General features: G+C 69.5%; 48 protein-coding genes, 5 pseudogenes and 1 riboswitch. Of the genes and pseudogenes, 23 read left to right on the top strand and 30 right to left on the bottom strand.

Going from position 1 to position 52,701, the window contains the following annotated elements:
* Window positions 1–560: 560 nt before the first annotated feature.
* Window positions 561–896: a hypothetical protein gene (locus ABZV94_RS18670; protein ID WP_356341443.1), complete on the bottom strand. Its 336-nt coding sequence runs from the start codon at window positions 894–896 to the stop codon at window positions 561–563.
* Window positions 897–1,045: 149 nt separating this feature from the next.
* Window positions 1,046–1,558 carry a DUF3293 domain-containing protein gene (locus ABZV94_RS18665; RefSeq protein ID WP_356341441.1) on the bottom strand — a complete coding sequence of 171 codons (513 nt, stop codon included), beginning with the start codon at window positions 1,556–1,558 and terminating at the stop codon, window positions 1,046–1,048.
* 279 nt (window positions 1,559–1,837) lie between these two features.
* Window positions 1,838–1,948, top strand: a riboswitch (SAM riboswitch).
* Between the two features lie 56 nt (window positions 1,949–2,004).
* Between ABZV94_RS18665 and ABZV94_RS18660 the strand changes: the two genes are divergently transcribed.
* Window positions 2,005–3,069, top strand: a complete 1,065-nt coding sequence (locus tag ABZV94_RS18660; RefSeq protein ID WP_356341439.1) for a hypothetical protein — start codon at window positions 2,005–2,007, stop codon at window positions 3,067–3,069.
* Window positions 3,070–3,280: 211 nt separating this feature from the next.
* On the opposite strand, the gene ABZV94_RS18655 is transcribed toward ABZV94_RS18660, so the two are convergent.
* Both ABZV94_RS18655 and ABZV94_RS18650 read right to left on the bottom strand, forming a co-directional pair.
* Window positions 3,281–3,580, bottom strand: a complete 300-nt coding sequence (locus tag ABZV94_RS18655) for a nuclear transport factor 2 family protein (protein WP_356341438.1) — start codon at window positions 3,578–3,580, stop codon at window positions 3,281–3,283.
* Entirely contained in the window at window positions 3,577–4,575 is a 999-nt protein-coding gene (locus ABZV94_RS18650) for an NADP-dependent oxidoreductase (RefSeq protein WP_356341437.1), read from the bottom strand. The genes ABZV94_RS18655 and ABZV94_RS18650 overlap by 4 nt, the downstream gene beginning before the upstream one ends.
* A gap of 121 nt (window positions 4,576–4,696) precedes the next feature.
* Here ABZV94_RS18650 and ABZV94_RS18645 point away from each other — a divergent pair, with 121 nt between their 5' ends.
* Window positions 4,697–5,572: a LysR family transcriptional regulator gene (locus ABZV94_RS18645; protein WP_356341435.1), complete on the top strand. Its 876-nt coding sequence runs from the start codon at window positions 4,697–4,699 to the stop codon at window positions 5,570–5,572.
* Between the two features lie 276 nt (window positions 5,573–5,848).
* Here the strand turns inward: ABZV94_RS18645 and ABZV94_RS18640 are convergent, their stop codons facing one another.
* Together ABZV94_RS18640 and ABZV94_RS18635 are read right to left on the bottom strand one after the other, a co-directional pair.
* Window positions 5,849–7,588: a hypothetical protein gene (locus ABZV94_RS18640; protein WP_356341434.1), complete on the bottom strand. Its 1,740-nt coding sequence runs from the start codon at window positions 7,586–7,588 to the stop codon at window positions 5,849–5,851.
* Between the two features lie 447 nt (window positions 7,589–8,035).
* Entirely contained in the window at window positions 8,036–8,587 is a 552-nt protein-coding gene (locus ABZV94_RS18635) for an ABATE domain-containing protein (protein ID WP_356341433.1), read from the bottom strand.
* A 139-nt stretch (window positions 8,588–8,726) separates the two neighbouring features.
* Between ABZV94_RS18635 and ABZV94_RS18630 the strand changes: the two genes are divergently transcribed.
* A complete protein-coding gene (locus ABZV94_RS18630; RefSeq protein ID WP_356341431.1) occupies window positions 8,727–9,959 on the top strand; it encodes an MFS transporter in 1,233 nt (410 codons plus the stop codon).
* A 483-nt stretch (window positions 9,960–10,442) separates the two neighbouring features.
* Here ABZV94_RS18630 and ABZV94_RS18625 read toward each other — a convergent pair whose 3' ends face one another.
* Window positions 10,443–10,970 (bottom strand): hypothetical protein, encoded by a 528-nt coding sequence (locus ABZV94_RS18625; protein WP_356341430.1) that lies wholly within the window; start codon window positions 10,968–10,970, stop codon window positions 10,443–10,445.
* A gap of 718 nt (window positions 10,971–11,688) precedes the next feature.
* On the opposite strand from ABZV94_RS18625, the gene ABZV94_RS18620 reads away from it, so the two are divergent.
* A complete protein-coding gene (locus tag ABZV94_RS18620; protein WP_356341428.1) occupies window positions 11,689–12,030 on the top strand; it encodes a protein kinase in 342 nt (113 codons plus the stop codon).
* A 251-nt stretch (window positions 12,031–12,281) separates the two neighbouring features.
* Here the strand turns inward: ABZV94_RS18620 and ABZV94_RS18615 are convergent.
* Window positions 12,282–12,353, bottom strand: a pseudogene (locus tag ABZV94_RS18615) (hypothetical protein); the annotation flags it as partial.
* 364 nt (window positions 12,354–12,717) lie between these two features.
* Complete coding sequence (locus ABZV94_RS18610; RefSeq protein WP_356341426.1) at window positions 12,718–13,548, bottom strand: alpha/beta hydrolase; 831 nt, start codon at window positions 13,546–13,548, stop codon at window positions 12,718–12,720.
* 939 nt (window positions 13,549–14,487) lie between these two features.
* Between ABZV94_RS18610 and ABZV94_RS18605 the strand changes: the two are divergent.
* Window positions 14,488–14,987: pseudogene (locus tag ABZV94_RS18605) on the top strand (transposase); the annotation flags it as partial.
* A gap of 161 nt (window positions 14,988–15,148) precedes the next feature.
* Here the strand turns inward: ABZV94_RS18605 and ABZV94_RS18600 are convergent.
* Window positions 15,149–15,337 carry a hypothetical protein gene (locus ABZV94_RS18600; protein ID WP_356341424.1) on the bottom strand — a complete coding sequence of 63 codons (189 nt, stop codon included), beginning with the start codon at window positions 15,335–15,337 and terminating at the stop codon, window positions 15,149–15,151.
* A gap of 401 nt (window positions 15,338–15,738) precedes the next feature.
* Here ABZV94_RS18600 and ABZV94_RS18595 point away from each other — a divergent pair, with 401 nt between their 5' ends.
* Complete coding sequence (locus tag ABZV94_RS18595; protein ID WP_356341423.1) at window positions 15,739–16,929, top strand: FAD-dependent oxidoreductase; 1,191 nt, start codon at window positions 15,739–15,741, stop codon at window positions 16,927–16,929.
* Entirely contained in the window at window positions 16,926–17,816 is an 891-nt protein-coding gene (gene sigJ / locus ABZV94_RS18590) for an RNA polymerase sigma factor SigJ (protein WP_356341422.1), read from the top strand. Before ABZV94_RS18595 ends, sigJ begins: the two co-directional genes overlap by 4 nt.
* Before the next feature lie 200 nt (window positions 17,817–18,016).
* On the opposite strand, the gene ABZV94_RS18585 is transcribed toward sigJ, so the two are convergent.
* Complete coding sequence (locus ABZV94_RS18585; protein WP_356341420.1) at window positions 18,017–18,328, bottom strand: hypothetical protein; 312 nt, start codon at window positions 18,326–18,328, stop codon at window positions 18,017–18,019.
* A 180-nt stretch (window positions 18,329–18,508) separates the two neighbouring features.
* Here ABZV94_RS18585 and ABZV94_RS18580 point away from each other — a divergent pair, with 180 nt between their 5' ends.
* Both ABZV94_RS18580 and ABZV94_RS18575 read left to right on the top strand, forming a co-directional pair.
* On the top strand, window positions 18,509–18,787 hold the full coding sequence (locus ABZV94_RS18580; protein ID WP_356341418.1) for a hypothetical protein: 279 nt from the start codon (window positions 18,509–18,511) through the stop codon (window positions 18,785–18,787).
* Window positions 18,788–18,803: 16 nt separating this feature from the next.
* Complete coding sequence (locus ABZV94_RS18575; protein WP_356341417.1) at window positions 18,804–18,926, top strand: hypothetical protein; 123 nt, start codon at window positions 18,804–18,806, stop codon at window positions 18,924–18,926.
* A 298-nt stretch (window positions 18,927–19,224) separates the two neighbouring features.
* Here ABZV94_RS18575 and ABZV94_RS18570 read toward each other — a convergent pair whose 3' ends face one another.
* Window positions 19,225–20,841 carry a flavin monoamine oxidase family protein gene (locus ABZV94_RS18570; protein ID WP_356341415.1) on the bottom strand — a complete coding sequence of 539 codons (1,617 nt, stop codon included), beginning with the start codon at window positions 20,839–20,841 and terminating at the stop codon, window positions 19,225–19,227.
* 186 nt (window positions 20,842–21,027) lie between these two features.
* On the opposite strand from ABZV94_RS18570, the gene ABZV94_RS18565 reads away from it, so the two are divergent.
* The gene (locus tag ABZV94_RS18565) at window positions 21,028–22,263 is read left to right on the top strand and encodes a DUF2000 family protein (protein ID WP_356341414.1); all 1,236 of its coding nucleotides are present in this window, start codon (window positions 21,028–21,030) and stop codon (window positions 22,261–22,263) included.
* 7 nt (window positions 22,264–22,270) lie between these two features.
* A complete protein-coding gene (locus tag ABZV94_RS18560) occupies window positions 22,271–22,948 on the top strand; it encodes a TetR family transcriptional regulator (protein ID WP_356341412.1) in 678 nt (225 codons plus the stop codon).
* Between the two features lie 91 nt (window positions 22,949–23,039).
* Here the strand turns inward: ABZV94_RS18560 and ABZV94_RS18555 are convergent, their stop codons facing one another.
* Complete coding sequence (locus ABZV94_RS18555) at window positions 23,040–23,501, bottom strand: Lrp/AsnC family transcriptional regulator (protein WP_356341411.1); 462 nt, start codon at window positions 23,499–23,501, stop codon at window positions 23,040–23,042.
* A 112-nt stretch (window positions 23,502–23,613) separates the two neighbouring features.
* On the opposite strand from ABZV94_RS18555, the gene ABZV94_RS18550 reads away from it, so the two are divergent.
* The 3 genes from ABZV94_RS18550 to ABZV94_RS18540 all read left to right on the top strand — a co-directional run bounded on the left by ABZV94_RS18550 (window position 23,614) and on the right by ABZV94_RS18540 (window position 26,583).
* Window positions 23,614–25,065, top strand: a complete 1,452-nt coding sequence (locus ABZV94_RS18550; protein ID WP_356341409.1) for an aspartate aminotransferase family protein — start codon at window positions 23,614–23,616, stop codon at window positions 25,063–25,065.
* Between the two features lie 38 nt (window positions 25,066–25,103).
* Entirely contained in the window at window positions 25,104–25,484 is a 381-nt protein-coding gene (gene paaI, locus ABZV94_RS18545) for a hydroxyphenylacetyl-CoA thioesterase PaaI (protein WP_356341446.1), read from the top strand.
* 352 nt (window positions 25,485–25,836) lie between these two features.
* Window positions 25,837–26,583 (top strand): NADPH-dependent F420 reductase, encoded by a 747-nt coding sequence (locus ABZV94_RS18540; protein ID WP_356341408.1) that lies wholly within the window; start codon window positions 25,837–25,839, stop codon window positions 26,581–26,583.
* 84 nt (window positions 26,584–26,667) lie between these two features.
* On the opposite strand, the gene ABZV94_RS18535 is transcribed toward ABZV94_RS18540, so the two are convergent.
* Entirely contained in the window at window positions 26,668–26,847 is a 180-nt protein-coding gene (locus tag ABZV94_RS18535; protein WP_356341407.1) for a hypothetical protein, read from the bottom strand.
* Between the two features lie 1,067 nt (window positions 26,848–27,914).
* On the opposite strand from ABZV94_RS18535, the gene ABZV94_RS18530 reads away from it, so the two are divergent.
* Window positions 27,915–29,270, top strand: coding sequence for a beta-1,3-glucanase family protein (locus tag ABZV94_RS18530; protein WP_356341406.1), 1,356 nt, complete (start codon window positions 27,915–27,917; stop codon window positions 29,268–29,270).
* Between the two features lie 89 nt (window positions 29,271–29,359).
* Here ABZV94_RS18530 and ABZV94_RS18525 read toward each other — a convergent pair.
* A pseudogene (locus ABZV94_RS18525) lies at window positions 29,360–29,898 on the bottom strand (IS5 family transposase); the annotation flags it as partial.
* Window positions 29,899–29,929: 31 nt separating this feature from the next.
* Entirely contained in the window at window positions 29,930–30,472 is a 543-nt protein-coding gene (locus ABZV94_RS18520; protein WP_356341404.1) for a TetR/AcrR family transcriptional regulator, read from the bottom strand.
* Between the two features lie 76 nt (window positions 30,473–30,548).
* On the opposite strand from ABZV94_RS18520, the gene ABZV94_RS18515 reads away from it, so the two are divergent.
* The 3 genes from ABZV94_RS18515 to ABZV94_RS18505 are packed head-to-tail and all read left to right on the top strand — an operon-like array spanning window position 30,549 to window position 33,347.
* Entirely contained in the window at window positions 30,549–31,598 is a 1,050-nt protein-coding gene (locus ABZV94_RS18515; RefSeq protein ID WP_356341403.1) for an aldo/keto reductase, read from the top strand.
* A complete protein-coding gene (locus ABZV94_RS18510; RefSeq protein ID WP_356341402.1) occupies window positions 31,595–32,314 on the top strand; it encodes a DUF998 domain-containing protein in 720 nt (239 codons plus the stop codon). Before ABZV94_RS18515 ends, ABZV94_RS18510 begins: the two co-directional genes overlap by 4 nt.
* 10 nt (window positions 32,315–32,324) lie before the next feature.
* The gene (locus ABZV94_RS18505) at window positions 32,325–33,347 is read left to right on the top strand and encodes an aldehyde reductase (RefSeq protein WP_356341401.1); all 1,023 of its coding nucleotides are present in this window, start codon (window positions 32,325–32,327) and stop codon (window positions 33,345–33,347) included.
* 324 nt (window positions 33,348–33,671) lie between these two features.
* On the opposite strand, the pseudogene ABZV94_RS18500 reads toward ABZV94_RS18505, so the two are convergent.
* Window positions 33,672–33,776, bottom strand: a pseudogene (locus tag ABZV94_RS18500) (IS5/IS1182 family transposase); the annotation flags it as partial.
* A gap of 89 nt (window positions 33,777–33,865) precedes the next feature.
* Between ABZV94_RS18500 and ABZV94_RS18495 the strand changes: the two are divergent.
* Window positions 33,866–34,642 carry a dihydrofolate reductase family protein gene (locus ABZV94_RS18495; protein WP_356341400.1) on the top strand — a complete coding sequence of 259 codons (777 nt, stop codon included), beginning with the start codon at window positions 33,866–33,868 and terminating at the stop codon, window positions 34,640–34,642.
* 214 nt (window positions 34,643–34,856) lie between these two features.
* Complete coding sequence (locus tag ABZV94_RS18490) at window positions 34,857–35,705, top strand: hypothetical protein (RefSeq protein WP_356341398.1); 849 nt, start codon at window positions 34,857–34,859, stop codon at window positions 35,703–35,705.
* A 596-nt stretch (window positions 35,706–36,301) separates the two neighbouring features.
* Here ABZV94_RS18490 and ABZV94_RS18485 read toward each other — a convergent pair.
* The 6 genes and pseudogenes from ABZV94_RS18485 to ABZV94_RS18460 all read right to left on the bottom strand — a co-directional run.
* Entirely contained in the window at window positions 36,302–36,784 is a 483-nt protein-coding gene (locus ABZV94_RS18485; RefSeq protein WP_356341397.1) for a DUF3618 domain-containing protein, read from the bottom strand.
* Between the two features lie 831 nt (window positions 36,785–37,615).
* The gene (locus ABZV94_RS18480) at window positions 37,616–38,188 is read right to left on the bottom strand and encodes a hypothetical protein (RefSeq protein ID WP_356341396.1); all 573 of its coding nucleotides are present in this window, start codon (window positions 38,186–38,188) and stop codon (window positions 37,616–37,618) included.
* Between the two features lie 205 nt (window positions 38,189–38,393).
* Entirely contained in the window at window positions 38,394–39,443 is a 1,050-nt protein-coding gene (locus ABZV94_RS18475; protein ID WP_356341394.1) for a hypothetical protein, read from the bottom strand.
* A gap of 660 nt (window positions 39,444–40,103) precedes the next feature.
* Window positions 40,104–41,045 (bottom strand): type II toxin-antitoxin system PemK/MazF family toxin, encoded by a 942-nt coding sequence (locus ABZV94_RS18470; protein WP_356341393.1) that lies wholly within the window; start codon window positions 41,043–41,045, stop codon window positions 40,104–40,106.
* Window positions 41,046–41,482: 437 nt separating this feature from the next.
* Window positions 41,483–41,689: a hypothetical protein gene (locus ABZV94_RS18465; protein ID WP_356341392.1), complete on the bottom strand. Its 207-nt coding sequence runs from the start codon at window positions 41,687–41,689 to the stop codon at window positions 41,483–41,485.
* A 338-nt stretch (window positions 41,690–42,027) separates the two neighbouring features.
* A pseudogene (locus ABZV94_RS18460) lies at window positions 42,028–42,177 on the bottom strand (IS256 family transposase); the annotation flags it as partial.
* Window positions 42,178–42,355: 178 nt separating this feature from the next.
* Here ABZV94_RS18460 and ABZV94_RS18455 point away from each other — a divergent pair.
* Window positions 42,356–42,781 (top strand): hypothetical protein, encoded by a 426-nt coding sequence (locus tag ABZV94_RS18455; RefSeq protein ID WP_356341444.1) that lies wholly within the window; start codon window positions 42,356–42,358, stop codon window positions 42,779–42,781.
* On the opposite strand, the gene ABZV94_RS18450 is transcribed toward ABZV94_RS18455, so the two are convergent.
* From ABZV94_RS18450 to ABZV94_RS18420, 7 genes are all read right to left on the bottom strand, one after another.
* Window positions 42,729–43,526, bottom strand: coding sequence for an IS5 family transposase (locus ABZV94_RS18450; RefSeq protein WP_356341391.1), 798 nt, complete (start codon window positions 43,524–43,526; stop codon window positions 42,729–42,731). The two genes, ABZV94_RS18455 and ABZV94_RS18450, sit on opposite strands and share 53 nt — an antisense overlap.
* A gap of 84 nt (window positions 43,527–43,610) precedes the next feature.
* Window positions 43,611–44,114 (bottom strand): N-acetyltransferase, encoded by a 504-nt coding sequence (locus ABZV94_RS18445; RefSeq protein WP_356341389.1) that lies wholly within the window; start codon window positions 44,112–44,114, stop codon window positions 43,611–43,613.
* A 149-nt stretch (window positions 44,115–44,263) separates the two neighbouring features.
* Window positions 44,264–45,442, bottom strand: a complete 1,179-nt coding sequence (locus tag ABZV94_RS18440) for a thiolase family protein (RefSeq protein WP_356341388.1) — start codon at window positions 45,440–45,442, stop codon at window positions 44,264–44,266.
* 67 nt (window positions 45,443–45,509) lie between these two features.
* Window positions 45,510–46,610: a branched-chain amino acid aminotransferase gene (locus ABZV94_RS18435; protein ID WP_356341386.1), complete on the bottom strand. Its 1,101-nt coding sequence runs from the start codon at window positions 46,608–46,610 to the stop codon at window positions 45,510–45,512.
* A 30-nt stretch (window positions 46,611–46,640) separates the two neighbouring features.
* A complete protein-coding gene (locus tag ABZV94_RS18430) occupies window positions 46,641–47,402 on the bottom strand; it encodes an SDR family NAD(P)-dependent oxidoreductase (protein WP_356341385.1) in 762 nt (253 codons plus the stop codon).
* Between the two features lie 21 nt (window positions 47,403–47,423).
* Window positions 47,424–48,563, bottom strand: a complete 1,140-nt coding sequence (locus tag ABZV94_RS18425) for an acyl-CoA dehydrogenase family protein (RefSeq protein ID WP_356341384.1) — start codon at window positions 48,561–48,563, stop codon at window positions 47,424–47,426.
* A gap of 49 nt (window positions 48,564–48,612) precedes the next feature.
* The gene (locus tag ABZV94_RS18420; protein ID WP_356341382.1) at window positions 48,613–52,008 is read right to left on the bottom strand and encodes an indolepyruvate ferredoxin oxidoreductase family protein; all 3,396 of its coding nucleotides are present in this window, start codon (window positions 52,006–52,008) and stop codon (window positions 48,613–48,615) included.
* Between ABZV94_RS18420 and ABZV94_RS18415 the strand changes: the two genes are divergently transcribed.
* Entirely contained in the window at window positions 51,988–52,368 is a 381-nt protein-coding gene (locus tag ABZV94_RS18415; protein WP_356341381.1) for a biotin-independent malonate decarboxylase subunit gamma, read from the top strand. The genes ABZV94_RS18420 and ABZV94_RS18415 overlap by 21 nt on opposite strands.
* Before the next feature lie 2 nt (window positions 52,369–52,370).
* Window positions 52,371–52,701, top strand: a 331-nt coding sequence (locus ABZV94_RS18410; RefSeq protein ID WP_356341380.1) for a hypothetical protein, incomplete at its 3' end; no start/stop codon positions are given.

Here is a 52,701-nt window from a genome sequence, read left to right as displayed (position 1 = left end):
GCCCGCCCCGCGCGGGCCCGCCCGGCCGGCCGGTCCTGGTCCGTGCCGGTTTGCCCCGCCGCCGAGTCCACCGCCGTGCTGCGCCGCCCCTCGCCACCGAGCCCCTCCCGGTCCGCTGTAGTCCCGGCCGTGCCGTGTCATCGGCCGCCGGGTGACGGCGACCCACTGACGGACGTTTCCGATCGGTGCGGGTGCCGTCATCGCTCGCCGTCGTATTGGTGACCCGCGACTTCAGGGCGCCTGCGGGCCGATTCCGGCGCACGGGACACAGCTCCAGCGTTCCAGCGCTCGGGTAGACCGCGACCCACTGTGCGTCGGGCCGGAGGGTTAGGCCCTGGCGGCTCCAAGAGCTGAAGCACAATCTCCGCGCTCCGCCGTCGCAGGCAGACCGGCCGCTGTGCCCCGGACCACCCCGCGATCCGGGGCACAGTCGTGTCCCGCAGCGACACCTCAAACCGGCGTGGACCGGGTCGCACTGGCGGGCACCTCGACACCGAGTTGCTCGGCCGCGAACGCACCCCCACGGCCGGCACCACTGCCAGCACCCACGGGGATGGTCCCTACTTGCGCTCGTCCAGGGGGTTGTCGTCGGCGTCGATGTACTGCTCGGTCTGGGTGTAGCCCATGGTGAGGCTGTTGCGGCGCCGCCTGCCGATGGAGATCACGCGCAGTTCCAGGCGCTTAGTCCAACCGGCCACGTCGGCCGGGGAGAGCGGCCCGACTTTGCACTGGCGCAGCCAGAGCACGGGGTCGAAGCGGTCCGCGGTGCTGGTCAGGGCGTCGGCGAGGTTGAAGGCGATGGTTCGGCGGGCGTGGAAGTCCTGGTCGTCGGATTCAGCGATGGCCGCGGAGATGGTTTCGAAGTCGGCGCGGCTCATCTGTCGGTTCGTGGCCATGGGGCCCCTCCTGGCTCGAGGTGGTTGCTGTTCGGGTGCGGCAGGGACCGCCGGACTCGGATGTCGAGTCGGACGGCCCGCACGCAGGGGGATGCGCATGAATCACGCAGCGATGGACGTGCGCTGTCCTTAGATGGCGCGGGCGCTGCTCAGACGGGCGGACTGACCTGCGCTGTCTCCGGCCCGGCGGGCGGAGGTGCCGTAGAGGGTGCGTGGGAGCTCCCAGGCGCCCTTCGCCTGCTCCTGGTACCCGCGGGGATGGTCCCAACAGCGTCATGCACGAGGACCACGCCTATGTCCGTCGCGCCGCCGTCGCAGGACATCAGACACCGGGCGCCGGGGGCTCGGGCGAAGACCGCGTCCTGGCCGGAGCACCGCCCCGGTTCACGCGCCGCCGAGTCGCTCGGACCCGCGATGGCGACGCTCTGCTCGATGTGCGTGCCGTGCGCATCGCCTCCCGCTGCGGGCCACCACCCGAGCCCTCGCCGGTCGAACTCGTCGAGTAGCCGCGCCTGGGTGCCGGCGTTGTCCTCGGCGAGGACGGGGCGGGCGCAAGGGTCGGACGCCGTGACGACGAGGGGGGCGGCGGTGCCAGCAGGTCCCGGGAGTTCAGGGAAAGGGCCCTCGGCCGTGCCTCGCGGACGCGGATCGATCCGTACCATTCGGCCCTGGAATCGGATATCGACGACCGTGCGCCGGTAGAGTTCCGAGTTCGGTGGTGTGGTCGCAGCGTCAGTGACCTGCACGAGGGCCTCCTGTGGACGAAGGACCCCCTTACCCACCGGCAGGGAGATCGGTGCTCGCTCCCACAGGTTCGTGGGAGCCGGTCCTCGGCGCGATCGGCGCTGTGACCGAGCGGAACAATGCCACAGCACTGGTCGTGTGGCAAAGCGTTGTGGATCACGTTGTGCAGATCCGGAATGGGTGTTAGCTTCGCGCCCGGTTACGAGTTCCAGCGTCAAGTCCCGGCTTGCAGGCCGACATCCACCGTTCGCCGCGGATGCCCCGGGTGACGACCAGCCCAGCGCGCGGTGCGTTGGAAACCGCAGATCACCGGGGTGCGGAAGTGCACTACCGGGGTCCATCGGCTCCGGAAGGTTGATCGCCTGTGCCCGTTTCCGACGCGATCCCCGAAGTGCCGATGGAGCGGCAGACCCAGAAGCCTGAGCGGGCATCCGAACCCGCCATGTCTGCCGTCGCAGAGCCGGGCCGCGCAGGTCTGGTGACCATCGGCCTCGATGCTGCCCGTGCGCTGTTCCGCACGGCCGAGGCGAGCGGCTCCGGCCGGCCAGGGACTGACGAAGTCTTCGACCAGTGGCTCGACCGCGGATTCGACGTCGTCTTCTACCGCAGCGCGGGCCGATCCCTTCAGGCACGTGCTGTCAACCAGGAGGATCGTGTTCCAGGGTCGCTGATCAGCGGTCGTATCGGGAAAGCCCGGTTGGAGTCGGTCTGCCTCAATCCTCGTCGGCGCGCGCCTGCGGGTCCGCAGGAGCCGGGCCCGGTGTCTGCGGAAGGTGAGGAGGCCGACGGGACGGATCCTCGGACGGTTGCCGGCATGCCCGGCAACCGCCGGGGAGACGAGGAAGCCAAGCGGCGGTACGCGAAGGTGGAGTACCAGCAGGACACGGGCTGTGTTCTGACGGTCGTGGACGACCTCACCGAAGGAACGGGACGGGAGTCAGCCCATCACCTGGGCGGGGACATCACCTCGGACACCGACGGAGATTGGTTCGAAGCGCTCACCACCCTCACCGAACTCGCCCAGGCAAGGCTGGAAACGGAGGGATGGACCCCGGACGGCCTCTGGCAGATCCAGTGGTGGAGCAGCTCGTGCGACGTCACGGACCCGCCGTACGAGACCCTTGAAGTGTTCGAAGAGTACGGCTTCGATCCGGACGAGATCACGCGGCACTATGTGTGCATCTACAGCCGGGGCAGCCACGGCTACACCGTCGAGTTCTCTGCGGAGCACCGGGGAGAGGACCACGTCATGTACCTCCAGCTGGAGTTGGATGCCGACGGCAAGGAGCTGGGCAGCGGCAGTCTCGAAGAACTGCGGAGCCACCTGGAGCAAGCGACGGAACGGGTGCGGGAGGCCGGCTACACCCCGCTCGATGGCGACTGGAGCGTCCACTGGACACGCTGTCACGTGCCTTTGACCGAGCGGTGACCGGCTGACGGCCCCAGGCCAAGGCGTTCTGCGCCCTGTTGCTCCCGTTGGCCAGGGTGTCATGAGCATCATGCGAGAGCAGCACCCCAACGAGTACAGCGCCCTCCTTCAGGAGCCCTGGCGGCGGAGTGCGGGCCTTCGCGCCGCTCAGTTGGGTGCTCAGGCCACTCGAGCGCTTCACCCGGGCTGGGAATCGCACAGAGCTGGCGGATCAAGAACCCGGGTCGCCGAACCCGATCGCGCACCCCCGCACCTCGGTGGTGGCGGCGCCCGTCGTCGTGACCACGACGTTGCCCAGGTGGTGCCGCACCCTTCCGGTCCGGGCCGTGTGCCCGTCACGGATGAAGTCGAGCACCGCCGCGCGTCCGGCGACCGAGCCGGGCACCCCCTGTCCGGGCATCGTGAAGGTCCAGGTGGTGTCCTCGGTCAGGACCGCTTCCAGCTCGGCCGCATTCAGCTCGTCCAGGGCATGGGCGTAGTGCGCCACCGCCTGCTGGAGGTCGGCGATCACGAGACCACCGTCAGCACGATCTTGCCCTGGATGTGGCCCTGCGCGGCTCGCGTGTGTGCGCTGGCCGCTTCGGACAGCGGGTAGGTGCTGTCCACCCCGACCTGGAGCTTGCCTTCGTCGAACAGGCGCCCGATCTCGGCGAGCTGGGGGCCGTTGGAACGCACCTGAATGTTCGAGACGGTGATGCCAAGACGCGCCGTCTCCTCCGGATCGTACTGGGCGAAGAACACCGGAAGCATGGTGCCGCCGCGCTTGAGCACGGTCAGGAAACGTGAACTGTCCGGGCCACCGACGGTGTCGATCACCAGGTCGACGCCGCTGACCACGTCCGTGACCTGGGTCGTGGTGTAGTCGATGAACTCATCCGTGCCGAGCTTGCGCAGGAACTGCTGGTGCCGCCCCGAGGCCACCGCGATGACGTGTGCCCCCTTCCACTTCGCCAGCTGCACCGCGAAGTGACCCACTCCACCAGCGGCCCCGTTGACCAGCACGGTCATCCCTGGCGTGATCGGCACCGGCTGGTGCACCTGGCCGGTGAACGGAGACGGCACGTCGTGGCCGAGGTCGACCAGGTACTGCCAGGCCGTCAGCACGGCCATCGGCGCCCCGGCCGCCTCAACGTGGTCGAGACCGGCCGGCTTGTGAGCCAGGTCGGAAGCCGGCGCGGCCACGTACTCGGCGTACGTCCGGCCGTCGAATCCCGGGAACCGCAGCATGCCGAAGACCTCGTCACCGACGGCGAACCCGGACACGTCCGGAGCGACCGCCACGACCACGCCCGACATGTCCGTTCCGGGGATGAGAGGGAACTCCAGCACCGGCCTCATCTCGGCCGGCATGACCTTCATCCCCTCACGCAGGTACCAGTCCGGCGGGTTGATGCCCACCGCGTGCACCCGCACGAGCACCTCGCCCGGACCGATCTCGGGAACCGGCACCTCGTCGTACCGCAGAACTTCCGGGCCGCCCGCCTCGTGGAACTGGATCGCCTTCATCGCGCCTGTCGCTTTCTCAGGGAAACGTTGCTCCTTCAGTCAAGGCCCCGGACGGCATGGCCGTCCAAGACCCCTTCGGCAACCCGTCATTCCGAAACGGCATGACGCGTACCCTGGAACGGTGAACGATCTCGGACAGGACCTGGAACTGCGGCTGGTGCGCTACTTCACCGTGGTGGCGGCGCACCAGCATTTCGGCCGGGCCGCCGCCGACCTGCACGTGGCCCAGCCGGCGCTGAGCCGCCAGATCCAACGGCTCGAGAAATATCTCGGCACACGACTGCTGGACCGCACACCCCAGGGAACCCGGCTCACTCCGGCCGGCCAGACATTCCTCCCTCGGGCCCAAGCCCTGCTGCAGGCCGCCCGCCAGGCCGAACTAGCCGTCCGTGAACAAGCCCAGACCGAACGCATCACCATCGGCTACGTCGAAGACCTGGTGATCACCGCCGCCGTACGGGAACTACGCCACCGTCACCCGGACGCCGAGATCGCCACCCGGCATCTGCGCTGCCGCGACGTCGGCGCACTGTCCGACAAGCGCGTCGACGCCCTGATCGCGCGAACCCCGCTGCCGCTCACAGCCGACAACGTGTCCACGACTCCCCTGTACGAGGAACCCCGGATGCTCGTGATCCCCCGCGGCCATCCCTGGGCCGACCGCGCGTCGGTGACCGCGGAAGAACTGGCCGACGAAGAGGCGGCCCCGTGCGCGTTCGAGACCGCGGACTGGACGTCCTACCGGATCCTCGGGGCCGGCGTGCCGCCGATCGAGAGCTACGAGGACAAGCTCGAACTCGTCGCGAGTGGCAGGGCGATCGCCGTCCTACCGGTCGGCGATCGGCGCAGCTCGCTGCGTCCCGACCTCGTAACCGTCCCGATCGAGGGTGCTCCCTCCAGCCAGGTCGTCCTGGTCAGCCGCAAGGGCGACCCGAATCCAATGATCAGGAATCTCCGGCTGGCTGCCAAGGCCGTCCTGGCCGCCCCGCCATCCTGACCGGAACCAGGCCGGGCGACGACCATGGGCGGCAGGTCTGCCACGGCCTCCGCCTGGAGGCCCGCCGGCTCACCGCAGGCTGAACACCGCTCGACGCACTGCCCGTCTTGTCGCCCACCACGACAGCTACGCCGACCCGCACGGCGCCGACGTCACCGCGCTCCTGGCCGACGCCCTGGCGCGGGTGAGCGTGTGACCACCAGGGGCCTGTACGAGACCAGGTGGAAGAAGGCGTCCGAGTCGTCCTGTACCCGGAAGTCCACGGCCGCAGCGCGGTCAGGTGCGCGAACCGCGCCCCCGGCGCCGCAGTTCCCTCCGGCGCTGTCGCTCCTGCTTGTCCTCGGCCCGGCGGGCGCGTTGGTACGCGCGGATCAGCACGGCGTGGGACCGTGGCACCAGCTCGGGCAGGGCCTGTCGTGCCAGGTTGTACATGTCGCGGGAAACCGGGGCGCTGAGGGCGGGGCGGGACCCAGGCTCCGGCTTGCGCAGACCCTCGGCGATCCAGAGGTCCACCCGCTCGGGACGGGCGAGCACCCTGGCGCCGCGCACGGCGTGGTAGCCGTGTGCCGACGGGTGGCTCGCGACGTACCGTTGCAGGATCTCGCCCGCCGCGGGGAAGTCCTCGCAGGCCCGGCAGAGCAGGCCCGCCAGGTGCTCGGAGCGATGTGCGTCCAGTCCCGGCCACAGGCGGTCGAACAGGTCCGGCTCGGTGCGCAGCCGTGTTGTCAGGAACCAGTGGGTGAAGGTCTCCGGTCCGATCCAGGGTTCCGCCATGCGGGTGGCCGGGTGCGTCCCGCCGTGCAGCGCGAGCGCCCAGGTCACCCAGGCGTATGCCGCGGACCAGATCTGCTCCTCCTCCAGTCCCGCGAACTCGGGGAGCCGTTCGAGGGCGTGTGCGGCGCTGACGTATTCCCGATGACCCGTCAACAGCAGGGTCAGCATGACGCGTTCCGGCAGGCCGGGGTGGTCGGGCAGCCGGGGCAGCGCGGGAACGCCCGGTCCGGTGAACGACGCGGCGCTGCGCCGCCAGCGCCGGCGCTCCCGTTCGAAGAGGACACCGGCGACTTCCTCGAAGCGCCGGGGGACTGCGCGCACCGGCTCACCGGTCAGCGCGGTGACGAGGGCCTGGGCGTGCAGATCGAGGGGGGTCTGGAGGGGAGTCCGCTCGGGCCGGACGGGCACGGTGCCCAGGGAGGAACCGGCGTGAGCCGCCTCGGTGTCGTCCGCCCGCCCGGTGCCCGCGGCGTCTGAGAGGGCCGCGGTGAAGGCGGCCACTGCCTCCGCGTGGCGCTCGGCCAGAACGGCCTGGCCGAGCACCGGTGGCGCGAGATTCAATACGGGCGCGTCGGCGAGGAAGCGGAGCACGTCGGGGTCGCCTTGGGAGTAGTTCAGTTCCTCGCCGACCACGGCACGGAAGCGTTCGGCGTGCTGGACGACGAAGAGCAGGCGCACCGGCGTCGTGTCGTGTGCACGCGCACCGAACTCCAGTAGCAGCGGGACGACGTCCGCGCGGACCACCGAGTGCAGATGGCTGTCGACGTCGGAGCGCAGGTCGGCATCGTCCACCACGACCAGCGCCGGCCTGGCCCGGTCGCGTAACGCCGGGAACAGTTGCCGGTGGCCGCGCAGCAACCGCCCGGCGGTCCACGAATCGCCGAGCGCCCGCACGAGTTCCAGCGCCAGCCGTGATCTGCCGACGCCGCGGTCACCGGCGAGCAGCATGATCGGGTGCGGATCGGTCTCGTCCTCGCACCAGTGCCGCAGCCGGGCCAGCTCGTCGTCGCGGTCGCGGAAGGGGACGGGGCTGTGCAGCGGCGACAGCAGCCGGAAGACACTGGGGTCCGCAACCGCCTCGGCCGGGTGCGGGACTGGGTTCTCCAGCATCTCCCGGTAGGCGTGGAAGCGCTTAACCCGCAGGATGCGCCGTTCGATCACCTCGGCTCCGGCGGCTGCCGCTCCCCCTGCACCGATCAGGGCGACGGTCTGCCACCACGGCCCCTCCCACTCACGGGGCATGGCCACCCGCACGCAGAGCGCGAGCCACCCGACGACGACGCAGACCACGCCGCTCCAGTGGAGTACGTCCGCCGATCTCCGCAGCCCTTTCCCGGGCTCCCCATCGTCCCAGCAACCCCGTTCCGCACTTCGGCGACCCTCCGTGCCCACGCCCACGCATCCCTCCCCGCCCGCGCCTGCCCAAGGCCCTCATGGTCACCCGGTACGTCCGGTACGGCAACGTCTCCTCGGCCAGGGAACGCCGCTGTGGCCTCCCACACGACCAACTCGCCGTTCATGCGAGCTGCCGCACCTGTCTCCTCATCAGGTGCTCATTGCTGCTTCCCGGGAGGGGGTTCGTTCGTAGACACCTTCAGCACGAGCGCGGCCACAACGCGCTGACAGTGCCGGGGTAGATGCGGAAAACGGCTGTTCGCGGGGTTCTCGGCCGTAGAGGCAAGGTTCGGATCAGAGGTGCACGTCCTCGCGGGTGCGGCGGCGGTAGGCGGCGGCGTTGATCCTGCTGCCGCAGCTTCGCTTGGAGCACCAGCGGCGGGTACCCGCCCGGGAGCGGTCGATGAAGAGACGGGTACACGGCTCACCGGCGCAGTGCCGAATGAGCAGGCGGTCGGATCCGCCCAGCAGGTCGCTGGCGCTCGCCCCGAGGGTGGCCAGCACCTCCTGGACTCCACCGCGGCGTTCCACCCGGCCCACGGTCTGGAGCACGAGGCGGACCGGAGGGTGCGCGGCGGCCTGCTGAACTCGGGCGATGTCCTCGGAGTCGGCCGGCTTGCCCCCTGCGGCCGCCAGTGCCAGCCGGTAGATCGCCTCACGCAGCGCACGCGCCCTGGCCAGTTCCGCCTGGCTCACCGCCTCCAGTCCGTCCACCACGCCGGCTTCGACACTCCACCGGGCGAAGTCGCGCGGCTCGACCAGCAGTTCCTTGCGGCGCGTGGTGCGCCAAGCCATGGTGGCGGCGAAATCGAGGGCCAGATGATCACTGACGAAGGCGAAGCTCACCCCTCGAGTATGAGCTGCACGGGCACCGAACACACATGCCGTCATACCTTCAGGGTATGACGTAGGCAGGATGAGCCACGTGGGGCGCCCGCAGAGCGGAGTCCCGGTCTGGAGGCATGCAGTGCTTACGCAGACGTCCGTGAGGTCAGAGAGGCGTGCAGGCGCGCAGAAGTGGGTGCTCATCCGCTACCTGCAGGTGGCCCTGCTGGTCCGCCTCGCGTCCGAAGGGGCGCGGGTCGCCCTGGTGGTGCTCGCCGTGGACCGTACCCTAAGTACCGGTCTCGGCGGTGCTCTCATCGCGGCCCTGCTGGTGCCCAGCGTCGTCGCCGCCCCGCTGGCCGGTGCCGTCGCCGACCGGGTTCGGCGACGCCGGCTGTTTCACGCCGGCTGTCTGGTCTCCTACGGGACGGCGCTGGGCGCAGTCGCGATGCTGGTCGGGCGGGTCTCCGCTCCCGTCGTCCTGGCCGTAGCGGGTGCAGCAGGCTGCTGCACCCCTCTGCTGACGGGAGGTCTGACCAGTCTGTTGAGCGACCTGCTGCCACCAACAGCGCTGAGCCGTGCCTTCAGCCTGGACGCCGTCTCCTACAACCTGGCCGGGATTGCCGGGCCGGCCCTTGCCTCTGCCCTCGCGGCGTCAACCGGCCCCGCCAGCGCCCTCCTGGTACTGGGCGCCGGTGCCGCTGGTGGCGGGTTGCTTGTCTTCGCCCTGCCGCTGCACCCCCGCGCCGGAGGGACCCACGCGCTGCGCCCCGCCGACTTGGGAGCCGCAGCCGCTCTGCTGGTCCGCGACCCGCCACTGCGCTCGCTCACATGGGCCAGCGGAGTGGGGCAGCTCGGGATCGGTGCCCTGCCCGTGGTCTGTGTGCTGCTCGCCGCTCGCTACCAGACGCCCTGGGCCGTAGGCGGTCTGATGACCGCCATGGCGCTCGGTTCACTGACCGGCTCCCTGGCGCACGCCTGGCGACCGTGGGGCAGCCGCCGCCCCGAATGGACCGTCATCACCATGCTGTTCGCGACCGGGGCGGCGCTGGCCTCCGTGCCATGTGTGGACAACGTCGCCGCTGCAGCCGGCGGCTTCGCACTGGCCGGGTGCTGCACGGGCCCGCTCTTCGCCGCGCTTCTTACGGGGCGCGATCGCTACGCGCCCCCAACCGCCCGGACCCAGGTGTTCACTCTGGGAGCGAGTATCAAGAGCACCTTCGCCGCGGGCGGGGCCGCGCTGGCGGGTGGCTGGCAGTCCGCCGGGTCGGACAGCCTCGTCTTCGCGGTGGCCGGCTGCCAGGTTGTTGCGGCCGTTTTGGGCGCGCTCCTGCTGAAGGGACGACAGGCCAACGCGGCTTGCCCGCCGGGGGAGATGAGCACGGGGCACTGAACCCTCTCCCAGCGGCTGACAGGCAGTTGCGTCGTGATTTCCGCTCCGAGAACATGAGACACCGTGCACCTGAGACATGTGCAGGTCACACAACCCGTCCAGCGCGGTCGAGTTCGGCAGCTACGCGCAGCCGGCCCGCACTTCCGGGAATGCCGGCAGCAGGTTGGTTCCCCGGCGTGAGCGCAGCACGATGTGGCCGGCCTCCACCGACACCGCGGCCCGCCATCCGTCCCACTTCACCCCTGCCGACCAGCCGCCGGCAGGGCCGGGTCCGGCACGGGAGCGGCGATCATCGGCTCGGGCAGCGTCCGAGCTTCCCTCGGGCGGGGCTGGGCAAGCAGCTGGGCATGGCGATGGACGGCCGTACGCCCGGCGGGGGATGGCACGTGGTGGACGGCTTCAGCGTGTGATCAGCGGGGCGGGTGCCGCGTAGTCACGCCCCTGTGACATGGACCCGACGCGCCGAGGGAGTGTGCCGGCCTGTCAGCCGAGGCAGAGGCCCAGCAGGCAGAGCTGCGTGGGTGACGTCGCCGCCGGGGCGGGCGCGGTCCCGGAGGTGTCCGGTTGTGTGCCCCCGGTCGTCGGGGCGGGGGCCGGTGGGGTCGCCGTGTCACTGCGCTCCGGCGCCGGTCCGTTCGTGCTCGCGGAACCGCCGGAGGACGCGGCTGTGGTGGTCCGCTGCTGCGGGGACGACGTGACCGCCGGGTGGTGAGAGGGCACGGCGTCCGGTCTGGTCACCGGGGCTTCGGTGGGGGGAGTGGCGAGGGTCTGGTGCCGTGGAGTGGTGCTGATCGGTGCGTGCGTCCCGAACGTGCTGCGGGGCGCGCGATGCTCGGGGGCGTGCGGAGCCTGCGGGGCCGGCTGAGCGGGTTCCGTCTCCACCTGCTCCTTTCCCGCGCCCATGCTCCGATCGTCCGGGGCGGCGGCCGCCTGCGCCTGGCTCGTGGTGTGCCGGTCCAATGTGGCGAGCGACAGGCCGCCGCCGACGAGTGCGAAAGCGGTGGCGACCATGGCTCGCCGCTGGTGTTTCTTCAGGCGGGCGAGCTGGCGGCGGCGTGCCGCCCTGCCCGGCCGTGCGGGTGATGTCCCCGGGGTGTCGGCGGACGGCCCGGTGACGGATCCCGTGTCCTGCTCCAGCTGGGGCTCACCGTCCCAGGGAAATCCGTCGCCGCGGGTCCCGGGCGACGTGACGGTGGACGCACCCTTGGCGCTCGACTCGGCCGGCCGGTCGGGGCCGAGGCGATCGGTGAGGGCCGGCGGCGCGATGTCCGGGGCGTATGCCCCACACCCGGGACACACCAGGGCACCATTGAGATGCCGACGACACGTGGAGCAGTAGTCCATCTGGGGTCTTCCTGGGTCGACTGCGCCTTCGGCCCGCCCGGGCCACGGCCTGGTCACGCTCGTACAGGGAGTCGAGCGGCCAGTAACGCTAACGACCTCTTTGAAAGGCTGCGTGCAGCCTGTGTGGGGCTCCTGCATAGATTCCGAGCCGGTCCGGCGATGATGTCCGTCACCCAAGGGTCCCGCGGTGCTCGCTCATCCCCTTCTGAGCAGGCAGTCGCGTGCAGGGGACGGCAGGCTCATTCACCGTGGTCTGCCCGCCTCATGCGGACCGTGGGTGTGGGGGGACGTACGGTGCCGTGGTGATCGGGGTGGGTGTGCAAGGGTTGCTGGCAGGCCGTTACCAGTTGGCGGACCGGCTGGGGAGCGGCGCGATGGGCGAGGTGTGGCGGGCCGGCTCAACCACCCCAACGCCGTCCGCATGTACGACTTCGGCTCGCACCACGGCCGGCTTCACCTGGTCATGGAACTCGTCGACGGCTGGAGTCTGGCCCAGGAGCGCTCCCTGCGCGGCGCCCTGGACCCGCAGGAGGCGGCGGCCCTCGGGGCGCAGGTGCCCTCCGGCCTGGCCGCCGCGCACCGGCAGGGGGTGATCCACCGGGACGTCAAGCCCGCCACGTCACTGACACCGTGGCAGACACAGGGACAAGGCGGTGACCAGGAAGAGGGACCCAAGGACAAGCACGGCAAGGGAGGAAAGCACAAACGTCACGGTGCCGACGACTGACCGCCCCCGCGAGCCGGGCTCGACCGAACCCGCGGGTTGTCGGCGTGAGCCCTGACTCGGGGCCGCAAGAACACCTCGCCCCGGCTCGCGGAATCGTCCGCTGCTCCTTCGCCCGGCCACGATCTCCGGGAACGAGACCGCCATCCCGGTGCCGCGTCCGGAGCGCAGGGTGCGAGTGACCTGACCTGACCTGACCTGACTTGGCCGTGCGCCGACGACGACGCTTCGCAACGCCAAAGGTCGGCATCGGACTACGCGGTTTCGGGTGCCTGGGTATCGAGTTCTTGGCGCAGGTCGACGTAGCGGCGCAGCCGTACACCGCGCCGTCCCGGCTCCCGGACGGTGCGATCCGCGACCGCGGGTCGCCCAGGGCGTTGCGACCGTCCGCGTCCCCACCGGGATCGGTCCGTGAGTCAGAAGTGTCCACGGTGGGTCGCCTCGTGTGGGGGCGGCCCACCTTCCGTAGGCGCGTGGCAGGTCGGCTGGGTGCGATACTCGCCCCACCTCGTGGGGTGCTCACCGCTGCCTGGGGCGCCGTTGGCGGTCGGCCTGTACGGACCGGAAGGCCGGCCCTGTCTCGGGGCAGACGACCGACGACGCCACGGTGGAGCAGAGCCGCCCGTTCGAGGCCGCCGTCGGGGAGCACACCTGGGAGGAGGCGGCTGCCGTGGCACGGGCGGTCCGGTCTCAGCTCTCCACGAAGGCGAGGATGTCGGCGTTGAGGACCTCGGGGTGCGTCGACAGCATCCCGTGGGGGTAGTCGTCGTAGGTCTTGAGCGTGCCGTTCTTGAGCAGTTCGGCGGACTTCGGGCCGGCGTCGGCGTAGGGCACGATCTGGTCGTCCGTTCCGTGCATCACGAGGACGGGGACGTCGATCTTCTTCAGGTCCTCGGTGAAGTCGGTTTCCGAGAACGCCTTGATGCACTCGTAGTGGGCGTTCGCCGCGCCCATCATGCCCTGCCACCACCACCGGTCGATCAGTCCCTGCGAGACCTGGGCCCCGGGCCGGTTGAAGCCGTAGAAGGGCCCGGCGGGGACCTCGATGAAGAACTGGGCCCGGTTGGCGGCGAGGGCCGCACGGAATCCGTCGAACACCTCGATCGGGGTGCCCTCGGGGTTGCTGTCCTTCTTCACCATGACCGGTGGGACGGCCGACACGAGTACCGCCTTGGCGACACGGCCGGGCTTGGCCTGTGCCACGTAGCGTGCGACCTCGCCGCCGCCGGTGGAGTGCCCGACGTGCACTGCCCCCTGGAGGTCGAGGGCGTCGGTCAGCACGTTGACGTCGGCGACGTAGGTGTCCATGTCGTGGCCGGCCGAGGGCTGGCTGGAGCGTCCGTGTCCGCGGCGGTCGTGGGCGATGACGCGGTACCCCTTGGAGAGGAAGAACAGCAACTGGGCGTCCCAGTCGTCCGAGCTGAGCGGCCAGCCGTGGTGGAAGACGATCGGCTGGGCGTCCCGCGGGCCCCAGTCCTTGTAGAAGATGACGGTGCCGTCCGGCGTGGTGACTGTACTCATTACTGATTCCTCTGCTGATTCGGACGTTCGGTTGTGCGTTGTGTGAGTCGAGCTGCGTCGAGGTGAACCGGTGCGCAGGCTGAGCGCTGCCCACGCGCGAGGATGTTCCTCGCGATCAGACTGCTTCGGCCGTCATGCCACTCGGGTCGTTCTCGGTTCACCTGGTTGCTTCGACCGCTTGGCGGATGACCCGGAGACGAAGGCCCACGCGGGCTTCGTCTTCGCAGCCGCGCCGGTCGCCTTCCCGGTGAACGCCGGACCCGCCGGCGGACGCGGTGCCGAGGCCGGCACGGCAGCGACGTCCGGGAAACCGCCCTGGAGCTCACCCCGGCTCTCGCCCTCTTCCAGCGCGTAGCCGGAAACGAAGGTGGGATCGGTCATGGCGAGCTCCCCGGGTAAGAGGAAGGCAGCGAGCTTCCGGCGCTGAAACGAACCTACGGAACAGGGCCGCGTCGCCTTGCCTGTGAGCGCACGGTGTATGACACGAAAGCGCCCTGAGCCGCGGAACACGGCCCGGGCGATCTGGACGGGTAGCGCTCCTGGGTCGGTGACCGTGCCCGTCGGCCTGTACACGGCACCGGTCCAGGGGCATGGATGTCCCCTCGATCACCGAGCGGAACGGTCTGCCCCTCGTCCGTCGGTATCTCGAGTGCCAACGTCGTCCACGACAGCCGGGCCCGGATCCCACGGTTGCAAGGTTCGGTCCCGGCGCGGCCGACGACGGCGCCAGCCGGACAACTCCACGGCGACAAGGGTTACGACCACGACCACCTGCGCCGGTGGTCACGCGGCTGTGGCATCGCACCGCGTATCGCCCGCAGGGGTATGGGCCCCGGCCAACGTTTGGCCCACACCGCTGGACGATCGAACACACCCTGGCCTGGCTCGCGGGACGCCGACGCGCCTGCACCATCGCTGCTGCACACGGAGACATCCAGTGGGAGTTCCGGCATGACGTGCTGGCGCAGGCTGTGGGACTGGAACGAGGCCGGGGTCTGGCAGCAGCTGCACGAGGCCCTGCTGGCCGAGCTGAACGCGGGACGGAAGCTCGGCTGGTCTCGCTCTGTGGTCGATTCCTTTCAGGCCAGGGCGTTAGAAGGGGGGAGCCTGCCTCTGCTGGATGCCGTCCCGCCCATTCGCGGCCGGGTTGGCCGGCCCCGCCGCAGAGCGGTGAGGCTCTACGCGGACTGCGGCTATGACCACGATCGCTACCGCAAGCAGGTCCGCGCCGGCGTCATCGTTCCGGCCGTCGCTCGGCGCGACACCGGCACGGATCCGGGTTCGGCGTCTACCGGTGGGTGGTCGAGCGGACCTTTGCCTGGCTCCACGGCTTCCGCCGACTGCGCGTGCGCTGGGAACGACGAGCAGACATCCACGAAGCATTCCTCGGACTCGCCTGCTGCCTGATCACCTACCGACAACTGAACTCATTGTGTTAGCCGCTGTCAGCCCGCCGCCACGCGTTGTGCACCCGCCGGCCGACACGGAGTCGGAGTGGCTGAGGCGGCCCGGTGCGGGGCCGACACCGATCACGCGCACGGTGAGGTGGCCAGGTCTGACGATCTGCGACATTGCGCCCCCATGATGCGCTGGTCGACGGTCAGCCTTCCTGCTCTTCGAGGTGTTCTCTTCTGGCCCGCGAAACCTGCAAGTGCTGAACACGTGCCTGCCAACCGCAACTGCAGTTCAGCTTGACTGTGCCTGACGGGATGATGTTCCTCGATCCGTCGGCGTCGATGGGCAGTTCCATCCACTCGATCGTCTCTGTGACTCGGTGGCTGCTGGGCATGCGGCAAGGGTATGGACAGAGCGGGCTGCTGCCTACCCACAGGGGCTCGCTCATGCCTCGCAAGGCAGTGGACGACCCGGAGTCCGGCGCCTATGTGCTGTCGACGTTCGAGTCGGGCGCGCGCACGCGGACCCAGGCGGGTCGGCAACGCCCCACTGCGCTGCAGTCGCCGACCTCGTGCCGCCCGGACGCGATTCGCCCAGTGCGGCCGCTCGCAACTGGACCTGCTTGTGACCGAGCGGGCCATCTGCCTTTATGGAGAACTTCGATGTTCAGCATCGGTTCCGCTGCCATCTGAGGAACCCATCGGGTGCTCGCGAAGAGCGGACACTCCGTGAGGAGGGTGACGCACATCACCTCACTGGATGTCACGTCTTCGTCGGCTCAGGTGTCTTGAGGGCATGAGCGCACACAGCAACCCCAGCAAGGTCGTGGTCATCGGCGGTGGGTACGCCGGAACGCTCGCGGCCAACCGCCTGCGGGCGCGCCCCGACGTCGACATCACGCTGGTCAATCCCCGACCCGACTTCGTCGAACGCATCCGACTGCACCAGTACGTGGCCCGTACCGGCGAGGCCACGATCGACTACGGCACACTGCTCGGCAAAGGCATCAAGCTGGTCGTCGACTGCGCCACGCGCATCGACACCACCGCCCGCACGGTACAGCTGGCCTCGGGACGCAGAGTGGACTTCGACTATGTGATCTACGCGGTCGGCAGCACCGGAGCGACACCGGCATCGGTGCCCGGTGCGGTCGAATTCGCCTACGACGTCGCGGAATGGGAGTCCGCGCGTCGGCTGCGCGACAGGCTGGACGGAGTGCCCCTCGATGCTCCGGTCACCGTCGTCGGCGGCGGGTTGACCGGCATCGAGACGGCCGCCGAGCTGGCCGAGCGGGGGCGCAGGATCACTCTGGTGTGCGGCCGAGCCCTGGCTCCGACGTTCAGCGCATCCGGCCGCCGCTACATCGCCACATGGCTCTCCCGGCACGGCGTCGCCGTACTCGAAGGCGTCTCGGTGAGCGAGGTGCGGCAGGATGCGGTCGTCCTTGCCGACGGCGGTGTGCGGCCGAGCGCGCTGACCATCTGGACGGCGGGTTTCGGCGTGCCGGATCTGGCGGCGGCGAGCGGGCTGCGCACCGACGGGCTCGGCCGGCTGCTCACGGACGAGACGCTGACCAGCGTCGACGACGACCGCGTCATCGCCGCCGGCGACGCCGCGGCACCATCGGGCCGGCCGCTGAGGATGAGCGGCTACGCCGCCGGTCCGCTCGGGGCGCGGGCGGCCGACACCGTGCTGAGCCGGATCGCGGGCACGGAGCCGGCGGTGATCGACCTGGCCTTCAGCGGAGCGTGTGTCAGCCTCGGTCGACGCGCCGGCATCCGACAGCTCGCCCGCAAGGACGACACTGCGCTGAACCTCTACATCGGGGGCCGCTTGGGTGCGGCGATCAAGGAGGTGACGTGCAAGTTCGTGGTGGCGAAGCGGATCCGCCGGGAGGCGGCCCAGCCGGGTTCCATGGGCTGGCCCAAGGGCGGCCCCCGTTCCGTGGGGGTGGCCTCCGCCGCGCGGGGGGTCGCCTCCGCGTGAACACCGACGAGCATGCCGAGCGTTTCACGCTGCTGCGACCGCTGCTGTTCACGATCGTCTACGAGATCCTCGGCTCGGCGACGGAATCCGACGACGTGCTGCAGAACAGCTACCTGCGGTGGGCCGAGGTGGACCTCGGGACGGTACGGGACACCAAGTCGTACCTGGCACAGCTGGTGACCCGGCAGGCGCTCAACGCCTTGCGGGCGAGCGCGCGTCGCCGCGAGGACTATGTCGGCCCGTGGCTGCCCGAGCCGCTGCTGCTCGATGAGAACGACGCATCCGGCGACGCACTGCTCGCCGAATCGGTGTCGATGGCGATGCTCGTGCTGCTCGAATCGCTCACACCTGACGAGCGTGCGGTGTTCGTGCTGCGCGAGGTGTTCGGCTTCGAGTTCCGCGACATCGCCACAGCGGTGGGCAAACCCGTGGCGACGGTGCGCCAGGTGGCGCACCGCGCCCGCGAGCATGTACGGGCGCGACGCAAACGTTTCGCACCCGTCGACGCCGCCACGACCGCGCGGATCACCGAGCAGTTCATGACCGCGGCCTCCACCGGCGACCTGGACGGACTGCTCTCGCTGCTCGCGCCGGACGTCACCTGGACCGCCGACAGCGGCGGCAAGACCACCGCGGCGCGCCGGCCGGTGGTGGGCGCGCAGAAGGTGGCCGCGGTCCTCATGAGCCTGTTCCGCCCGGACCGGCTGGCGGACCTGCGGGTGGAGAGGGTCAACTGCAACAACACGCCCGCCATCGCTTTCAGCAGTGAGCGCCTGGAAGGTGTCTTCCTGATCGACATCGCCGACGGGAAGATCACGGACTTCTACGCCATCCGCAACCCGGACAAACTTCTCGCGGTGACGGTCGCGCGTCAGATCAGCCGGTAGCAGTCGGCGGCAAGCAGGCCTCCGTCGCGCGTCGCGGTCACCGGGGAGGGGCAGGGGACGAGGAGTTGAGGTTGACCAACACGCAGGCAGTGATCGCTGTCTCGCCTTCAGCGTTCTGGATGGAAGCGACGAGCGGCTCCCGGGAAGGAGATGTCTTCCCGGGAGCCGCTCGTGTTCCGGGTGCGCGCTCTGGTGGCCGTTCAGTACCTGGTCAGGTCTACGACCACATCGCACAGGGGATCGTCGGTCGGCTTCTGGTCATGCTCGTTGTCGAGGTAGCCGGATGTGATTCCGGCGAGCAGGCCGGGGCCGGTGTGGCTGATGATCACGTCGACGCCGTAGGTGAGGGTTCCGCCGGGCCCCGTGAGGTACAGCCGCATACGGTCGCTGCCGGTGATCATCAGCCCCTTGAAGACGGGGAGTTCCGGCGTGTGATGGGCGACCAGGGCTCGGACGATTCCGGGCAGACGCTCGAAGACCCCTTGGTGAGGGTATTGGCCTGGAGCTGTCACAGCTTGCTCTGGTCCTGAGTCTTGCCTGAGTACTGAACGATGACCACGATCTTCACCATCCTGGGCCGGGGTACGCCGGTCTCAAACGCTACCCCGCCGTACACGAGGCGGCCGTGACCTTCGTCCTTCGGGTGCTCGTTGACGACCCCGCGACCGTTCGAACGCGCCCACGCTGCGCCCATGCCCGGGCAGGTGGGCGGCGGAGCGGTGATGCTGATCCCGCACGGCGAGCCGGGCGCGGACGAGAGCGTGCTCCCGCCGGACTACCAGCGCATCATCGCCGCCGCGCGGCAGGCCGCCGGACCGGCCACGGCCCGCGAGGTCGGCGAAGCGGTGGGGGCGGACGCCAGTGTGCGAGCCAAGCCGGAACCACTGCGCAGCAAGCTGGTCGGACTCGTCGGTCGCGGCTGGCTCCGGAAACTGTCCGACGTCCCGATTCACCACCCACCTGTGACTTGATCTGCCGCCTGCCCGCTTGCCGTCCCGGCTGCGCACCGGAAGCCTGTTGTTCCTGCGCCCCTCGGACGACAGCGCCGACTACGCCGCCATCGTGGACCGATGGGTCGCCGCCACCTCGGAACTGGACCAACAGGTCTGACCCCAGGCCGACTTCGGCTGGCCCTGGACGACGACGTGGTCGATCCGCCCCTTCCCGCCGGCCGGATACGGCGACGCCGGCGTCGTTGCGACCGTATCCGATCAGCTCCGCGGTCCACGCCGACGACTGCCGTACCCGCGTAAGACCCCACCCTGGCCGGTGCCACCTCAGCGAAGCGATCCACTGACGGCAAGGCGGTCATAGAGCCGCACGTCACGCAGTGTCCGACCCGTACGTGGGGAGCGGCGAACCGTACCGCAAGACGCTGCCCTGCGGGCGACCGGGCCGCGAGGGCGTATCAGGAGGCGAGCACGCGCTGGTGCAGCTCGGTGACGACCTTGCGGGCAGAGGAGATCGCGCCGTGCTGCCAGGCATCCAGATAGCTGAGGTAGTCACCGGCGAAGTACACGTGCCCTTGGGCCGTGTTGAGCGGCGCGTACGCCGGTGCGTCGGGGCCGCCGGGCATGGAGTGCCAGGCGCCTTCGAGGTAGGGGACGAGCTTCCACTGGTGGGAGTAGGACGCGGCGAGTTCGCTGCGGTACTTGCCGCCGTGGATCTTGACGCCCTGGTCAAGGGCGCGTTCCAGACGCTGGGCCGGGGTGAGGGCCGAGTACACCTCGGAGTGGGCGCCTGTGTTGTAGTAGCCGATGATCAGCCCGCGCTCGCCAAGGTGCCCGTAGGACGGGTACCAGATGTGATCGAGGTCCAGGTCGGTCTCGGTGATGCCGCCGAAGATCCTGAAATCCCTCTCCCACCAGCGGCTCTTGTACTCGAGGCCGATCTTGGAGGCGTAGGACGGTTTCACCGCCCGCAGGGCGGTCTGCACGGCGGTGCCGAGGTTGTGCGAGGTCTTGGCCAGGATGTGCGGGGCGAGGGTGGCGATGCAGTAGTCGGCCGTGATGGTGCGGGTACGGCCGTTCTGGGTGTAGGTGATCAGCACGCCGTCGGAGGTGTTCTTGATGTCGGTGACGGGTGCGCCGGTGCGGATCTTCTCCTCGCCTATGGCGCGGGCGAACGCCATCGGTATCCGGTCCATGCCGCCGACGGGCTGGAACATCAGCATCGCCTGGTCGTAGCCGAACTCGAAGGAGAAGTAGCGGCCCACGTTGGAGGCGAACACATCGGAGAGCGACGGTACGTCGCCGAGTTCCTCGCCGGGGGTGCCGGCGGCGCCCGGGGCGACGCTGAAGCCGCGGTGTTCGGTCCCTGTGTACCTGTAGTCGGAGCCGAGCGAGCCGTAGCTCTTGAGGAAGGTGAGCAGCCGTTCCTTGTCGTCCGCCGTCAACTCGGCATCCAGTGCACCGGAGTTGGTGGCCTTGGACAGCAATTCGGAGACGTAGCCGTAGACGTCGGCCTTGGCGGTGCGGTACTGGACCGGCGCCTTCATGCCGGTGGTCTCGTTGTAGATGAGCGCGCCGGCATTGGTGTTGGTGAAGACCTCGATGGGCACGCCGAGCTCGCGGCAGTAGTCGAGGGTGACCATCCACTGGGCGAGGCGTGCGGGGCCGGCGTTCATGTACTGGCCCTTGCTGAATCCCGCGGTCTGGCTGACACCGTTGATGTCGGTCAGCCGGTCGCCGCCGCGGACGGTGAGGTTGCGGCCTCCGACGCGATCGCGTGCTTCGAGGACCGTACAGTCGTAGCCGGCCTTGCCGAGTTCGTAGGCGGAGGTGAGACCGGCGATGCCGCCGCCGATGACGACGACCTTGGGGGGCCTGCCCTGACGGCCCTGGAGGGTGAAGTCGCCGTGCCTGGGGGCGCGGAACGGTGCTTCCTTCTCCGCTGCGTAGGCGGCGGTGGGGGCGAGGCCGAGCGCCCCCATCGTGGCGAACATGGCGCCGGCGCCGCCGGTCACACCCACACTGCGCAGGAACGCGCGTCGGCTTGTTCCCGTCCCGACTTGAGGCTCTGCCATGGAGGGGCTCCCCTTCCGATCTTGGACGACGGGGGAAGCGTGCCAATGGACCGTTACGGCGTACGACGCATTCGTGTATCCTGCACGTTTCTGCGGGCGCAGAGCCGAAGAGACATCGACGCGCGGGGGCGAAGGCACCCCCGACCGGCTGTGAGCCCAATGGGGCTGTTGGCAGGCTGAGTCGGGATGAAGCCTGGTCGCCCTTGGGGTCGACGAGCCGGTCAGCGTCTTCCACCTGCGCGAGACAGTGACGAGGCGTACGTCGTCGGGCTGCGCAACCGGATCCTCGGGGAGAGCGCCCTGGCACAGCACAAGTTCGACTGGCTGCCGGGAGATCCCGGAGCAGGCGGCTTGCGAGTCACACTGCACCTGCTCGGCGCCGAGCTGAAGGACGCCGACGGCCGGACGCACACCGGCACCTACACGACCGGCCTGCCCGTCCTGCGCGCCGACCGCGAGGAACTCGGCCGGATCTGTGCCCCTGCCGTCGAGCGGGGCCTGGGCTTGTGCGAGTTTCCGGCGGTCGCCCGGACGACCAACAGCTACGACGACCTCACCGAGCCGGTCGCCCCGCTGCCGACCGAGAGCTGGAGCGGGCCGCCATCGCGGTGTACGGCACCCGCAAGGACATCAACAGCCTCACGGGCAGCTTGCTGCTGCGCTGAGCGACGTGGTCGGTCGGCATGTGTCACTCGTCCGGCATCAGCCGCTCGGCCAATGCCTCGGCCGAGGGCCCGGCAGTGGTCGGTGGTGTCGCCCGTGTCGATGGCCGCGCTCGCCGGGACCGTGGTGGCGGGGCGAGGGCCGGATGGGCGCTGCTGCGGGCGCACCGTCGCGCGGTCGGCCAGGACCGCGAGTGGCGAGCGCAGGAAGAGACCAGAGCGCGGGAGTTGTCGATGGCCGAGGTCGACGCGCTGTCGTGGCAGGCAGCCACCGATCACCATGACGAGACAGCCTTCAGGGGACCGCTTTCCGATCGCGCAAAGATTGCGCGATCCTCGCCATCAATGGCATGCCATGCCACTGGCTGCTCCGTTTGACCGGCATCTTGGCATCGCGTGCGGTGCGCTCGTGGCTAGTCTGCCTCTTGTCGACGTGCCCGTCACGAAGTCCGGAGACGCTGATGCCCGACGAGCCGGTACTCGCGCAGAACACGAACAACCGAGACACGGCTCGCTGGGTACGGGCAGCGTTCCGTGGCGGCTGCGAGCAGTCCGTCACCAGCGTCCTCTCCTGCCCGAAGTGGAGCGTGAGGCTCTTTCAGGTCCCCGAAACGGGGCCGTTGCCCGACAAAGAAGGTTCCACATCCGCGTACTACGGGCGCCTGACGACATCGAAGCGACCGTCCTGCAGAGCAAGACGAACAACGCCGCATTCCGTCGACGCGGCCACCTCTTCTTAGACACCTCTTCCCAGAAATGAGGCAGCTGTGACCGGGCCCGCAGTTCGGCCGAAGGGTAAGTCGCCGCACGCACACGTGCCTTACGGGGAGGGTCGGAGCGCCCTCCTGGACGCCGCGGTCCGCCTAGCGGCTGCCAGGGGACTGCGCCATCTCACATACCGGGCAGTGGCGGAAGAAGCCAGTGTGTCCCACGGTCTCGTCGTACACCACTTCGGCTCGCGCGACGCGCTGATCGAGCAGACCGCGGCTCACATGATCCACGCCCAGGCGCTCGAGCCTCGGGGAGACGATTCCGCGCCTCTTGCAACCCTCCTCTCCGAGTTGGCCGGCGCGGATCCGGACACGCGCGCCTTCCGGTACGAGTTGATGCTCGAATCGCGTCGACGGCCGGATCTGAGGCCGCACATGCGAATCCTGTACGACAGATACGCCGACGCGACCGGCCGGGAGCTCAATCGCATACTGCCCAACGGCGCTCCCCGCGCGCTGAATCGCCTTGTTCTCGCAGCGCTCGATGGCCTCGCTCTGCACAAACTCGTTCTCGGCGAGCCCGACACAGTCGATGAGGCCGGCGTGGCTGAATTGAGGTATCTGCTGAGCCTTCTCGGCGCGGACAGCGGCAACATGGACACGTCCGATGGCGAGCGCGGTGACACTCATGCAACCGGGCAACCTCCGCCAGAAGGTGGCACGGGCGTCGCCTGACTGCTCCACACGCCCACCCTCCGCCCGGCCTACCCAGGCCGGGCGGCACGGGCGCAAACAGCGGCGCCTTGGCAGTCTCCGGGCGACGAGATCACAAAGCCGGTACGGGCAGCCCCGGGGTGCTCTTCACCGTCTTCATGGTGAACTGCGAGTTGGTTCGGGCCACTCCGGGCAGACCGGTGAGCTGGGTCATGTAGAAGCGCTCGTACTTCTCGATGTCGGGTACCGCGACCCACAGGACGTAGTCAGGCTGTCCGAACAGGCGCAGGCAGTGCACCACCTCATCAAGATCCGCAATCGCGGCCTCGAACGCCTCGATCGTGCCTCTGTCCTGCACTGCCATTTCCACATGTACGAGCACGTGGAACCCGCGGCCGATGGCGGCCGGATCGACCGACGCGTGGTAGCCCGTGATCACACCGCTGCTCTCGAGCTGTCGCACTCTGCGCAGGCACGGTGACGGGGAGAGGCCCACGAGGTCAGCCAACTCGGTGTTGGGGAGACGCCCGTCCGTCATCAGGTGCGCAAGAATTGCTCGATCTGTCTTATCCATGGAATCCCATGCTAATGGAACGGGATCCCAGAGGCATCTTTGGCATCCCGTGCGGCGGCTTCGTGGCTACCATGACCTCACCGATAAACCCGCCACGTACCCGGAGACATCCATGTCCGACCAGCCCATACTCGGTCTGAGCAGGGCCGACAGGGAAACCGCCGACCGACTGTTGAGCGGCTTCTTCGAGGATTACGAGCGGTCCATCCCGGAGCGCCCGCTGGTGCCTGAGGTCGACCGCGATGTCCTCGCCGGCCTGCTGGCGACGCCGTTCCCCGACAAAGGTCTCGGGGTCGAGGGCCTCTTCCGGGAGATCGACCAGAAGATCCTCCCGAACTCCACCACCGTGGCTCACCCTCGATTCCTCGCCTATGTGCTCGGCCCTCCCAATGGCATCGCGCCATACGCCGAGGCCATCGCCGCCACCATCAACCAGAACTGCAACTTCTGGCAGCTCTCGCCGGCCGCGAGTGTGGTCGAGCGGTCCGTGATCACCTGGCTGGGCGGGCTCTTCGGCTACGACGAGCGGGCGGGTGGCATCCTCACCGGCGGTGGCTCGATCGCCACGCTGAACGCCTTGACCACGGCACTGCACGCACGTCGCCCCGACTTTCGCGAGCAGGGCCTGCAGACCGCGGCACCGCGGCTGGTGCTCTACACCTCCGTCGAGGCTCACCGGTGTGTCGACAAGGCGGCTGCTCTGCTGGGCATCGGCACGGACAACGTCCGCCACATCCCCACCGATGGCCAGTACCGCATGCGCGTCGACGCCTTGGAGGAGGCCATCCGCGTCGACCGCGCGGCCGGCAGGGAACCGTTCTGCGTCGTCGCCACCCCAGGGACGGTCACCAGCGGCTCCATCGACCCGATCGGCGACATCGCGGATGTGTGCGAGCGGGAGGACCTGTGGCTCCACCTCGACGGTGCGTACGGCGCGCTGTTCGTGTTGTCCGAACGCAAACGCCAGGCATTCGCCGCGTGCGCCCGGGCGGACTCCATCGCCCTGGATCCGCACAAGCTGCTCTTCACCCCCCTTGAGGCGGGCTGTCTACTGGTCCGGGACCGCGGCCTGCTGGCGAAGGCGTACGCGTTCTCCTCCTCGTACCTCACCGTCGAGGAGGACCCGCTGATGCTCGACTACATGGACTACGGCCCCCAGCTCTCGCGCGGCTTCAAGGCTCTCAAGGTCTGGAGCGCCTTGCAGACCTTCGGCGTCGACGCCTTTCGCCAGGCGGTGGATCACACCCTCGACCTCGCGCGTTACATGGCCGATCTCATCGAGGCGACCGAGTGGCTGGAGCTTATGGCGCCCGTGTCGCTGACTGCCGTCTGCTTCCGGATCAAGGGCGCGTCCGACGCCGATCACGCCGCCGTACTCGCCGAGCTGATCGAGGAAGGCACCGCGCTCCTCGGCCCGGCTCGCCTGGACGGTCGCCAGGGGATGCGGGCGTGCGTGACCAACTACCGCACCACCCGAGCCGACATCGAGCTGATCGTCGACCGCCTGACCGACATCGCCCGCAGTCGCAGGCCCGTTCCCACGATCCTGGAGGCAGCCCAGTGACAACCGGTCCCGACGCGCACACCGGCCCCGCGCACGCGATGTTCGACGCCGACATCGCCTCCCGAGGCCTGGGCATCGAGCTCATCGAGGCGGGGGGTGGATCGGCGGTGGTCCGGATGACCGTGACCGCGGCCATGGTCAACGGCCACGGCATCGCCCACGGCGGCTACATCTTCACCCTCGCCGACACGGCGTTCGCCTGCGCCTGCAACAGCCACGGTCCGACCACCGTGGCCTCCGGCGCCGACATCTCCTTCACAGCCCCCGCCAAGGCAGGGGATGTTCTGACGGCGATCGCCCATGAGCGCACCCGGTACGGACGAAGCGGAATCTACGACGTGACGGTCGTGCGGGGCGAGACGATCGTCGCTGAGTTCCGTGGACGCAGCCGTGTCGTCGGGGGCGCCCCCTGGCGGTGACTGCCGACCGCCCCTGCCCAGACCGGTACGAAGCCTGCGCGTACCGATCCCGGCCAGGAGACGGAGGGATCGAGCGGCTGTCGATCGCTTCAACGCGCGCCACTCTCGTTCGAGAGCAGCAGGCTGAGATCGGCCGGCGGCACGCTGCCCTCGGTGGAGACCCGTGCTCCAGGGCGACCGTCAGGCCCTGGACCAGCCGGAGCGGGGCGAGCGAGCAGGCGGACCGCTCGGACAAGCGGGCGGTTACCAACCACCTTCTCCTGGGTCCCGAAGTGGCGCAGGGACGGCAAGTCAGCAGTGTCCGCACCTTCTACGGGCCGCGGACGCGGCCACTACACCGAACGGAGCATCCGTGAACAGAACCCTTGGACTCATCGGCAGCGGCATGATCGGCGGGACCCTGGCCCGCTTGGCCGTCAACGCCGGCTGGAAGGTCGTACTCAGCAACTCGCGGGGTCCCGACACCCTGGCCGACCTCGTAGCCGAGCTGGGCGCCAATGCCAGAGCCGCGACACCGGCGGAAGCGGCGCGTGCCGGGGACATCGTCGTGGTGACGGTACCGCTGCATGCCTACGACAAGCTGCCGGCCGCCGAGCTGACGGGGAAAACCGTCATCGACACGCTCAACTACTACCCGGAGCGCGACGGGCGCATCGCGGCCCTGGACAATGACGAGCTGACCTCCAGCGAGCTCGTACAGCGGCACCTTTCCGGTGCCCGTGTGGTCAAGGCGTTCAACAGCATCGGCGCCAAGCAGCTCGCCTCGCTGGCCCGCCCGGCCGGCTCCCCGGAGCGCAGCGGTCTGCCCATCGCGGGCGACGACGCGGATGCCAAGAAGGAGGCGGCGGAGCTGCTGGACGCGCTCGGCTACGACGCCGTGGACGTCGCTCCGCTCGCCGAGAGCTGGCGGAGCGGTCCCAACACTCCGCTGTACTGCTACCCGTACGTGGGCGACATGCCGACCGGACTGACCCCCGAGGAACTCATGCTGTGGTTCTTCGAGACACCGGGAGTACCAGTGCCCGCCGAGCGGGTGCGCGAACTGGCCGCGTGCGCCGTGCGCGGCCCTGCGGGTGCTTCGTTGGGCGTCGCGCAGTAGCGGTCACGCTCCCGGGTGGTGCCCGGCTCGGAAACACGTATGGGCCGCTGTACGAAAGGCCAACGGCGCCTGCGGAGCGCCCGCTCACTGGGCAGCCTCGACCAGCACGGCGACCTCGGCCGGTCGGCCACCCGGAACCCGCCGTGGGGCGACCGCCCGGTTCGGCGGATGGAACAGGATGCGCCGGCCGGGCACCATCACCGACCACCGCACACCATCGACGCGCCCCACCATCCCCTCCACGGCCGTCAGCGTGCGCCCCACGCCCTCAGCCTGACCGACTCGCCCCGCGGCATCGGTTCGCCAGCGCCTGGCGCAGCACCGCCCGCCCAAAGAGGGGATCCTGGCAGGCAACCGCCAGCGACAGCGCCCGCGCCCGCAGCGTCGCCGGACCGGCCACACTCTGGTGCCGCAGCAGATTGGCATGCAGCATCGGAAGCGGCCCGCACCAGATGCAGCCGTAACCGTGCCGCCTTGCCGCCCCCGGGCGGGAACCACCCCAGCAGTTGCTCCCAGTCCTCTGCCCCCAGCCCCGCGCCGGCGCCAGCAGCGATCAGCTGCTTCAGCGCACCCGTTGCCCGCAGATCCAGGTCGAACCGGTCGGCCAGCTGCGCCAGCATGTCCGCCTGGCCCACACCGGATTCGGTTGTCCGCACGGACATCGACGTTGCTCAGGCTCGTCGGCGGAGCGCAGGGCTTGCCTGCGCGACCTGGACGCGATCCACCTCCACGACCGCCTCGAAGAGAACGCATCGGACGCACTGGTGGGTTACGACGTGGTGATCGACGTCGCGGGGGTCCCCAGCACCCCTAAACAAGTTGAACGACAACGGACGGTACGTGGCTGTCGGCGTGGTCGCAGGGCAGCCGCCGACGGACTTCGGCATGCGGCTGATGGGCGCCTTCCGAGAGTCGTTGACGTTCGCCACGCTCAGCGCCGACACCGTGCCCGGCCCCGACCGGCAGGCCGTCCGGTCGTCCCCGTTCGCCGATGGGGTGCCGTCCAGCGCGGGGGAGTGGCAGGCCCAAGCGCTGCCGCCGGCGCCCGCGGCCTGTTGCCATCACGGGAAGAACCCTGCGCCCCGCCGTCGGCAGACCCGCAATCAGGCGGGCCCGCCACATCGGAGGAGGCGCCCGGCCCACGGCCACCGTCTCCGCCGCCATGCGTTCATCCTCCGAACACCAAGCCGCTCGATGGATTGATTACTGAACAACCTATTGACTGTCGAATGGCTGCTTGCGAGCATCACCTCGCTACCGAAGCTCCCGGACAATCCGCGCGTGGCTCCGCCACGACCCCCACCCGGACGAGGAGTTCATCTGTGTCAGTCATGGCATCGACTCATCGCTCGTACAGCCGTCTTCGGCGCCGCCCCTCCCTCACCCTCGCGCTCCTGATGGCCCTGGTCGCCGCCCTCGGCCTCACCGTCATGGCGCAGCCGCCCGCCCACGCGGCCGGCACCCTTCTCTCCCAGGACAGGCCCACGACCGCCTCCTCCACCGAGAACGCCGCCTTCAGCGCCTCGCAAGCCGTGGACGGCAACGAACAGACCCGCTGGTCCAGCGCGTTCACGGACCCGCAGTGGATACAGGTGGACCTCGGGGCGCAGAAGACCATCACCCAGGTGACCCTGCACTGGGAGGCCGCCTACGCCAAGGCCTTCGCCCTGCAGACCGCCACGAGTGAGAACGGTCCCTGGACGACCGTCTATTCGACCACCACGGGCGCAGGCGGCGTACAGGACCTGAACGTCAACGCCACGGGCCGTTACGTCCGGATGTACGGTACCCAGCGCGCCACTCAGTACGGCTACTCGCTCTACGAGTTCCAGGTCTACGGCAGCGGGAGCGGCGGATCCGACCCCTCGGGCGACTTCTGGGGGACGACCGACGACATCCCGGCGTCGTCGGCCGTCATGAAGGTGAAGGTGCTCAACCGGACCAACGGCGCCTACCCCGACAGCCAGGTGTACTGGGACTACAACGGCGAGGTGCACTCCATCGCCGAGCGGCCCTACGTCGACATCGTCGCCGGCCCCGCCCAGCGCATGTACTTCTACGTCGGCGCCCCCAAGGGCCAGTACTACGACTTCATCGAGTTCACCACCGGAACGTCCAGCTTCAACGGGAACACCACCCGCGTGGACGCCTGGGGTCTGCCGCTGGCCATTCGACTCCACTCGCACAGCGGCCAGGAGATCCAGCTCGGTGACACCCAGGACCTGTTCACCATGAGCCGCGACCAGGTGTTCCAGAACTTCCGGGACTCCGTACCGCAGCCGTTCAAGGTGCTGGCCCAGACGCAGGCTCCCTACCGGATCATCGCTCCGGGCAGCGACCCGAGCTTCCGCGCGGGCGGCGCGAACGCCAACTACTTCACCTCGTACGCGAACTCGGTCGGCGTCAACGAGTCGACGTCGAACATCTTCGGGTGCGCCGGTTCCCTCGCCGCGAACGCGAGCCTGTGCGCGGCGCTGAACCGGCACACGGCGAACCTGCCCGCAAGCCAGCAGCAGGACCCGTCGAAGTTCTACTCCGGTGACCCGGCCAACTGGTACGCCAAGTACTGGCACGACCACGGCATCAACCACCTGGCCTACGGCTTCCCGTACGACGACGTCGCCGGGCAGGCCGCGTACGCCAGCATGGACAAGCCACAGTGGATGGAAGTAGCTGTGGGCTACTAGGTCGTGTCCGCAATGTCAGGGGAGCCAGAGTCGTAGGCAGGCGAGGGCGACCAGGGCGTTGTTGTGCTTGAGCTTGTCGAAGCAGCGCTGGGGCGTGCGGGCCCGCACCGCTCGATGCGGATGCGGGCCTCACCGCCTCGAACTGGGTGCAGTCGTTGACGTTGCCTGCGGTCAGGTGGAAGGCCAGGAGGCGTCCTTGCCCGTCGCAGGCGAGGTGGATCTCCCTGGTCAGCCCGCCACGGGGCCGGCCGGTCACCTCACCCGGCCGGGACTGACCCCTTCTTCTGCCCCAGCCGCGTGCTGGTGGGCCCGCACGGTGGTTGAGTCGACGCACACGATCGTCCAGTCGACGGCGCCGACGGCATCGGAGTGCTGCTGGACATGGGCCGGCAGACGGTCCCAGATGCCGTCGGCGGGCCGGCGGCGGAACCCGTTCGTAGACCGTCTTCCACGGCCCACACCGCTCAGGCAGGTCCCGCCAGGCCGTACCCGTGGACAGCTTCCACAGGATGCCGTTGACCACCTGACGGCGATCCCGCACCGGACGGCCCATCCGCGGCGGAGCCGGCAACGGCTCGATCACCGCACACGACTCGTCGGTCAGCTCAAGACGACGCACCACGAACAGACCAACGTACCAACCACTTTACGGGCACGGCCTACGCCTGTGGTCGGGTGCGCAGTCCGTCGAGGATGAGGGCGAGCATGCGGGGTGCTCGGTCTTCGGGGCTGGACGCGGCGCGCCAGAGTGCGCCGGTGAGCTGGAGGAAGTCGCCGGGGTCGGCGTCCGTGCGGATGCTTCCGTCCTTCTTGCCGGCGTCGAGGAGCTTTGTGATGGCGGCGATGACCGGCCCGTAGCTCTGCTCGCTGATCGCCTGGTGGGCGCCGGGGCTGAGGGCGTCGCCGAGGCCGTGCTTGCGGCGCATCGCTTCGACGAGGTCGGTCGTCCAGTGGCGGAGCGCTTCGAGGGGCGGCATCTCGGCGAGCAGCTCCGGCACGGCGCTGATGATGCGTTCCACCTCGTCCTGGTAGACGGCCAGGACCAGCGCCTCGCGGGTGGGGAAGTTGCGATACAGCGTGCCCGCGCCGACGCCGGCGCGCTGGGCGACCTGGTTCATCGACGTGGCGCTGTCCTCGGCGAACGCCTCGCGGGCGGCTGCCAGGATGCGCGCCCGGTTCTCGCGAGCGTCTGAACGAACCACAGGACCTCACCTTGCTAAGTGGAGAACTCTCCACTACGGTATTCGGAGAGCTCTCCACTTAGTTTAGAGGGGCGTCATGCAGTACATCAAGCTCGGCACCACCGGTCTGGACGTGTCACCCATCGCCATCGGCGCGATGACCTACGGCGAGCCCGACCGGGGCCATCCCGTGTGGTCCAAGGGTGAGGAGGAGGCCCGCCCGCTCATCAAGCACGCGCTGGAGGCGGGGATCAACTTCTTCGACACCGCGAACCTGTACTCGTACGGGTCCAGCGAGGAGATCCTCGGCCGCGCGCTCAAGGACTTCGCCGACCGTGACGAGGTGGTGATCGCCACCAAGCTCCGGCACCCGATGCGGCCAGGTCCCAACGGCCGTGGTCTGTCACGGAAGACGATCATGACCGAGGTCGACCACTCCCTGCGCCGCCTCGGTACGGACTACATCGATCTCTACCAGATCCACCGCAACGACCACTCCACCCCGTGGGAGGAGACCCTCGAAGCACTCAGCGACCTCGTGAAAGCCGGCAAGGTCCGCTACCTCGGCGCCTCCTCCATGCACGCCTGGGAGTTCGCGAAGGCGCTGCACCTGCAGAAGCAGCACGGCTGGGCGCGGTTCGTGTCGATGCAGAACCACTACAACCTGCTCGCCCGGGAGGAGGAGCGGGAGATGATCCCGCTGTGCCTGGACGAGGGCGTCGGCACGATCATCTGGTCGCCGCTGGCCCGCGGCCGCCTCGCCCGCGCATGGGACGACGCCCGATCGACAGTGCGCTCCCAGACGGACGGCGCCTACGCGGACCTGCTGTACTCGCCCGCGCAGGAGGCGTCCAACCGCGCGATCATCGACGCGGTCGGGCAGGTCGCGGACGCCCACGGCGTCAGCCGCGCGCAGATCGCGCTCGCCTGGCTGCGCCACCAGCCGGTCGTCACCGCGCCCCTGGTCGGGGCCGGCTCGACCCGGCAGATCGACGAGGCCGTGGCCTCCCTCGACATCGAGCTCACCGACGACGAGGTGCGCGCCCTGGAAGCCTCGTACACGCCGCGGTACGACTGGCAGGCCGTCTCCGACGAGGCCGAACTGGAGGCCATCCGCAGGCGCGTCCCCGGCATGGCCCTTTCATGAACCCCATCGTCCGCTCCGGCGTGGCTGCCCGCGCCGGAGCCCTCCTCATCCTCCTCGGCCCGCTCGTGTCCTGGCTCGCCGAGTTCATCACCGCCGCCGCATGGCAGAACCCGCCGTACTCGCCCCTGTACAACTGGGTCAGTCACCTCGGCCTGACCGGCCCGCCACAGACCGCGTTCGGACAGGTCGCCAACTCCCCCCTCGGCGCCGTCATGGACACCGGCTGGGTGATCTACGGCATCCTCCTGACCGTCGGCGCGTTCCTCGTGTTCGACCCGCGCAAGGGCATCCGCCCGGTCATCATCGTGATCCTCGCCGTCCTCTCCGGCGTCGGGGTCTCGCTCGTCGGCATCGTCCAGGGCTCCACCACCAACGTCGACAACGGTCTGATCGCCTTCCACACCGTCGGCGCGCAGACAGTCATGCTCGCCGGCAACCTCATGGCGATCGCCGTCGGAGCCGGCGGACCCCGCATCGGGCTCAGCAGCGGCCGGTCGATCGCGAGTACCGCGCTCGGCACCGCCGGACTGATCGCGTTCCCCCTCTTCATGGCCGACGTGCTCACCGGCTGGATGTGGAACATCGGCATGTTCGAACGCGCCGTGATCTACCCGATCATGATCGGCCACGCCCTCTTCGGAAGTAGCCTGGCCACCACCCGGCGACGTCGTGTGACGTGCCCGCGGACACCACTCGAACCGCACGTCGCGAACTGAGGAGACACAGATGACACAGGTACTGGTCACCGGCGGGACAGGCTTCCTCGGCAGCTGGTGCGTCCTGACCCTGCTCGACGCCGGGCACACCGTCCGCACCACGGTCCGCGACCCGCGGCGCGAGACGGCTCTGCGCTCCTGGCTCCACGCGGCCCGGCCGTTCGAGGACGACCGTCTCACGGTCGTACGCGCCGACCTCGAGCACCCCGACGGCTGGGACGAGGCCGTCACCGACTGCGATGCCGTCCTCCACGTCGCCTCGCCGACCCTGCGCAGCACACCGGCGAACGACGACGACATGGTGGTCCCAGCACGCGAGGGCGTCCTGCGGGTGCTGCGCGCCTCCCGCGACGCCGGCGTGCGCCGCGTCGTCCTGACGAGCGCCTTCGGAGCCGTCGGGATCGGGCATCCCCCGCGCTCGACCCCGTTCACCGAGGAGGACTGGACCAACGTCCACGGCGACATCCCGCCCTACCAGCGGTCCAAGACGCTCGCCGAGCGCGCCGCCTGGCAGTTCATCGAAGACGAAGGCGGTGCCCTGGAACTGACAGCGGTCCACCCCGTGGGGGTCCTCGGACCACTGCTGGGTCCGGACGACCCGCCGTCCCTGCGCCTCGTGCGCAGAATGCTCGAAGGACGGGTTCCCGCGTGTCCCCCCTTCGGCATGGGCTACGTCGACGTACGCGACGTGGCGGACCTGCACCTGCGCGCGATGACCGATCCGGCAGCCGCCGGCGAGCGCTTCCTCGCGATCGCGGGCCACAGCCTGCGCCTCGTCGACGTCGCACGCATCCTGCGTGACCGCCTGGGGGAGCACGCCGCGAAGGCCCCGACCCGTGAACTGCCCGTGTGGCTCACGCGCGCGCTGAGCATCGTGAACCCGGAACTGAGACTGCTGCGGCACCAGCTCGGCCGGGACCTCGACGCCACCAGCGCCAAGGCAGAGCGGCTTCTCGGGTGGCGGGCGCGCCCCATCGAGGACACCATCGCCGACACCGCCCACAGCCTCCTCGCCCACGGCATCGGGACATGACCGCAGGCGTTGATACCAGCTGCCGGCCGGTCACGCCCGTGTGGAGGCCGGTCGGATGTCCGGCGGCGCGAGCCGGCCGCGGCGGGAGCTTCTCAGGCGGCCCAGCCAAGCCGTCGTCAACACCTTCTGCACCGTCAGGAACCCTGAGGCAGCATCCAGGTACTCCCGAGAAGCGCCGACATCAGTCCCCTGTGCACGAGGCCGCTCTCACCGCCGAGCGGCACGCGCTTGCGCAACTCACCAGCAAAGCCACGCGTCATCAGGCATGGGGTGCCATGCTCACTCAGCGGCCGAACTCTGCGCCACGACGCTGTCGATGGCGGCTGCGTCGCCGGCCTGGCCCGCTCCGCCGGTCAGGACCAGGGGTCGCGCGTGGCCGTCCGCGACCAGGCGTATCTCCGTGCTCAGCCCGCCACTAGAGCGTCCGAGCGCGTGGCAGGTCGGCTCATTTCGCTCCGCAGCCCCCTCGAGCCCTCGGATCGGGCAACAACGTCCCCGCGCGCCTCGATGAACGCGTCATGGCCCTCTCCCTCGACGGCCGCTACGCCGGCCCCCACCCTCAGGACATGAGCTGGGTCATGCCGTACGCCGTCTCCGACGTCGCCCGCGACCACCTGACCAGCCTCTGGCAGCCGGCGACGACGGCCCTGCTCGGGCGGGTCAACGCGGAAGGTTTCCGCTGCCTCTGGCTTACCGTCATCGGCATGCAAGGCGCCGACCCGCAGGACGAGCGCTTCGCGAAGTGGCTCGTCGAAACGGACAAGGTGCTCCTGTCCTTCACCCTTCGCGAAGCGCCGCGGGAGCGCACCACGATCTCCGACAAGCCGACCGCCCAGGCGGTTGTGGACCTCAGGGCGACCGAGGGCGGTGACATTCTCGTGCTGTCCAGCGCGAGCGTCATCCAGGCCCTGCTGGCGACCGACATGGTGGACAGGCTCGCCCTCACGGTCTTCCCCGACGTCGCCGCGCCGCTTGCCACCGCAAGCCGCGGAACCGTCAACCCTCCCTACGCCGAGCAGGGCGTCCACGCTTCTCGCTGTCGAACGGGTGATGTCGGGTTCGCCCAACGCCTGACGGCCTGGTCGTCCTCCGTATCAGCGGCGAGTCGGTTGCAGGCGCTCGATACGGTCCAGGTCGCCGGCAAGAAGGCTCCGGTGGCTGATGGTGAAGTTTCCGTTGAGCAGGCTCTGCCCTTCGCCGTAGTACCGGCCCACGACCACGGCCGGACCAACTCGTGGAGATCGGCGCCCTGTGAACGCCGACATCCCTCACCGGTTCGGCTTCCACCAGCGTGACGTCCAGCTGCTCCAGGTCGCCCCACCCGGCGGTGAACGACCAGCCTCCCCATGGGTGCCCGCGCCGCCCGGCCGTGAGCAGCCATGGCGCGGGTGCCGCGTAGTCACGCCCCTGTGACATGAACCCGACGATTCCGGAACCCATGATCCTTAGGGTTGTTCCAGCTGGTCAGAGCAGCCAGCCCCGCAGAATCCGAAGCCGCCAGGAGCAGCCATGCGTACCGCACTCCGTACCGCCCTCGTCACCGTAGCCCTCGTCGGTACCACCACCGCTTCTGTCGTCTCGGCCCATGCCGCCGCGCCTGCGCCGGCCGGGAGCAGCGCCTGCGTCACCGCCACGACCATCCCCTCCGTCTTCGGCGGTGGCATGAAGGTCCGCTTGGTCGGCAGCGCCGACAGCGGCGCGTCCGCCACGCTGCTGGATGCCAAGGGCCACGCCGTCGCGACCGTCAACCAGAGCAAGCCCACCGACCTGGCCGACGGCCTGAAGATCACCGGGGTGCTCTCCGCCAAGCCCGTCTTCGGCCAGCGCAGCCAGGGCGGGCCCACCCCCTGGCAGTCCACGCCCTTCCCGCCCCTGTCCGCCGACTGCACCCTGCGCGGCACGCTCTCCCGCACCCTGCGCCTCGACGCACGGACGACCGTCCAGATCTTCAAGGTCTCCGCCGACCACCACCAGGCCCGCGTCTTCCGGGACGGCAAGCTGGTGCGCTTCCTCGACGCGCACTCCCGCGCCGGCGCCGCTCTGTTCGGCAACCGCACGCTGGTACTCGACCCGGTCGGCGGGACCGTCAGCTGGACCGGCGCCGAGACCGCCGTCAGTCCCCGGCTGGGCCGCTACAAGCTGGCCAACGGCGCGATCGTCAAGCTCGTCAAGCACAACGGTGTCTACGGGGCCCAGCTGACCACCAGCCACGGCACGTTCTCCACCGAGTACGCCAAGGGACGCCCGGTCGTCCTCCAGGACAACGTCACCCTGGTCGTCCTGGGCGTTGACGGTACCCTCAGCAACCACATCTACAGCAAGTCCGTCCAGAAGGCCCCGGTCTACCTGGGTGCCTGAACCATCGGCGAAAAGGGGTGCCGTCGATCAGCACGGCGCCCCTTCCCCGCGAGGGGCACAACGTCCACGTTCCGTCTCAACGGTCAGCGGCAGCGAGGTGCATCCGCATCGAACCCGGGGTGCCCACCTCGGCACCTCCGTCGCAGACGGTGGCCGATCTCCCGGCTCCGGTCGGCCAGGGCGACCTCGCCGCGCCGTACCCCAAGAACTCGACCGGCCCGGAGCGGCCACCATCGGCCCTGGCAGCCCGCTATGCCCTGAACGCCGACTACCAGGTCGTGTCGAAGGCATCCTCTACGTCGGCCACTACGGCACCCTGTCGCGGCCCTGCGCCCCGACCACCGCAGGGGTACCGGTCGATCGGCGGGTGACGGTGGCTCCAGCGCGGTCGACGGCCGCCTGGAGCCCGATCATGACCGCGATTTGAAGGGTGGCCCCGAGCGCAGCACCTCGCGTCGCCGGCGGCATCGGGGGCGTCCTCGGCGTGAGCAAGTGTCATCCGTGCCTGCTCGAACGGTCCTGCCGCAGCCGTACCGTCGGCGGAACAGGGCGTCAGATCGACCGGCCTGTAGGCGACCTCGCGCTCTTTTCCCCGCTCACCCCTTCGTACGACGGCAGGCCAGCCACGCCACGACGGCCACGCCTGCCGCGGCCAGCAGCACCTTCCGGTTGTTCCGCGCCAACCGCGCTCCTCGGGCCGTCTTCTGCCGCACGGGCTCGGGTGCCTTCTCATGCCACAGCCGCCCGGCCTGGGCCGCTTTCTCGCGGGCCTGTTCGGCGGCTTGGGAGACGGTGTCCCTGACCGGTTCGGGTAGCCGGTCCTGCGCCTGGGCGGCCAGGCCGACAGCCTTCGCCTTCAACTGCCCGGCTGTGACGGCGCCTTGCTCCCTCAGCTCGCCGGCCTTCACGGCAGTCTGCTCCATGACCTTGGCGGCCTCCTCCCGGGCGCGTGCCTTGACGTCCGTCTTCGCTGCCAGTGCCTCGACCGTGTCCCCGAGCTCGGTGCGAGTCTGTTCGACCTGCTCGCGCAGTTCCTCGGGGCTGGTGGCGGTGGGCTCGTCGTGCGGCGGCTGGGTCATTGGTGCGTACTCTCCTCGATCTCGGCCACGTCGGCCTTGACGTTCTCGATCATCTGCTCGAGTGTGGGGCGGCGAGGCCTGGTCGACCTGCTTCCTCCCCTCTTATGGCCGTCACCGCGGCGATCACACCCAGTACCGAGGTGACGATCAGCACCGCCGCCCCACCCGCAGCGGTCCGGCCGACACGGCGATCACGATGGTGACCAGCGCCTGCAACATCAGGAAGCCCGCGACGCCGACCCCGCCGAACAGGCCACCGCCGCCGCATCGCCTGCATCTCCCCCTGCCACAGGCGGAGTTCGTCTCGCGCCGGCTCGGTCGCGGACTTCCCCCTCGCCAGCACACGCACACTGAGCCGAACGGGCGACGTGACCATGTGCTACGTCAGCCGCATAGGCCCTGACGGTCGGCCCGGCCCTGCCTGCGCAGGCTGGCCCAGGAAGCGGGGTGAGATCACCGAGGTTGAACTAGTGGTGTCGTCCTCGGTGATCAGGGGTTGACGGTCAGTCCGGTCTCGGTGAGGCAGCCGCCTATGAGGTGGCTGCGGTACTGGCCAGGGAAACGTGATGTCGTCAACGTGTTGACGTCCGTATCCTTCGGCGGTTGAGTCTGATCGAGGTGGGTCCCGGGCAGGTCGAGCTCGTCGTGCGGGGGCCGGGGCGCTGGCGACTCCTGTCTCCCCGCCGAAGTAGCGACTCCTCGGTGAGCTGTGGCTTCCCTCGCCCTGCTCCATGATGACCTGAATACTGAACTTGCAAGCGTGATGTCGGAGGAAGAGATGGGGAGGAGGGCATCCGCTCGGCAGTTACTTTGGAAGGGCCTGCCGGGCGCTCACCACTCGAAGGTTTTCCACTCCTGTTGGGGGATGCAGCCCTCCGTGGTGTCCCCGCAACGGTCGGCCCATGCTTCGGCCACCATGACCGGGCGGCTCAGCACGAGGTCACCGGTCCGCTGAGCCCGAAGCACCAGACCGAGCTGCTCCGAGCACGGATCCGCATGCTGCGAGTACTGCAGTTCCTTCGTGTGCGTCTCGAGGTAGTCGATGAACTGGTCCTCCAAGCGTGACGGCACCTGACCTACGAGTGCCAACCCGTCCAGGGTCACCTGCGGGCCGCGCAGTGCGTTGACCGCGATGCCTGCCAGGCCGACCGATCGGTCGTAGTACACGGTTACCGCTGGCCCGAAGAACGGTGCATCAAGTAGCTGCACCGACCAAAACTCAGCACATACGTAGTTCTCCCTGGAAGAACCACTCGAAATTCCGGTCTCCAGGACGCCATCAACTGCCGCCTCCGCCTGCTCGTGTGTCATGCCGAACTCCAGCGGCCCGACACGTTCGAACGGCGTGAACGCCCACGGGAGACGCTGCTCCTCCTCCAGCACACCCCAGACGTCCGTCACCACGATCAACCTCCGGTCAGCAGAGCACCTCGGCCTGGACAGCCGGCGGCGCGACGATACCCGAGCTGTTCGATCGGGGATCCAGCGGTGCCACTGCCTTCGTCCGGCTGGTTGGTCGTCGGCTCGCCGCTGTGCGGGGACAGGCCTGTGCCGACGAGGCAGCCGTCAATCAAGTCCGGACGGTACTGGATCTTCTTGAGCCGATGTTTCACGGCCCTGGTGATCTCGCCGAGGTCCGCAGCAGCCAGGTTGCCGAGATCGCGGTTGACCAAGGACCAGATGCCCTCCTGCGGATTGAGGTCGGGTGCGTAGGTACGTTGTCCCAGACCAGCACGATCGGTCCGCCGAGCTGGATGCGGGCCCGCACCAGCAGGTTGCGCAGGTCCCGCCAGCCGAAGCCCTTCGGCTCGTCCTTGCGGCCGTGGTACTCACGGATTGCATAGATCAGCCTCGACCGCGCCCCTGGCCTGTAGCAGACCATCCCGGCCATCGACATCCGTCCAGAGCCCCGGCCGCGCACCCGCACCACAGGTGTGCGGCCGACGCGTCCCCAGGTCTTCGAGCGCGGCGGCGTCATCGACTGCCCGGCCTCGTCAGCAAAGACGAGCCAGGCGCCGCGCGCCGCCGCGGTGCTCTTACCCGCGGCCAGATCTCCGTGCCGGGAGCGGGCCAGCAGCATCGGGGCGGAGGTGCCGTCCTCGGCATCGTGTGTCAGGGCACTGTGGCGGAGCCGGTGGAGTGTCCAGCCATGCAGGTCCTCGATGTCGTCAGGGGATGCGAACGCGCCGGTAGGAGTGGCGGGCGCGGTCGGTCTCAGGGCATACGTCGAGCGTCGGGGTTCCGGCGGGGGCCTTGCGGTCGGTGAGGAACAGCGGGCCGCGGGCGCGGCGAGCGATGACGCGGGGCAGCAGCTGGGCGGTGCCGGACTGCCAGTGAATCCACTCCGTGACCCGCCCTTGGCGGTGATCTTCCCGCGCTTGTCCTGCGGGTAGAGGTCTTCCGCATTCAGGCGCAGCACCTCGTCGGCCCGTGCGGCGACTCGTAAAGCATCTTGCACTGCGTCTTCTCCCGCAGCGCGACGTCCAGGCGTCACAGGGCGGCGATCTGGTTCTCGAAGAGGGCCTTGGTGCGGTCCGGCGGTGCCCGGCCGCCGCTCGATTCCGATCGTGGGGTCGCCGACGATCCAGCCCTGGCGCTGCCACCAGCCGATCGCCTTGCGTGCGATGGACAGCTCCCGGTTGACGGTGCCGGCGTCCATCTCGTCAGCCCGCGAAGCCGCCCGGGCAAGACGGGCGGCTTCGCGCCCCGGCGGGCGGGTCCGGTCGGCGCCGGTTCGCCGGCGAGCATCCATCCCCACGTCGTCAGCGAGGTCCGGTAGATCCGTGCGGAGGACTTCGCGATCCCGGCGCCGGTGAGGTACCGCTCGACCGCTGCGGTGTACGACGAGGGCGGGGCGGACAGGGGCACCACCCGGGCGCGCGGCAGCCGGAGCGCGGCCCCCTCCAGGACTCGGTCACCGGTCCGATCGTCACGTCCGCCGCGCCCTTCTAGTGCTGCCGCAGTAAGGGGCTCCATGGCCACCACCAACCACGTCCGCAACGGGGCCGCCAACTCCTCGATCCGATCCGCCTGTAGAAGCCCCGGGCCATGCCGACACGTGCGGTTGGCTTCACCGCGCACTTGAAGTGAGCAGCAGCCGCGTCGACGACGAGGGTGAGACGCACACGCACACGCACACCTCGCACCGTAGGCCACTTCGGCGCGGGCCCCGGAGGACGTGCCATGTTCAAGCCTGCTGGAGCGGCTGGGGCGTCAACTGCCTTCGCTCGCATCGTCTGTGTGTCTCGCATCTCGGTGTCGACGTCCGGCTCATATCTAGGTGATGCGGCGCAGGAGGCCTCCGCCGAGTGCGATGCGCTCAGCGAACGCCGTGGCGGCGTTTCACCTGCTCCCAGACGTCGGTGTCGCACGGCCCGGCGAGCCGCCGGAACGCCTCGTAGGGCAGTTCGCGCAGCGGGGCCGGCTCAAGCCAGCTGTCCTGTACGGCGGTTGGGTCCCAGGAGGCCACGGGCATCCGGACATAGTCGGGGCGGCCGCTCTTGTCCGCACTGGTGACCTTGAGCACCTGGGCGTGATGGCGGAAGGCGCGCACGACCAGACATGGCCTGTCCTTCGAGCCGGTGCCGTCGTCGAAAGGAAGCTCGGCGAACCAGACGTCGCCCGGCGCGGGAGGACGTCCGCGGAACATGCCGGGATCCGGTGGTACCGACTCCGGACCTTGGCGCCGCGTGGACGCGGGCCCACTTGGCTGACGTACGGATCCGTAACCCGCGCCCCTTCGTGGCGGGCGCACCGGACCCCATCCGGTGCCCCTGCGTGGCGGCGTCGCAGCGGGGCGGGGCAGGGAGCGGATCCAGGTGCCGAGGAGCAAACCCGTGACCAGCAGCGACACGCCGGCACCGGTCAGTGCGCTGGAAATGAGGTCGGCGCCGGTCGCCGCCGCGAGGAGAGCACCGCCCAGGCACTCGGCCACCACCAGGCATGCCTGGATGCGCACCGAGCCGCCTTTCCCCGCTCGTAGCGGCGCGGGCCTCGTGGCCCCGGGCCTGACCGGTTCGGTGGGTTGCGGAGTACGAGAGCGGGCGCGGGCGTAGGCGATGAGCAGCGCGATCAGCAGGACGCCGACCAGGTCCAGCACATCGGAGAACCCGTAGTCGCCGTCGTCCTGGTAGCCCTTGTCGTAGCCAAGGACGAACAGGGCCATCGCGGTCAGGCTGGTGAGGGGAAGCCATGCGCCGAGCAGGGCGACAGCCAGGACGGCGTACGCCGCGCTGCCGTGTCGCCCGATGGTCTCCCGCACAGACACCTCCCCCCCGGCCCGGCGCCGACAGTACTGCCCTGACCTGCGGGCGGGGAAACCCGCATACAGAAGGGAGCAGCTGACCGGAGGCGTGCGGACCCTCGGCCCACCGGCAACGACGACCCCATCTACCTGCGCGCCCATGCCAGTCCTGAAGGACACGACTACGACGGACGGATCGCACCACTGCGCCAGGCCGGAGCGCCAGGCCTGAACAGAGCGGGCCTTTCCCCGGGGAGGCTGTTCCCCAAGCGTCCGGCCGGCCATCGTGACGGAGGATCGTCTCGTCCTCCCGGCGTGCCACGGTCGCATGGACCCAGGCCCTCCACATCGACCACTACGACATCTGCCGCGCCCACCGCATCACCGAACGCCACCTCGAGCACCTCATGGCCCTGCGCGAACGCACCCGCACCCGCACCCGCCTGACCCTCGACTCAGTCCTGGACAGGTTCTACTCGGTGGGGCTCCGCTCCGCCGAGGTAGAGCATGCACCCCACGGTCTCGTCCACGTCCTCCGGGTCGAAGCTCTCCGGCGGCACGACGTAGATTCCGGTGGTGGGGGCGGGAAGCCAGCCAAAGTCACGAGGAGGGTCGTACTCCTCGTAGTGCCCCACGCAGAGGCGAGTGGGCGGGATCGACACCGTGCAGACATCTCCTGCTCGGAGGGCAGGAGGCGCCGGCTCGAAGTGATACGGGGACCACTCACCGCTTGGATCGGCCCACGGGAGGTGGAATGTCCCGTCCCAGCGAACTTGCCCGGAGTTGTCGATCTCTCCCCATGGCCATTGAAGACGGATGTGGGTCGCATTCACCGAGACGACCCGAGCGCTTGCCGGCTTGCAAGAGACGATCACTTCGTCGCCAACCCGATACGCCATGTCTGATCGCCCCGCCCCGGTCGTGAAGGATCGAGGACAGATCAAGATCTGTGCAGCTGGACTGGCCCCGCCACGGCCCGGCTGGGCGCTCTCTGCCGTGATCAAGCTGCCCGGTCCTCGCGCTCGACGAGGAGGCCGTTCTCGAACACAGCACCAGCGCGGACCAGCGGCACGAGGTGCGCTCCAGTGATCGCGCGCCGGCGGGCCTGTGCGGACTCGACCAGCTAGAACACCATCGCCGAACGTGATCCGTTGATTTCTGCTGGTCAGGCATGGTGTAGCTCGGAATGAGAGACATCTGGCGTCTTGTTTCCGCTCCGTGAGCGAGGGGTGCGCGATGGCGTCGGTGCTGGGAATGCGCGAGGAGCGGGAAACAACGGCCCGTGTGCGGGTGGAAGGGCTACGGACGAAGTCGCCTGGTTGGCTGAGGTGTTGGAGGCCGCCGAGATCGGGCTGGACCGGCGGGTTATCGCGCGGGAAGAGCTGGTCGAGGCCCTGACAGCCTCGGCTTCCGAGACCACCGCCGGGGCCGAGGAGAAAGCGATGCTGTCGCTCGCGCCCGTGCCGGGCTCGACGGTGCCGCCCTGGCGCGAAGGGCTGCCGGTGACAGTTCTGGCGCCGGACTATCAGTGCATTCTGGGCGTGCTGGAACGGCAGCGATCCACGGGTCACGGACCGCTTCGGGCCAAGGAGATCGCGGTGAAGCTGGGCCTTGACGCGACGCCGGCGAAGGTCGAGGGGTTGCCGTCGAAAGCCCGGCGCCTGGCGGAGCGCGGGTGGCTCCTGGAGGCGTCGGGGGCGTTCAGTGCCGTCCGGCGGAGCGTGGCCGTCCCAGACGCCGGCTCATCCGCGTGACCATCGACCACCGGATCATCGCCTCGCTGATGGCGGGCAGGGTTTCGTAGTCCCGGGCCAGACGGCGGGAGTTCATCAGCCACGTGAACGTGCGCTCTGCCACGCAGCGCCTGGGCCGCGCCGGCAGCACCACGAACCCTGCCATGTCGTCGGTGCGCTTGACGCTCTCCAAGGTCAGGGCGAATTTGTCCCGGCACCAGCCGACGAGGGAGCCGGTGTAGCCGCCGTCGGCCCACACGAGGGTGATGTCGCGGTGCAGACGGCGCGGCCGGATCAGGAGGCCTGCCGCGGCGTTCCGGTCGCCGATGTTCGCGGCGGTGACCGCGACGGCCAGGAGCAGGCCGAGGGTGTCGGTCACGACGTGCCGCTTGCGGCCCGGCACCTTCTTCCCGCCGTCGTAGCCGCGTGAGGCGGCCGGCACCGTCGCGGCGGCCCGCACCGACGGCGCGTCGATGATCCCCGCTGTGGGCTCGGCCTCACGGCCCTCATGCTCACGGACCGTGCCGCGCAGCCGGTTGTGGAACTCGGCGATCAGCTCGTGCTCGCGCCAGCGGCGGAAGAATGGGGGGACCCGGGTCCATGCGGGGAAGTTCGAGGGCATCGCCCGCCATGAGATCCCGCCCGCGACCAGGTAGCGGATTGCGTCCAACAGCTGCCGGTGGCAGTAACCCTCGGGCCGTCCACCCCGCCACCCCGCCCCTGGAACCAGGCCGGCACCGGCACCAACGGCCGGACGGCCGCCCACTCCGCGTCCGTCATGTCCGACGGATACCGGCGCACCCGGTCCGGATGGTCGACAGCCTTCGAGATCGGTACGGGCAACAACCACTTATGTGGCGGGATGCTCCGGCAGGGCGAGCCAGTCCGACCAGGAGATCTCGCGGCCGAGGAAGCGCGGCTGCTCGAACGGCCAGTCGGCGGCGATCCACTGCGGCACCAGCGCGTCGAGGGCCTGCTCGACCTCGCTGCCCACGAGCTCGTCCACTACCCACCAGGAGATCTCGCCGTCCGCGCCTGCCCTCTCCGGTGGGTCGATGTAGACACAGCCGAGCAGAGCTGTCTCCGCCGCGTCGAAGAGCGCGTAGTTGAAGGACTGGTGTGCGGCGATCTCCTTCTCGTGCCGTAGCAGGTCGGCCTGGTCGGCCTCGTAGGTCATGGTGGCCGCGGGCCAGCCCCAGGCCGGGCCGAAGATGGTCCACAGCCGCTCGCGCGAACCCATCACAGCCGGATAGTCGAGCGGGGTGTCCGCCTCCCGGATCGGCCGCAGGTGATGGCCACCGCCCGGCAGCGGTACCAGGACGGGGTGGACGAAGTCAACGGGAAGCCAGCTCATGGCGCCTGACCGTAGCAGCGCGCGGCCGTCCGCTCCCCTGGATTTTCCCCGTGGGGATGCCGCCGGGTCGGAAGCTGACGGCGCGGCGGCCGGCGAAGCAGGGGGCCGCAGAGACCGGGCAGACCAGCGGTCATCTTCCGCCGCCTCGCTCAGAGCAGTTCGATGATCGTGGCGTTGGCCATGCCACCGTACTCACACATCGTCTGTAGCCCGTAGCGTCCCCCACGCTCTTCGAGGGCACCTACCAGGGTGGTCATGACACGCGCGCCGCTCGCACCGAGTGGGTGCCCGAGCGCGATCGCTCCACCGTGCACATTGAGCCGGTCGTGTTCGACCTTGAGGTCGCGCATCCATGCCATGGGGACACAGGCAAACGCCTCGTTGACCTCGAACAGATCGATGGCGGCCGTGGTCATCCGTGCGGCATCGAGCACCCGGCGGGTGGCGGGGACGACACCCATGAGCATCAGCATCGGATCATCGCCGAGCACCGCGGTTGCATGGATGCGCGCCCGCGGGCGCAGTCCGAGGGCCCTGGCACGCTCGGCGCTCATGAGGAGCACGCCGGCCGCCCCGTCAGTGAGGGGGGAGGAGTTGCCGGCTGTCACCTTCCAGTCGATCTCCGGGAAGCGGGCGGCCGCCTCGTCGGTGCGGAATGACGGCCGCAGGGACGCGAGTTGAGCTTGATCGGTGGCGGGCCGGACGGTCTCGTCGACAGCCAGGTCAGGTGCGTCCGAGACGCGGATCAGGTCGCGCTCGAACGCCGGGCGGGCTGCGTGGGCTCGCTGGTGGGAGGCGAGGGAGTAGGCATCGATCTCCTCGCGCGCCAGCCCCCAGCGGGCACAGATGAGTTCCGCGGAGAGCCCTTGCGGAATCAGTCCGCCGGGGAAGCGCTCGGTGACACGGGGACCGAGATGGTCGGCGTCGCCCACGTCGGACCGCATGGGGGCCCGGCTCATGGACTCCACACCGCACGCGATCACGGTGTCCGCCGCTCCGGCCTGGATGGCGTGTGCGGCGAAGTGGACCGCTTGTTGGCTGGACCCGCACTGCCGGTCGACCGTGGTGGCCGGCACAGAGGTCGGGAACCCTGCGGCCAGCACGGCGGTCCGGGTGATGTTCACACCCTGTTCGCCGGACTTGGTCACGCAGCCGCCGATGACGTCGTCGACGAGGTGCGGGTCGAGGTGGTTTCGTTCGGCGAGGTGGGTGAGGACATCGGCGAGAAGGTCCACGGGGTGGACGTGGGACAGTGCGCCACCGGCTCTGCCCTTGCCCGCCGGCGTCCGGACGACGTCGACAATCACTGCGTCACGCGCGGATTCCATGACTGCTGTGCTCCTTCCTGGATGGTGATGTGTCATCAGCTCGGTGCCGGCTATTGTCGGCTACCGGTCAGGTGCACGGGTGGAGCCAGCCATGGGTGTCGGCCTCGCGTCCGGTCTGGTGGCGCAGCAGGGTGTCGCGCAGGCGCAGGGACACTGCGCCGGGCCGGCCGTCGGCGATCGTCCAACTGGTGGTGCTGGTTTTGGCCTGTCCGACGGGCGTGACGACGGCTGCCGTTCCGCAGGCGAAGACTTCACTGATGGAGCCGTCCGCGCAGCCGCTCTGCCAGTCCTGAAGGCTGATGCGGGTCTCGCGTGTGGCGTACCCGAGGTCGTCGGCGATCGTGAGGAGGGAGTCGCGGGTGACGCCCGCCAGGAGGGTGTCGGTGAGCTGTGGTGTGAGGACGGTGGCGTCGGACCCGTTGCCGTGGACGAAGCAGAGGTTCATCACTCCGACCTCTTCGATCCACCGGCGCTCCAGTGCGTCGAGCCATACGACCTGGTCGCAGCCGTGGTTGGCCGCCTCCGTCTGAGCGATCAGGGAAGCTGCGTAGTTGCCGGCGAACTTCGCCGCACCGGTTCCGCCGGGGGCGGCACGTACGTACTGCTCGGACACCCACACGGAGACGGGTTTGATGCCATCGGCGAAGTAGGCGCCCGCCGGGGTGGCGATGACCATGAAACGGTAGGCGCCGGCCGGTTTCATGCCCAGTGTGTTCTCGGTGGCGAACATGAAGGGCCGCAGGTAGAGGGATTGCTCTGCACCGTGGGGAACCCACGCGGCGTCCTGCCGTACCAACAGGGCGCAGGCTTCGATGAAGAGGTCGGTGGGTAGTTCGGGCATGGCCAGACGACGGGCGCTGCGCTGGAAACGGAGTGCGTTGGCCCGCGGGCGGAAGAGGGCTGCCGTTCCGTCCGGCTGTGCGTAGGCCTTGAGCCCCTCGAAAATCGCCTGCCCGTAATGGAGGGTCATGTTGGCCGGGTCCATGGCGAACGGCGCGTAGGGCACGATGCGCGCGTTGTGCCAGCCCCGGTCGGTGCTCCAGTCGATCGTGACCATATGGTCGGTGAAGTGTCTGCCGAAGCCCGGATGTGCCAGGATCGCGTCGCGCTCGGCGGCGGGCCGGGGTGAGGGATGCGGGTGCTGCTCAAAAGGGATGCGGTAAGTCACAAGGCGGTCCTGGTTCTTGGGCTGTGAAGATCAGCGCGGAGCCATGCGCAGGGCTCCGTCCATGCGGACGGTCTCGCCGTTGAGGTAGTCGTGCTCGGCGAGCATGGCGACGAGGTGGGCGTACTCGCCGGGGTGTGCCAGCCGCTTCGGGAAGGGCACTTTGTCGGCGAGACCGGTCCGGACCTCGTCGGAAAAGGCGGCCATCATAGGGGTGTCGACCAGGCCGGGGGCGATGGTCATCACCCGAATGCCGTGATCGGCCAGGTCGCGGGCGGCGGTCAGGGTGAGTCCGGCGACACCGGCTTTTGCGGCGGTGTAGGCGGCCTGTCCCACCTGTCCTTCGAAGGCGGCGATGGAGGCGGTGTTGATGATCAGGCCACGCTGGCCGTTCTCGTCCGGTTCGGCTTGGGCAATGGCCGCGGCCGACAGGCGCAGGACGTTGAATGTACCGACAAGGTTGACGTCGACAACCCTCCGGAAGAGTTCGAGGCTGTGCGGGCCACGGCGTCCGAGGACGCGTGCGGAAGGAGCGATGCCGGCACAGTTGACGGCCAGGCGCAGCGGGGCGTCGTCGGCGCGGATGCGCTCCAGGGCTGCGTGCACCGGCTCTTCCCGGGTGACGTCGGCAGGCAGCAGCGTCACGTTGGGCGCCGGTGAGGCGGCGTCCTCAAGAGCGGTTTCGAGGTCCAGCCCGTAGACGTGGGCGCCCGAGCGGGCGAGGAGGGCGGCCGTGGCAGCGCCCAGGCCTGACGCGGCACCAGTCACCAGGGCGGCACTGCCGTGCATCTGCATGAGATCTCCCTCGTGGGGTGGTCAGCGGGCGAGTTGGCGACTGATGACCAATCGCTGGATCTGGTTGGTTCCTTCGAAGATCTGCATGATTTTGGCCTCACGCATGTACCGTTCGACGGGGTAGTCACGGGTGTATCCGTATCCGCCGAAGACCTGAACCGCGTCCGTGGTGACCTTCATGGCGGTGTCGGTTGCGACGAGCTTGGCGACGCTGGCCTGGCGGCTGTAGGGGCGTCCCTGGTCGCGGCGGCGGGCGGCGTCCAGGTAGGTGGCACGTGCGGAGTCGACGGCGGCAGCCATGTCGGCCAGGAGGAAGCCGAGTCCTTGGTGGTCGATGATTCGGCGGCCGAAGGCGGTGCGTTCTTGGGCGTAGGCGACCGCGGCGTCCAGAGCGGCCTGGGCGAGTCCGGTGGCGCAGGCGGCGACGCCGAGCCTGCCGGCGTCCAGGGCGCTGAAGGCGATCTGAAGACCCTGCCCCTCCCTGCCGATGAGCCGGTCGGCGCTGAGGTGGGCGTCATCCCAGAAGGCCGCCGTGGTGGGGATGGCGTGCAGGCCCATCTTCTCCTCGGGCCGGCCGAAGGTGAGGCCGTCGGCTTGTCCGGGAGCGAAGAAGCAGGAGATGCCGTCGCGGCCCGGGCCGGTGCGGGCGAAGAGGGCGTAGAAGCCGGCTTTGCCGCCGTGGGTGATCCATGCCTTGGCACCGTTGATGCGGTAGCCGTCCGCGTCCTTGTCGGCGCGGCAGGTCAGGGCTGCCGCGTCGGAGCCGGCCTGTGGTTCGGACAGACTGTAGCCGCCGATGAGGCGGCCGCTGACGACGTCCTCCGCCCACTTTCGGCATTGATCGCTGGTTCCGAAATGAAGCAGGGGGAAGGCGGCCAGAGTGTGGACGCTGACGGCCAGAGCGACGGCCGTCCAGCGTGCCGCCAGCTCCTCGAGGACCTGAAGGTAGACCTCGTAGGGCTGGTTCGCGCCACCGAACTCCTCGGGATGGGGCAGACCGAGCAGTCCGGCATCGCCCAGCACACGGAACAGTCCCTGGGGGTAGGTCTCGGCGCGCTCGTGCTGGTCGACACGGGGAGCGAGTTCCTTGTCGGCGATGTCCCGGACGAGGCCGAGCAGATCCTCGGCGTCCTGTGTGGGCAGCAGACGGTCGACAGGCATGATCGGGGCACTCCTGGTCGTGGGGCGGGCGAAGGGGGTACGGGCGGGCTCAGGCGGGCACGGCGCTCGCGGCATCCAGATCTTCGAGGGCAGTGCGGGCCGCCGCCCGGAAGTCGGCGATGCGGGCCAGCTTGATCTCCTCGTAGCCGCGGATGTCTTCGACGAGGCGCGCCAACTCCTCGACCTCGGTGGCGTTGTCCGCCGTCAGATGCGCGAGCGCGGTTCGGACAAGGCGCCGATACTCCGCTACCAGTACGCGCTCCTGCCGTCGGAGCTGCGCGTAGCCGAAGACGTCCAGCCGGGTTCCTCGCAGCCCCCGCAGGGCGTAGAGCATCTTGAAGACCGCGGGCGCGGTGCGGCGCAGGCGTATCTTGCGCTTCATCCCCAGGGCGCGCAGCACGGGTGGGTGCAGCAGGACGGCGATGGTGGCGTCCGCACCGAACTCGTCCTCGATCCTGGCTTTCTCCACGGCGTCGAGATGCAGCCGGGCCACTTCGTACTCGTCCTTGTACGCCATGAGTTTGTGCAGTCCCTGGGCGTAGGCCAGCGCGACGCGCTCGCCCAGCTCGTTCCCGGCCCGCTTCCTGGCCTCGGCAGCCACATGCCGCACCTCACCGGCGTATTGCCGGGCATACGCCTCGTTCTGGTAGGTGATCAGGTCCGCGCTGCACCGTGCCACCGCGTCGTGCAGACGGCCGGACCGCGCGACAGTGTCCGCCAACGTCCGTGCCTCGGGTGTGATGTCGACGACCTGCCGGGCGGGCGCGGCGAGGGCGCGCTGCACCGCCGCGGGATCGATGACGGCCGCCCGCCCCCACCGGAAGGCGGCGAGGTTCGTGTCCACGGCCGTGCCGTTGAGGCGGATCGCGGCTTCGATGGAGCGGTCGGTCAGGGGTATGCATCCGTGCTGGTACGCGGCACCGATCAGCAGCATGTTGGTAGGCATGTGGTCGCCGAAAAGTGCTTCGGACAGTGTTTGGGCATCGAGGTAGAGGTTGCGCTCGGAGCGAGTGGCGGATTCGATCCGCTCCAGTGCGTCGTTCGGGGAGCCGGGTAGGACCACCCGGTTGGTGACCATGGCGGCGGTGGGCACGATGGCGGTGTTGACGACGGCGATGGTGTGGCCGGGGCGCGCAGCCTGCACATTGGAGTCGGCCGCCGCGCCGAGCAGGTCGAAGCCGACGAGTACGTCGGCGGTGGCGCGGGAAGCCCGCACCGCTCCGGTGACGGGGGCGGAGGAGATCCGCACGTCGCTGACGACGGGACCGCCTTTCTGGGCAATTCCCGTTTGCTCCAGTCCAGCGGCGTGGTAGCCGTCCAGGTGGGCGGCCATCTGGAGGATCTGCGAGACGGTCACCACGCCTGTACCGCCGACGCCGGGCATCCGGAGCAGGGTGTTGTCCCCACGGAGTGCGGGGGTGGGCGCCGTCAGGTCGACGGGGAGAGCGGGGATGGTGCGCGACGGCCTGCCCTTCGGCTCGACGAGGAGGAAGGAGGGACAGTCACCCTTCAGGCAGCTGAGGTCCGAGTTACAGGAGGCCTGGTGGATCTGGGTCTTACGGCCGAACTCCGTGTCGATGGGATGCACGGACAGGCATGCGGACACATCACCGCAGTCACCGCAGCCCTCGCAGACCCGTTGATTGATGACGACCTTCTCGGCGGGGATGGGGAGCTTGCCCCGCTTGCGCAGTCTGCGTTCCTCCGCGGCGCACCGGTCGTCGTGGATCAGCACGGTCACGCCGTCGGTCGCGGCCAGTTCCTTCTCGGCCTCGGGAAGGTCGTCACGGTGACGGACCGTGGCTATCGGGTCGAGTCGTACGCCACGGTAGGCATCCTGTTCGGTCGTGGTGACGATGATTTTGCGCACGCCTTCGAGAGCGAGCCAGCGGGTCAGTGCCGGTATGTCCAGGCGCCCTTCCGGAACCTGGCCTCCCGTCATGGCCACGGCGTCGTTGTAGAGCAGCTTGTAGGTCATCGTCACGCCTGCCGCCACCGCCGCGCGGATGGCGAGTGACCCCGAGTGGTGAAAGGTGCCGTCGCCGAGGTTCTGCACGAAGTGCCGGTCCTCGGTGAAGGGGGCGAGGCCGATCCATTGGGCGCCTTCACCGCCCATCTGGGTCAGTCCGATCTGGTGGCCACGTCCCTCGCGGTCCAGAGCGACCATGATGTGGCAGCCGATGCCCACCCCGACGAGGGTGGTGTCGTCCGTACGCGTGGAGGCGCTGTGGGGACAGCCCGAGCAGAAATGCGGTGTTCGCGTCGACACGGTCGGCAGCGCGATACGGGCCGGGGCCGCTGGTGCCATGGCGGTCAGCTGGGCGGAGGCGGAGCGTGGCAGGCGATCGGGCCCGATGCGCGTTGCCAGCGCCCTGGCCACGTCCTCGGCGCCCAGCGTGCCGCGGGCGGTCAGCAAGGGGCGGCCGTTCTCATCGCGTCGGCCCACCACCACGGGACCATCACCCCTGCGGTAGAGGGCCTCCTTGAGCTGTCCCTCCAGGAAGGGCGTCTTGTCCTCGACGACCAGGACCTGCTGCAGGTCGCTGGTCATGCCCACCATGTCCTCGGCGGACAGGGGGAAGGGCATCGCAAGGCGGATCAGCCGGATGCCCAGCGCCTCCATGTCGGCCTCGTCGATACCGAGGTCGTCGAGAGCGCGCCGCACCACGGCGTAGGAGGTTCCGGAGGCCACCACGCCCAAGGTGGCACGGCGGGCGCTGAAGCTGATGTGGTTCAGTCCGGTGCGGCGTGCGTACTTCCGTGCCAGATCCAGACGCCGGGTGAGCATGTCGTGTTCGGCATCGAGCGAAGCCGGCCCCACGAGGGTGGGGGGCGCGCCATGCTGCGACCGGGTCGCAGCGGGGATGTCCGGCCGGAGCAGGTCGAGGTCGACGATCGCCGAGGCATCCGCGATGTCCGCCACGATCTTTAGCCCGGTCCACAGCCCGGTGGCGCGGGACAGGGCCACAGCGTGCAGTCCCAACTCGATGACTTCGGCCACGGAGCCCGGCGCGAGCAAGGGCATGGACAGGCTCTGGCACATGAGCTCGCAGGAACTCGGCACGGTGGAGGACTTGGCGCCCGGGTCGTCACCGATCCAGGCCACGGCGCCGCCCAGTGCCGCGGTGCCCGCCACCGTGGAGTGCCGGATTGCGTCGGCAGCCCGGTCGAGGCCAGGGTTCTTGCCGTACCAGAATCCGGTGACGCCATCGTGTCGGCGTCCGGGTACCTGCCCGAGCATCTGAGTCCCGGCCACGGCTGTTGCGGCCAGTTCTTCGTTCAGGCCGGGGCGGAACACGACACCGGCAGGCTCGAGGAAGCGGTGTGCCCTGCCCATCTCGAGGTCGACGCCGCCCAGCGGTGAACCCTGGTAGCCGGTGACGAACGCGCGGGTGTTCAGGCCCCGCTCCTCGTCCAGGCGGCGTTGCTCCAGCACCTCGCGCACGGGCTTCAGGCCAACCGGCTGGTCGCCCTCGACGACGACGCGGTCCAGGTGCAGGTCATGGGCAAGGAGTCCGCCGCCCGCATCACCCGCCGCACCCTCACGGAACTGGATGAGGCCGCCAGGAGCGTCCCCGCCACCGCCTACGACGTACGGTCCTTCGCCACCCTCGGCGCACTGCACAAGCTGCTGCCCGGCGACACGGATGTGGAACAGGCCCGCGCGGTCCTGGTCGAGACCGTGGCCGACGTGCGCGGCGGCCCCCGCGACCTCTCCACCCGCCTCACCTCCCGGGAGGCGCGGCAGGCCCGCGCCGCCTCGGCGGAGGTCCGCCGCCGACTGGCAGAGACCTGGGAGAAGTGAAGGTGACGGGTACGGCAGGGCGGGGGCTCGTGGGCCACGGCGGCGAGCAGTCGGCGTTGCGGGACGTAGCCGAGCGGTCCCGGGGCACCGCAAGACAGCAGTCCGCGTGCACACCCGCAGCGGAGCGGTCCGCGTGGGCGCACGGCGCCGCGCCCGCCGCGCACGACCTCGTCCGCCTCGCCGCGCCCGCCGATCTCAGGCCCGTTCCCTGCACCGGTTCCCAGCCCGCCTGGGTCCGGGACAGTCTGGTCGCGGCCCCCTGGGCGGTCGTACGACGTGCGCCCGCACCGCCCGGGCTCGTGCCGGTGGGTGTGCGCGGCGCCGGGCGCGGCC

Source organism: Streptomyces sp. NPDC004658 (assembly GCF_040609555.1).
In the GTDB taxonomy this organism is placed as follows: Bacteria; Actinomycetota; Actinomycetes; order Streptomycetales; family Streptomycetaceae; genus Streptomyces.
This window is presented reverse-complemented; position numbering and strand designations above follow the sequence as displayed.

Excerpts from the sequence above, each read along its gene's own strand:
- ABZV94_RS18495 (WP_356341400.1), top strand. The coding sequence starts at position 33,866 with ATGGCCCTCTCCCTCGACGGCCGCTACGCCGGCCCCCACCCTCAGGAC.
- ABZV94_RS18530 (WP_356341406.1), top strand. The coding sequence starts at position 27,915 with ATGGCATCGACTCATCGCTCGTACAGCCGTCTTCGGCGCCGCCCCTCC.
- ABZV94_RS18475 (WP_356341394.1), bottom strand. The coding sequence starts at position 39,443 with ATGGACGCCGGCACCGTCAACCGGGAGCTGTCCATCGCACGCAAGGCG.
- ABZV94_RS18570 (WP_356341415.1), bottom strand. The coding sequence starts at position 20,841 with ATGGCAGAGCCTCAAGTCGGGACGGGAACAAGCCGACGCGCGTTCCTG.
- ABZV94_RS18625 (WP_356341430.1), bottom strand. The coding sequence starts at position 10,970 with ATGGTCGCCACCGCTTTCGCACTCGTCGGCGGCGGCCTGTCGCTCGCC.
- ABZV94_RS18485 (WP_356341397.1), bottom strand. The coding sequence starts at position 36,784 with ATGACCCAGCCGCCGCACGACGAGCCCACCGCCACCAGCCCCGAGGAA.
- ABZV94_RS18515 (WP_356341403.1), top strand. The coding sequence starts at position 30,549 with ATGCAGTACATCAAGCTCGGCACCACCGGTCTGGACGTGTCACCCATC.
- ABZV94_RS18665 (WP_356341441.1), bottom strand. The coding sequence starts at position 1,558 with ATGGTACGGATCGATCCGCGTCCGCGAGGCACGGCCGAGGGCCCTTTC.
- ABZV94_RS18600 (WP_356341424.1), bottom strand. The coding sequence starts at position 15,337 with ATGCCCAGCAGCCACCGAGTCACAGAGACGATCGAGTGGATGGAACTG.
- paaI (WP_356341446.1), top strand. The coding sequence starts at position 25,104 with ATGTTCGACGCCGACATCGCCTCCCGAGGCCTGGGCATCGAGCTCATC.
- ABZV94_RS18445 (WP_356341389.1), bottom strand. The coding sequence starts at position 44,114 with ATGAGCTGGCTTCCCGTTGACTTCGTCCACCCCGTCCTGGTACCGCTG.
- ABZV94_RS18650 (WP_356341437.1), bottom strand. The coding sequence starts at position 4,575 with ATGAAGGCGATCCAGTTCCACGAGGCGGGCGGCCCGGAAGTTCTGCGG.
- ABZV94_RS18490 (WP_356341398.1), top strand. The coding sequence starts at position 34,857 with ATGCGTACCGCACTCCGTACCGCCCTCGTCACCGTAGCCCTCGTCGGT.
- ABZV94_RS18565 (WP_356341414.1), top strand. The coding sequence starts at position 21,028 with ATGAAGCCTGGTCGCCCTTGGGGTCGACGAGCCGGTCAGCGTCTTCCA.
- ABZV94_RS18425 (WP_356341384.1), bottom strand. The coding sequence starts at position 48,563 with ATGCCTGTCGACCGTCTGCTGCCCACACAGGACGCCGAGGATCTGCTC.
- ABZV94_RS18580 (WP_356341418.1), top strand. The coding sequence starts at position 18,509 with ATGCCCGGGCAGGTGGGCGGCGGAGCGGTGATGCTGATCCCGCACGGC.
- ABZV94_RS18640 (WP_356341434.1), bottom strand. The coding sequence starts at position 7,588 with ATGCCCCGTGAGTGGGAGGGGCCGTGGTGGCAGACCGTCGCCCTGATC.
- ABZV94_RS18550 (WP_356341409.1), top strand. The coding sequence starts at position 23,614 with ATGTCCGACCAGCCCATACTCGGTCTGAGCAGGGCCGACAGGGAAACC.
- ABZV94_RS18505 (WP_356341401.1), top strand. The coding sequence starts at position 32,325 with ATGACACAGGTACTGGTCACCGGCGGGACAGGCTTCCTCGGCAGCTGG.
- ABZV94_RS18595 (WP_356341423.1), top strand. The coding sequence starts at position 15,739 with ATGAGCGCACACAGCAACCCCAGCAAGGTCGTGGTCATCGGCGGTGGG.
- ABZV94_RS18510 (WP_356341402.1), top strand. The coding sequence starts at position 31,595 with ATGAACCCCATCGTCCGCTCCGGCGTGGCTGCCCGCGCCGGAGCCCTC.
- ABZV94_RS18440 (WP_356341388.1), bottom strand. The coding sequence starts at position 45,442 with ATGGAATCCGCGCGTGACGCAGTGATTGTCGACGTCGTCCGGACGCCG.
- ABZV94_RS18430 (WP_356341385.1), bottom strand. The coding sequence starts at position 47,402 with ATGCAGATGCACGGCAGTGCCGCCCTGGTGACTGGTGCCGCGTCAGGC.
- ABZV94_RS18670 (WP_356341443.1), bottom strand. The coding sequence starts at position 896 with ATGGCCACGAACCGACAGATGAGCCGCGCCGACTTCGAAACCATCTCC.
- ABZV94_RS18610 (WP_356341426.1), bottom strand. The coding sequence starts at position 13,548 with ATGAGTACAGTCACCACGCCGGACGGCACCGTCATCTTCTACAAGGAC.
- ABZV94_RS18555 (WP_356341411.1), bottom strand. The coding sequence starts at position 23,501 with ATGGATAAGACAGATCGAGCAATTCTTGCGCACCTGATGACGGACGGG.